This window comes from Roseibium hamelinense, assembly GCF_007830545.1.
Taxonomy (GTDB): Bacteria; Pseudomonadota; Alphaproteobacteria; order Rhizobiales; family Stappiaceae; genus Roseibium; species Roseibium hamelinense.
In genome coordinates, this window is the sequence record NZ_VLLF01000006.1 from 230,686 (window position 1) to 287,622 (window position 56,937).

General features: G+C 55.3%; 57 protein-coding genes (2 of these 57 cut by a window edge). 29 read left to right on the forward strand and 28 right to left on the reverse strand.

What is annotated here, in order from left to right; genetic code table 11:
- On the reverse strand, positions 1–164 hold the 5' portion of the coding sequence (locus JM93_RS13605) for a flagellar biosynthesis protein (protein ID WP_145344285.1). The gene continues 112 nt to the left of window position 1, outside the view; the window shows 164 of its 276 coding nt (coding positions 1–164); its start codon is at positions 162–164; its stop codon lies beyond the left edge, outside the window.
- A 502-nt stretch (positions 165–666) separates the two neighbouring features.
- Between JM93_RS13605 and JM93_RS13610 the strand changes: the two genes are divergently transcribed.
- Complete coding sequence (locus tag JM93_RS13610; protein ID WP_145344287.1) at positions 667–1,290, forward strand: GNAT family N-acetyltransferase; 624 nt, start codon at positions 667–669, stop codon at positions 1,288–1,290.
- Here JM93_RS13610 and mtnA read toward each other — a convergent pair.
- The gene (gene mtnA, locus JM93_RS13615; protein WP_145344289.1) at positions 1,287–2,393 is read right to left on the reverse strand and encodes an S-methyl-5-thioribose-1-phosphate isomerase; all 1,107 of its coding nucleotides are present in this window, start codon (positions 2,391–2,393) and stop codon (positions 1,287–1,289) included. The two genes, JM93_RS13610 and mtnA, sit on opposite strands and share 4 nt — an antisense overlap.
- Before the next feature lie 241 nt (positions 2,394–2,634).
- On the opposite strand from mtnA, the gene JM93_RS13620 reads away from it, so the two are divergent.
- Complete coding sequence (locus JM93_RS13620; RefSeq protein WP_145344291.1) at positions 2,635–3,216, forward strand: hypothetical protein; 582 nt, start codon at positions 2,635–2,637, stop codon at positions 3,214–3,216.
- Positions 3,217–3,253: 37 nt separating this feature from the next.
- On the opposite strand, the gene JM93_RS13625 is transcribed toward JM93_RS13620, so the two are convergent.
- The 3 genes from JM93_RS13625 to JM93_RS13630 form a co-directional block, all read right to left on the reverse strand.
- Positions 3,254–4,180, reverse strand: a complete 927-nt coding sequence (locus tag JM93_RS13625; RefSeq protein ID WP_145344293.1) for a metallophosphoesterase family protein — start codon at positions 4,178–4,180, stop codon at positions 3,254–3,256.
- 92 nt (positions 4,181–4,272) lie between these two features.
- Positions 4,273–4,407 carry a hypothetical protein gene (locus JM93_RS22285; protein WP_280114428.1) on the reverse strand — a complete coding sequence of 45 codons (135 nt, stop codon included), beginning with the start codon at positions 4,405–4,407 and terminating at the stop codon, positions 4,273–4,275.
- Positions 4,408–4,574: 167 nt separating this feature from the next.
- Positions 4,575–5,549, reverse strand: coding sequence for a glutathione S-transferase family protein (locus JM93_RS13630; protein WP_145344295.1), 975 nt, complete (start codon positions 5,547–5,549; stop codon positions 4,575–4,577).
- Between the two features lie 340 nt (positions 5,550–5,889).
- Between JM93_RS13630 and JM93_RS13635 the strand changes: the two genes are divergently transcribed.
- A complete protein-coding gene (locus JM93_RS13635) occupies positions 5,890–6,393 on the forward strand; it encodes a GNAT family N-acetyltransferase (protein ID WP_145344297.1) in 504 nt (167 codons plus the stop codon).
- Between the two features lies 1 nt (position 6,394).
- Here the strand turns inward: JM93_RS13635 and JM93_RS13640 are convergent, their stop codons facing one another.
- Genes JM93_RS13640 through JM93_RS13655 form a run of 4 tightly spaced genes read right to left on the reverse strand, consistent with a single transcriptional unit; the run spans position 6,395 to position 13,268 of the window.
- Entirely contained in the window at positions 6,395–8,470 is a 2,076-nt protein-coding gene (locus tag JM93_RS13640; protein WP_145344299.1) for a hypothetical protein, read from the reverse strand.
- A 13-nt stretch (positions 8,471–8,483) separates the two neighbouring features.
- Entirely contained in the window at positions 8,484–11,300 is a 2,817-nt protein-coding gene (locus JM93_RS13645) for a DUF4159 domain-containing protein (protein WP_145344301.1), read from the reverse strand.
- Positions 11,301–12,221 (reverse strand): DUF58 domain-containing protein, encoded by a 921-nt coding sequence (locus tag JM93_RS13650; RefSeq protein WP_145344474.1) that lies wholly within the window; start codon positions 12,219–12,221, stop codon positions 11,301–11,303.
- A 30-nt stretch (positions 12,222–12,251) separates the two neighbouring features.
- Positions 12,252–13,268, reverse strand: a complete 1,017-nt coding sequence (locus tag JM93_RS13655; protein ID WP_145344303.1) for an AAA family ATPase — start codon at positions 13,266–13,268, stop codon at positions 12,252–12,254.
- A 323-nt stretch (positions 13,269–13,591) separates the two neighbouring features.
- Here JM93_RS13655 and JM93_RS13660 point away from each other — a divergent pair, with 323 nt between their 5' ends.
- From JM93_RS13660 to JM93_RS13680, 5 genes are all read left to right on the forward strand, one after another.
- Complete coding sequence (locus JM93_RS13660) at positions 13,592–14,164, forward strand: DUF1285 domain-containing protein (RefSeq protein ID WP_425280827.1); 573 nt, start codon at positions 13,592–13,594, stop codon at positions 14,162–14,164.
- A gap of 37 nt (positions 14,165–14,201) precedes the next feature.
- Complete coding sequence (locus JM93_RS13665) at positions 14,202–14,867, forward strand: CoA pyrophosphatase (RefSeq protein WP_145344307.1); 666 nt, start codon at positions 14,202–14,204, stop codon at positions 14,865–14,867.
- Complete coding sequence (locus JM93_RS13670) at positions 14,867–15,127, forward strand: DUF6111 family protein (protein WP_145344309.1); 261 nt, start codon at positions 14,867–14,869, stop codon at positions 15,125–15,127. Before JM93_RS13665 ends, JM93_RS13670 begins: the two co-directional genes overlap by 1 nt.
- 3 nt (positions 15,128–15,130) lie before the next feature.
- The gene (locus JM93_RS13675) at positions 15,131–16,354 is read left to right on the forward strand and encodes a CCA tRNA nucleotidyltransferase (protein ID WP_145344311.1); all 1,224 of its coding nucleotides are present in this window, start codon (positions 15,131–15,133) and stop codon (positions 16,352–16,354) included.
- A 116-nt stretch (positions 16,355–16,470) separates the two neighbouring features.
- On the forward strand, positions 16,471–17,592 hold the full coding sequence (locus JM93_RS13680; RefSeq protein ID WP_145344313.1) for an HD-GYP domain-containing protein: 1,122 nt from the start codon (positions 16,471–16,473) through the stop codon (positions 17,590–17,592).
- A gap of 12 nt (positions 17,593–17,604) precedes the next feature.
- On the opposite strand, the gene hemF is transcribed toward JM93_RS13680, so the two are convergent.
- Positions 17,605–18,531, reverse strand: coding sequence for an oxygen-dependent coproporphyrinogen oxidase (hemF, locus tag JM93_RS13685; protein ID WP_145344315.1), 927 nt, complete (start codon positions 18,529–18,531; stop codon positions 17,605–17,607).
- Between the two features lie 85 nt (positions 18,532–18,616).
- Positions 18,617–19,096 (reverse strand): tRNA (cytidine(34)-2'-O)-methyltransferase, encoded by a 480-nt coding sequence (locus JM93_RS13690; protein WP_145344476.1) that lies wholly within the window; start codon positions 19,094–19,096, stop codon positions 18,617–18,619.
- Positions 19,097–19,224: 128 nt separating this feature from the next.
- Between JM93_RS13690 and JM93_RS13695 the strand changes: the two genes are divergently transcribed.
- The 14 genes from JM93_RS13695 (at position 19,225) to JM93_RS13760 (ending at position 34,101) form a co-directional block, all read left to right on the forward strand.
- A complete protein-coding gene (locus JM93_RS13695) occupies positions 19,225–21,087 on the forward strand; it encodes an ABC transporter ATP-binding protein (RefSeq protein WP_425280826.1) in 1,863 nt (620 codons plus the stop codon).
- 93 nt (positions 21,088–21,180) lie between these two features.
- The gene (locus JM93_RS13700; protein ID WP_145344317.1) at positions 21,181–21,585 is read left to right on the forward strand and encodes a DUF2177 family protein; all 405 of its coding nucleotides are present in this window, start codon (positions 21,181–21,183) and stop codon (positions 21,583–21,585) included.
- 149 nt (positions 21,586–21,734) lie between these two features.
- Positions 21,735–23,054, forward strand: coding sequence for a methyl-accepting chemotaxis protein (locus JM93_RS13705; protein ID WP_208995166.1), 1,320 nt, complete (start codon positions 21,735–21,737; stop codon positions 23,052–23,054).
- Between the two features lie 128 nt (positions 23,055–23,182).
- Positions 23,183–25,048 carry a putative bifunctional diguanylate cyclase/phosphodiesterase gene (locus JM93_RS13710; RefSeq protein WP_145344319.1) on the forward strand — a complete coding sequence of 622 codons (1,866 nt, stop codon included), beginning with the start codon at positions 23,183–23,185 and terminating at the stop codon, positions 25,046–25,048.
- Positions 25,049–25,405: 357 nt separating this feature from the next.
- On the forward strand, positions 25,406–25,879 hold the full coding sequence (locus JM93_RS13715; RefSeq protein ID WP_145344321.1) for a hypothetical protein: 474 nt from the start codon (positions 25,406–25,408) through the stop codon (positions 25,877–25,879).
- An 83-nt stretch (positions 25,880–25,962) separates the two neighbouring features.
- A complete protein-coding gene (locus JM93_RS13720; protein WP_145344323.1) occupies positions 25,963–26,403 on the forward strand; it encodes a hypothetical protein in 441 nt (146 codons plus the stop codon).
- On the forward strand, positions 26,396–28,234 hold the full coding sequence (locus tag JM93_RS13725; RefSeq protein ID WP_145344325.1) for an ABC transporter ATP-binding protein: 1,839 nt from the start codon (positions 26,396–26,398) through the stop codon (positions 28,232–28,234). The genes JM93_RS13720 and JM93_RS13725 overlap by 8 nt, the downstream gene beginning before the upstream one ends.
- Positions 28,235–28,545: 311 nt before the next feature.
- Complete coding sequence (gene petA / locus JM93_RS13730) at positions 28,546–29,106, forward strand: ubiquinol-cytochrome c reductase iron-sulfur subunit (protein ID WP_145344327.1); 561 nt, start codon at positions 28,546–28,548, stop codon at positions 29,104–29,106.
- Between the two features lie 24 nt (positions 29,107–29,130).
- Positions 29,131–30,405 (forward strand): cytochrome b, encoded by a 1,275-nt coding sequence (locus JM93_RS13735; protein ID WP_145344329.1) that lies wholly within the window; start codon positions 29,131–29,133, stop codon positions 30,403–30,405.
- A 30-nt stretch (positions 30,406–30,435) separates the two neighbouring features.
- A complete protein-coding gene (locus JM93_RS13740) occupies positions 30,436–31,278 on the forward strand; it encodes a cytochrome c1 (RefSeq protein ID WP_145344331.1) in 843 nt (280 codons plus the stop codon).
- A gap of 142 nt (positions 31,279–31,420) precedes the next feature.
- Positions 31,421–32,299, forward strand: a complete 879-nt coding sequence (locus JM93_RS13745; protein ID WP_155197544.1) for an S-methyl-5'-thioadenosine phosphorylase — start codon at positions 31,421–31,423, stop codon at positions 32,297–32,299.
- Between the two features lie 108 nt (positions 32,300–32,407).
- Positions 32,408–32,956, forward strand: a complete 549-nt coding sequence (locus JM93_RS13750; protein WP_145344333.1) for an adenine phosphoribosyltransferase — start codon at positions 32,408–32,410, stop codon at positions 32,954–32,956.
- A complete protein-coding gene (gene bluB, locus JM93_RS13755) occupies positions 32,934–33,611 on the forward strand; it encodes a 5,6-dimethylbenzimidazole synthase (protein ID WP_244300841.1) in 678 nt (225 codons plus the stop codon). The genes JM93_RS13750 and bluB overlap by 23 nt, the downstream gene beginning before the upstream one ends.
- A 10-nt stretch (positions 33,612–33,621) precedes the next feature.
- Positions 33,622–34,101, forward strand: a complete 480-nt coding sequence (locus JM93_RS13760; RefSeq protein ID WP_145344335.1) for a GNAT family N-acetyltransferase — start codon at positions 33,622–33,624, stop codon at positions 34,099–34,101.
- Positions 34,102–34,115: 14 nt separating this feature from the next.
- On the opposite strand, the gene JM93_RS13765 is transcribed toward JM93_RS13760, so the two are convergent.
- Both JM93_RS13765 and JM93_RS13770 read right to left on the reverse strand, forming a co-directional pair.
- Positions 34,116–34,625, reverse strand: coding sequence for a MaoC family dehydratase (locus JM93_RS13765; RefSeq protein ID WP_145344337.1), 510 nt, complete (start codon positions 34,623–34,625; stop codon positions 34,116–34,118).
- Positions 34,622–35,080, reverse strand: a complete 459-nt coding sequence (locus tag JM93_RS13770; RefSeq protein ID WP_145344339.1) for a MaoC family dehydratase — start codon at positions 35,078–35,080, stop codon at positions 34,622–34,624. The genes JM93_RS13765 and JM93_RS13770 overlap by 4 nt, the downstream gene beginning before the upstream one ends.
- 316 nt (positions 35,081–35,396) lie before the next feature.
- Between JM93_RS13770 and JM93_RS13775 the strand changes: the two genes are divergently transcribed.
- The gene (locus JM93_RS13775; RefSeq protein WP_145344341.1) at positions 35,397–36,416 is read left to right on the forward strand and encodes a methyltransferase; all 1,020 of its coding nucleotides are present in this window, start codon (positions 35,397–35,399) and stop codon (positions 36,414–36,416) included.
- Between the two features lie 73 nt (positions 36,417–36,489).
- On the opposite strand, the gene JM93_RS13780 is transcribed toward JM93_RS13775, so the two are convergent.
- The 3 genes from JM93_RS13780 to JM93_RS13790 all read right to left on the reverse strand — a co-directional run bounded on the left by JM93_RS13780 (position 36,490) and on the right by JM93_RS13790 (position 39,813).
- Positions 36,490–36,852, reverse strand: coding sequence for a hypothetical protein (locus tag JM93_RS13780; RefSeq protein ID WP_145344343.1), 363 nt, complete (start codon positions 36,850–36,852; stop codon positions 36,490–36,492).
- A gap of 116 nt (positions 36,853–36,968) precedes the next feature.
- The gene (gene mbfA / locus JM93_RS13785; RefSeq protein WP_145344345.1) at positions 36,969–37,952 is read right to left on the reverse strand and encodes an iron exporter MbfA; all 984 of its coding nucleotides are present in this window, start codon (positions 37,950–37,952) and stop codon (positions 36,969–36,971) included.
- Between the two features lie 85 nt (positions 37,953–38,037).
- On the reverse strand, positions 38,038–39,813 hold the full coding sequence (locus JM93_RS13790) for an SLC13 family permease (protein WP_145344347.1): 1,776 nt from the start codon (positions 39,811–39,813) through the stop codon (positions 38,038–38,040).
- Between the two features lie 190 nt (positions 39,814–40,003).
- On the opposite strand from JM93_RS13790, the gene JM93_RS21745 reads away from it, so the two are divergent.
- A complete protein-coding gene (locus JM93_RS21745) occupies positions 40,004–40,171 on the forward strand; it encodes a hypothetical protein (protein WP_155197545.1) in 168 nt (55 codons plus the stop codon).
- A 72-nt stretch (positions 40,172–40,243) separates the two neighbouring features.
- On the opposite strand, the gene JM93_RS13795 is transcribed toward JM93_RS21745, so the two are convergent.
- Positions 40,244–41,698 (reverse strand): fasciclin domain-containing protein, encoded by a 1,455-nt coding sequence (locus JM93_RS13795; protein WP_145344349.1) that lies wholly within the window; start codon positions 41,696–41,698, stop codon positions 40,244–40,246.
- Positions 41,699–41,907: 209 nt separating this feature from the next.
- Here JM93_RS13795 and JM93_RS13800 point away from each other — a divergent pair, with 209 nt between their 5' ends.
- Both JM93_RS13800 and JM93_RS13805 read left to right on the forward strand, forming a co-directional pair.
- Complete coding sequence (locus JM93_RS13800; protein ID WP_145344351.1) at positions 41,908–42,810, forward strand: DUF6502 family protein; 903 nt, start codon at positions 41,908–41,910, stop codon at positions 42,808–42,810.
- Positions 42,803–43,822, forward strand: coding sequence for a DUF5666 domain-containing protein (locus JM93_RS13805; protein ID WP_145344353.1), 1,020 nt, complete (start codon positions 42,803–42,805; stop codon positions 43,820–43,822). Before JM93_RS13800 ends, JM93_RS13805 begins: the two co-directional genes overlap by 8 nt.
- Before the next feature lie 68 nt (positions 43,823–43,890).
- Here JM93_RS13805 and JM93_RS13810 read toward each other — a convergent pair whose 3' ends face one another.
- The 5 genes from JM93_RS13810 to JM93_RS13830 all read right to left on the reverse strand — a co-directional run bounded on the left by JM93_RS13810 (position 43,891) and on the right by JM93_RS13830 (position 48,354).
- Positions 43,891–44,577 (reverse strand): fumarylacetoacetate hydrolase family protein, encoded by a 687-nt coding sequence (locus tag JM93_RS13810; RefSeq protein ID WP_145344355.1) that lies wholly within the window; start codon positions 44,575–44,577, stop codon positions 43,891–43,893.
- 16 nt (positions 44,578–44,593) lie between these two features.
- Positions 44,594–45,694 carry a redox-regulated ATPase YchF gene (ychF, locus tag JM93_RS13815; RefSeq protein ID WP_145344357.1) on the reverse strand — a complete coding sequence of 367 codons (1,101 nt, stop codon included), beginning with the start codon at positions 45,692–45,694 and terminating at the stop codon, positions 44,594–44,596.
- 110 nt (positions 45,695–45,804) lie between these two features.
- Complete coding sequence (locus JM93_RS13820) at positions 45,805–46,794, reverse strand: ribonuclease T2 family protein (protein ID WP_170230656.1); 990 nt, start codon at positions 46,792–46,794, stop codon at positions 45,805–45,807.
- A gap of 72 nt (positions 46,795–46,866) precedes the next feature.
- The gene (gene pth, locus JM93_RS13825; RefSeq protein WP_145344361.1) at positions 46,867–47,619 is read right to left on the reverse strand and encodes an aminoacyl-tRNA hydrolase; all 753 of its coding nucleotides are present in this window, start codon (positions 47,617–47,619) and stop codon (positions 46,867–46,869) included.
- 102 nt (positions 47,620–47,721) lie between these two features.
- The gene (locus JM93_RS13830; RefSeq protein WP_145344363.1) at positions 47,722–48,354 is read right to left on the reverse strand and encodes a 50S ribosomal protein L25/general stress protein Ctc; all 633 of its coding nucleotides are present in this window, start codon (positions 48,352–48,354) and stop codon (positions 47,722–47,724) included.
- 362 nt (positions 48,355–48,716) lie between these two features.
- On the opposite strand from JM93_RS13830, the gene JM93_RS13835 reads away from it, so the two are divergent.
- Both JM93_RS13835 and JM93_RS13840 read left to right on the forward strand, forming a co-directional pair.
- Entirely contained in the window at positions 48,717–49,268 is a 552-nt protein-coding gene (locus tag JM93_RS13835; protein ID WP_208995168.1) for a PDC sensor domain-containing protein, read from the forward strand.
- A gap of 75 nt (positions 49,269–49,343) precedes the next feature.
- Positions 49,344–51,470, forward strand: coding sequence for a methyl-accepting chemotaxis protein (locus JM93_RS13840; RefSeq protein WP_170230658.1), 2,127 nt, complete (start codon positions 49,344–49,346; stop codon positions 51,468–51,470).
- A gap of 24 nt (positions 51,471–51,494) precedes the next feature.
- On the opposite strand, the gene JM93_RS13845 is transcribed toward JM93_RS13840, so the two are convergent.
- Together JM93_RS13845 and JM93_RS13850 are read right to left on the reverse strand one after the other, a co-directional pair.
- Positions 51,495–52,196 carry an MOSC domain-containing protein gene (locus tag JM93_RS13845; protein ID WP_145344365.1) on the reverse strand — a complete coding sequence of 234 codons (702 nt, stop codon included), beginning with the start codon at positions 52,194–52,196 and terminating at the stop codon, positions 51,495–51,497.
- On the reverse strand, positions 52,193–52,777 hold the full coding sequence (locus JM93_RS13850; protein ID WP_145344367.1) for a MarR family winged helix-turn-helix transcriptional regulator: 585 nt from the start codon (positions 52,775–52,777) through the stop codon (positions 52,193–52,195). Before JM93_RS13850 ends, JM93_RS13845 begins: the two co-directional genes overlap by 4 nt.
- A 90-nt stretch (positions 52,778–52,867) precedes the next feature.
- On the opposite strand from JM93_RS13850, the gene JM93_RS13855 reads away from it, so the two are divergent.
- A complete protein-coding gene (locus tag JM93_RS13855; protein WP_244300842.1) occupies positions 52,868–53,635 on the forward strand; it encodes a hypothetical protein in 768 nt (255 codons plus the stop codon).
- Positions 53,636–53,691: 56 nt separating this feature from the next.
- On the opposite strand, the gene JM93_RS13860 is transcribed toward JM93_RS13855, so the two are convergent.
- The 4 genes from JM93_RS13860 to pgeF form a co-directional block, all read right to left on the reverse strand.
- Positions 53,692–54,624 carry a ribose-phosphate pyrophosphokinase gene (locus JM93_RS13860; RefSeq protein WP_145344369.1) on the reverse strand — a complete coding sequence of 311 codons (933 nt, stop codon included), beginning with the start codon at positions 54,622–54,624 and terminating at the stop codon, positions 53,692–53,694.
- Between the two features lie 221 nt (positions 54,625–54,845).
- Positions 54,846–55,400: a hypothetical protein gene (locus JM93_RS13865; RefSeq protein WP_208995170.1), complete on the reverse strand. Its 555-nt coding sequence runs from the start codon at positions 55,398–55,400 to the stop codon at positions 54,846–54,848.
- Between the two features lie 47 nt (positions 55,401–55,447).
- Positions 55,448–56,605: a M24 family metallopeptidase gene (locus JM93_RS13870; protein WP_145344371.1), complete on the reverse strand. Its 1,158-nt coding sequence runs from the start codon at positions 56,603–56,605 to the stop codon at positions 55,448–55,450.
- A 2-nt stretch (positions 56,606–56,607) separates the two neighbouring features.
- Positions 56,608–56,937: the 3' portion of a peptidoglycan editing factor PgeF gene (gene pgeF / locus JM93_RS13875; protein WP_145344373.1), read on the reverse strand. The gene runs 441 nt beyond the window's last position; the window shows 330 of its 771 coding nt (coding positions 442–771); the start codon falls outside the window, past its right edge; the stop codon is at positions 56,608–56,610.

Here is a 56,937-nt window from a genome sequence, read left to right on the forward strand (position 1 = left end):
GACATGATGAACGAAAAAGCTGTTGTCCGGAGCTGCTCGCTTTTCTGAGCAGCTTTTGCGCGGCGCTTGTTCCAACTGTCATTGTAGTCGGACCATGTGTTTTTCTTTCGCGATTTGAAAGTGTTGTGATAATCGCGCTGAACGTAGTTCCCGACCTTGGGCATCGTGCATCTCTCCTGGATACACGATGAAGGTCGCAGAACATGGTTAATCGACCGTTAACCCTATTGCCGGGTGCTCTACACCAGGGTGTTTATCCGGTTTCCGATTACCGATGAGTTGTTGTAAGCAGCGTACGGATTTGCCATCCGTGAACGGACGGTGTAGATCGCCTGCAATTCACTGAATTCGATGTTGCTTCGAAGTACCGAATTCACCAGACGGTTTCCGATGCCCTGACTTTTCTTAACCCCTGAGCCCGATGTTGGCTCCAGGCTTTGTTTCTGTCGGCCCAATTAATTTTATTGCGAAATTTGAAACGGTTGCCCGTTCTGAAACTGCTGATCTCAGGCATTTGTGCATCTCACACAGATACGATAAGCGTGTGTACTCCCGGCCGCTTTCAAGCGCCTTTCAATGTTCATTAAAACTTGAACGACCTGCCGATTTTCCGGCGGTTTGCGGGGGAGGAAAAGCGTCTCTTCGAGCGGCTGAAATGGAGACTGGATGCCAAGCTTAGAACTGGATCTCAACGGCTACACGGATATTCCAAACAATAAGATTGCCGTAGTCGTCACGCATCTCGAAATGATCAAAAAGCCAAGTTCACGGCTTGCCGGGGATCGAAATGATGTTGTTTTGAAACGATGGCAACGGCCAGATGCGTCGGCCTACAAGTCGTTGTTCCGGGAGATAGGCGAAGACTGGATCTGGTTTGGCCGCCTCGTTGAGCCGGATGCTGCCTTGGAGGCGCTTCTCTGTGAGCCGACCCGAGAGAACTATCTGCCAATGCGTGGCCAGAAGCCAATCGGTACGCTTGAGCTCAATTTTCAAGATCCGGCCAATGTCGAGCTCTCATATTTTGGGCTTGTTCCAAGCGCTATTGGCGGTGGGGTAGGCCGCTGGTTGATGGCGCAGGCGGTTGAAATTGCCTGGTCCCGGCCAGAAACTAAACGCTTGTGGTTACATACCTGCACCGCCGACAGTCCCCAGGCAATGCGCTTCTACCAGTCCTGTGGATTCAGGCCGTTCAAGCGCTCCATTGAAGTTGCTGATGACCCGAGAACGCTTGGTATATATACCGCCGACACCGCACCGCACGTGCCTTGCCTGGGTTTTGAGCGAGCCTAGGCGCTCATCTTCATCCGCTCCGGGAAGGCTTTGACTATAGCCTTACGGTTCGCTTCCAGGACACCGCGCTCGGTGATCAGTCCGGTAACAAGCCGCGCCGGTGTGACGTCGAAAGCGGGATTCGCAGTATCGGATCCCGGAGCGACGATCTCTACTGTTTCAGTACGCCCGTCTTCGGTCAGTCCAGTGATATGGCTGACTTCAGTGCCTGACCGTTCTTCGATCGGGATCTGGCTCAGGCCATCTGACAAGGAAAAGTCTATGGTCGATGAGGGGAGAGCGACATAGAACGGGACACCGTTGTCGCGGGCAGCCAGTGCCTTGAGGTACGTCCCGATTTTATTGCAAACATCCCCGTCCGCGGTGGTCCTATCGGTTCCCGTTATCACAAGATCGACCTTGCCGTGTTGCATGAGATGTCCGCCCGCATTGTCGACGACAACAGTGTGCGGAACACCGTGGTGGCCCAGTTCCCAAGCCGTCAGGAATGCCCCTTGGTTTCTGGGTCTTGTTTCATCCACCCACACATGTACGGGAATACCGCTGTCATGGGACATGTAAATCGGAGCTGTTGCCGTTCCCCAATCGACTGTGGCAAGCCAGCCCGCATTGCAATGTGTCAGCACATTCACCGGTTCGCCGGGCCGTTTTTTCTTGGCGATCTCAGTGATCAGTTCCATGCCGTGCATGCCAATCGCCATATTGGTCGCGATGTCATCGTCGCAGATCTGTGAAGCAAGCTCGAATGCGGCGTGAGCACGCCTTTCCGGGGCGATCTGGATGAGTCTCTTGCGGGCAATGTCTAAGGCCCATTTGAGGTTGACGGCGGTTGGCCGGGTGGCAAGAAGCGTATCGCAAGCAGCGTGCAGAGATTCATCCGACGGGTCAGCCTTCATACCAAGGGCAACCCCAAAGGCGGCCGTTGCGCCAATCAACGGTGCACCCCGGACCTGCATGACCCGGATTGCATGCGCGGCATCCTCAAGGTCGAGAAGAGAAGTCGTTTCAAATGTGTGCGGAAACTTTGTCTGGTCAATGATCACGACCCCGCTGCCATCTTCAGCAGGCCAGATTGTTCGATACTTTTCTCCGTTGACTTTCATGACAAGGCTCCAGGTTGGCTGACGCGGCACAAAACACTGCATAACGCAGCATCTTTTCTTGCGGAAATGCAACCGCGATCTGAAATGTGTTAATGAAATAGCTTAATGGGCGTTAACCATGTCCTCTGCAAACCCAGTGGATGACTCATTCGGCGGCGCACGCAGAGGTTTTGCGCCGGTAACACTTGATTAAGATTACCGGCACCAACAGCGACCGAATCAGAATGGAGCCGGACAAGCAATGTCTGAAATGCAGGATAACGTGGTGCCACACGCGCGTGTTCGCTCTTTGCGCGATGCCATTCGCAAGGTCCAGCTCGGCGAGGTTGAGCGCTCCGACGTGGTGGTTGAACTTCAGGAGACTGAAAAAGCACGGCTCGAATTGCTCGCCGATGAGATGAAAGACGTTTTCAAGGAGATCCCTGAAGACGACGATCAGTTTTCCTTGCAAATCCTGTCGGGTTCGACACCGCGCCTTTGGATCGATGTAACCAGTCATGTGATGGTCGGCGGTGACCGGAAAACCTACCGCTTTGTGAAAGACACCCGTCTTGGCAGAGTTGTGGTTCTGGAGACGGCCGAGATCGATGACATGGCCGATTGCTTGACGGAATATATAGCCGAGCGCATTCTCGAGCGTGAAAAAGCGCTGGAGGGAGACTGGCTAAACAATCGGTTGCGGAAGGTCGCAATCGAGACCAGCTCGGCTCCGAAAGAGGCGAAGGGAAGTGTTTGGCTTCCGGTGCTCAGCGCGTTTTCTTTCGGTGCCTTGGCCGGAATCGGCGGTCTGATCGCATTTGCGTGGTTCGCAAATCCGCTCTGATAGCGACCCCGCAATCAGGTAAAATTCACACAGTCAATCATGCCGGAATGGAGCGGGGAATCTCAAGCCGTCGTTCGGAAAGTTTGACAACGTTTTCTCCATTTGGCTCAAACCCGTGCTCACTCATCACGCATGAGAAGCTATCACCGTGCTTGGTTAACTCAAAAACATTGTAGCGGGCAGCCGGGTTTTTCCCACCCGGTGCGGACGTTGCGGATGGCACCCCGATTACCGGCACCGGGCCGTCGGGCCCTTCAATTGTCGCACGGCTGTCGATATGAGTGTGTCCATGCAATATCAATTCGGCGCCGGCCCGTTTGACCGCTGCGCGTAAACGCGAGGCGTCGGAAAGCCGCTTGTGCCAGCGCGTGGCCTTTCGAAATGGCGGGTGGTGGATCAAAACAACGCGCAAAAGTCCGCGCTGGCCGAGCTCTTCAAGGGTTGTGGCAAGCCGTCTCGACTGCGCGCTTCCCAACCGCCCGGTAGCAAACCAGGGTGCGGAGGCGCGGGCCGTCGAGACCCCAACTATTGCAACATGTTCCCGGATGCGGACATACGGAAAGGTGGCTTCGTCTGAAGCGCCTTCCGGGCTTTCTTCGTCGCCCCTCATGTAAGGTAGCCAGGAACGGATTGCTTTTTTGATGGCACCTGGGACGTAGGCATCATGGTTTCCAGGCACTACGGAGACGTGCTCCGGGATGCCGACTTCTTCTAGCCACTGACGCGCTCCGGAAATCTCCAGCGGCAGTGCGATGTTCACCAAGTCGCCGGTGATGGCAATATGATCAGGGTTTTGGGATTTGAGATCGGAGACCAGCCGGTCCAGATAACTGCCACTCATGGCTTTGGCGCGGTTTCGTCGCCAGTTCAAATAGCCAATGACCCGCTTTGAAAAAAGCTGAATGAGTTTGGGATCGGGCAGGGGACCAAGGTGGGGGTCGGAAAGATGCGCAAGCTTTAACATTGTGCGGCATCATCTGCGCAAACGGCGCCGCGTCAAGAAAAAACGGGGCGCCGTTTGAGTTGCGCAATCCTGAAGAGCAGGTGCGTCTGAGATCAGTTGCTTGGAAATGTTGTCAGAGCAGCAACGATGCGCGGGTTGCGCATGTCGACCGCAGGCTTCCATGCATAGGCGCGTGTGCGGCGCTTGGAGAAGAATTTCATCATCGGCTTGGCCCCATAACTGAGCATTTTTTGCTCATCATTTAATCGATATGATGACGTTTTACTCTTTTTCGCAGGTGCGAGAAGAGTGTGTTTTCGAGACGCTGCCCTGCATTCCCTGCATAGGTTAACCGTTTGCTACATGGCTCGCGGAATGCAATTTGCGTTACCCCTTTTTAGACAAGGCTTACCGGTTAGGCAGCCGCCTTCAGGCGTGTCCGGTCATGGTGGCGACCGAAATCCAAAGCCGGTCCGACCGGAACAATACGCGTAGGGTTGATGGTTTCGTGAGAACCGTAATAGTGCTGCTTGATAGTGGGCATGTCTACGGTCCGCGATATTCCGGGCATTTGGAACAGCTCTCTCAGATAATTTGAAAGGTTTGGATAGTCTTCAATTCGGCGGATGTTGCATTTGAAGTGGCCAACATACACTGCGTCAAACCGGATCAGCGTTGTAAAGAGGCGCCAGTCGGCGTCGGTGAGCGTATCGCCCACCAGATACCGCTGTGTTGCCAGTCGTTCCTCAATCATATCGAGCGTTTTGAAGACTCCGACAACAGCCTCCTCGTAGGCTTCCTTGGTGGTCGCAAACCCCGACTTGTAAACGCCGTTATTGACCGTGTCGTACACCCGAGCGTTGATCTCGTCGATGTCCTGACGCAGGGCGGCTGGATAAAAGTCGCGCGTGTTCCCTGTTACATCGTTGAATGCCTCATTGAACATACGGATGATCTCAGAAGACTCGTTACTTACGATGGTGTTTTGATGCTTGTCCCACAAGATCGGAACGGTCGCCCTTCCGGAATAAGTCGGGTCGGCTTTCGTGTAGACTTGCCACGCATAATTAGCGCCAGTCAGCGGTTCGATTTGAGCGAAGGTCCAGCCGTTCTCCAGCATGAGCGGTTCGACAGCGGTGACCGGAACAATGTCTGTCAGATCCTTGAGTTCGCGAAATACCAGCGCCCGGTGGGCCCAGGGGCAAGCATATGAGACGAAGAGGTGGTACCGGTCTTTTTCCGCCTTGAATCCGGCATCGCCAGTGGCGCCTGCGCTTCCGTCTGCGGTGATCCAGTTCCGAAAGGCTGCGTCTTTGCGAACGAACCTGCCACCGGTCGACTTCGTATCGTACCACTGATCTTTCCATTCGCCGTTTACAAGCACGCCCATAGCTGCCTCCGATAATGTGTTCAAGCACAACAACTGGTATAGCTGGAGGCACAATCAAGCAATTCGACGCACTGTTTCGCCCCCGTGAACAACCGGCGAAGGTCGTGCTTCGTGTTTCGTGGAAATTTTAATGGACGGTCTTAAGGGGCTGTGCTACGCGAAAAACACAAAAAGCAAATGGGACTGACTGTAAATGGCCGGCGGCTTTGAAATGCGACGACGAACCTTGCGACGAGAAAGCCCTCGTTCGTACCGTTGCGCCTTGCCGGCTGTTTAAGTCTTCATTTGGAAAGTGAATTTCCGGCAGGCCGAAAATACCCTGATGCCGGAAATTCAAATAATGATCCCAACAAAATGGTTCGTTCGCCCTGAAGAGGCGACAGACGCTGCCCAAATCGAAAGCCTTCAGGCGGAGGCATTCGGGCCGGGCCGGTTTGTGCGAACAGCATTCCAAATGCGTGAAGGCGTGCCGCATTGCCCGAAACTGAGCTTTGTAGGCTTGTCTGGGCGAGAGCTGGCGGGCTCGGTTCGCATGACACCGATTTATATCGGGGCGGCTCCTGCCTATTTGCTTGGACCGTTGACGGTGGCGCCGGCTTACAAAAACCAAGGTCTCGGCAGATTGCTGCTGAAGACTGCGGTGGAGGAGGCTGGGAAAGCCAGTGAAACCGCGATCCTGCTGGTTGGAGATGCCGCCTACTATGGGCCTTATGGGTTTCAGCCGGTTTCTTACGGCTCCATCACCATGCCCGGCCCGGTTGATCCTGCCCGGCTTCTGATTGCGTGTTTGAAAGGCGCGAACCAGCCGGCTGGCAAGGCGTTTGCTCGCCGATTTTGGCCATAGCCTAGCGCCCTTCGCGGAACCACATGGCCGAAATTGCGCCGAGGAGAATGGCCAATCCCAGTAGACCGAAGAAAAGCGGATATCGATCAACGCCATTGAGCACGCTTACATCGGTAGATTTCAGTCCGATCCAGCCCGCTCCAGCGTAACTCGCCGCATTTTTCAAGGGTACGATGCGTGGGACGTCTACATCTCCGGCTGCGTCTGTCAGTCGACGAGCGCTGCCGCCGGTGGCGTCGCTGATCGGCCCCAGAACCTGTTCAGTGGATAAAACGTCGGTGTATTCCTTCGGGTTTTGCGGGCCCGCGTGCACAAGGGAGGACCGTTCGCCTTCGGTAACTGTGTATAGGCCCGTTTCGGTGACAGGAGAGGTGCCGCGCCAGAGCCCGGGTTCAGCCTCGGTCATGGCAATTGTTTTGTCGTCGCCCGAGGGGGCCGTTACGGTCACCTCCCCTATGGCATCACCCAGGGTCTGCCGTTCGACAACCAGTTCCGGGCCGCGCATGGAAACGCGCAAGGCCTCTTCTTCAAGGTCGGGCTCCTGCATGAGCCAATGGCCCAAACGCCGGAGCAGCGGAACGTGCGGTCCGCCGCCTTCATATCCGCGTGCCCAGAGCCAGACATGATCGGACAAAAGCATGGCTACACGGCCTTCGCCTTCGCGATTGAGCACAAGCAACGGAACATCGCTCGGGCCACTCATGAGCGTTTGTCCCCCATCCAGCTCTGTTTCTACCGCTCGGAACCATCGGCTCCAGTCCGGCGGATCTTGGGAGGCGCCAGGCAGGCCACGCGTCACGGGGTGCCGTTCGCCAAGACTGGCGACCGTTGCATGAAATGGTTCTTCCAAGATGGCGCCAGTCGGTCGGGCGGGCAGAATTGGGGCCAAAGGTGTCCGGTATAGGCTTCCGGCTTCGGCGTAGTCTGGTCCACCGGCCAGCAGGACTGCGCCTCCATCCTGCACGTACCGTGCAATGTTGTCAAAATAGAGCATCGGCAATACACCGCGCCGAACATACCTGTCGAAAATTATGAGGTCGAACTCATCAATCTTGACCGAAAACAGCTCTCGGGTCGGGAACGCGATCAAGGATAGCTGGTTGATGGGTGTTCCGTCTTGCTTTTCGGGTGGCCGGAGAATCGTGAAGTGAACAAGATCGACAGAAGCGTCTGATTTCAAAAGGTTCCGCCAAGTCCGCTCGCCGGCGTGGGGCGAACCGGACACCAGGAGGACACGCAAGTTTTCCCGGATGCCGTCAATGGTTACCACTGCTTTGTTGTTCAAGGTGGTCAACTCACCGGCAAGCTCTTCAACTTCAAATTCAAATATATTGTCGCCGCCATGTACTATCTCGACGGGAATATCGATGGTCTGTCCGACACTGGCGTTTCGTTCGCTAATAAGCGCGCCATCCCGTTTGACGCTCAGGCGCACACGGCCGGACGGCTCGCCGCCGGTGCCGTTGTCAATCACACGCACCGAGACGACCTGCTCTGACCCCACAAGTCCGAAACGCGGAGCCTTGTGAAGCACAAGTCGGCGGTCTCTTTCTTCCGGGCGACCGGTAATCAAGGCATGGATCGGCGCATTGAAACCGATACCGGTTGCCTCTTCCGGTACATCATGCACCTGCCCGTCGGTCAGCAGGATGGCGCCACCCACTTGGTCTGGAGGAACATCGGACAGACCGTTTGCAAGATCGTTGAAAAGGGTCGTTCCATCACCATTGCCAGCATTTCGAGCTTCCAGAACGCGCATCTCAAAACCGGGAAGCGCCTCAACACGTTCCTGCAAAGACGTCAGCGCCATGTCGGTCATCTGTGTCCGATCAGACAATTTCTGGCTCTGACTGCGATCAACCACCACGGCTACGACGCTGGACAAGGGTTCGCGGTCTTCACGTTCGATTGCCGGGTTTGCGAGCGCAAGCGCAACAAGGCCCATTGCAAGTCCGCGCAAAAGCCAACCACGCAAGCGCAAAAAGCCCGTCAGCGCTACAATCAGCGCTATTGCTGCACCGGCGGCCAGGAGAGCCCAGACCGGAACCAAGGGATCAAATGCGATTGACCAGATCAAAAGTGGTTCTCCCTCATTGTCCCAGTCTTTCAAGCAACGCAGGAATGTGGACCTGGTCGGCTTTGTAATTGCCGGTCAAGCTGTACATTACGATGTTGACGCCGGACCTGAATGCGTAGTCGCGTTGAACCGGATCGTTCGGCACAGTCGGGTACATGAATGCACCGCTCGCATCGATTGCCCATGCGGAGGCAAAATCATTTCCGGTGATCAGGATCGGTGACACCCCATCTCCCGCACGCACTGGCCGGTCAGCAAGTGCGTTGGTTTCCGCGAGACTTTCCACCCACAGCGGACTTGTCGCGTAGCGTCCGGGAAATGTGTCCAGGAGATAAAATGCCTTGGTCAGTACGTGATCGGGCGGAACCGGTTCCAGAGGCGGAATATCAAGATCTGCTAGGATTTCGCGAAGCTTCAGGGTCGCAGGCGTTGACGAGAACCCGGTTGAAGAAGCGGACAGATGGTCCCGGGTATCGAAAAGGATAGTGCCGCCGTTGCGCATGAATGTATCGATACGCGCCATGCTTTTTTCGGTTGGTTTGTCAGCGTTCGGATCGATCGGCCAATAGAGCAACGAGTAAAAGGCGAGCTCATCCGTTGCGATGGAGACACCCATCGGTGCACCCGGTTCCAGAGCTGTACGTTCGCTCAAATACTGGCTCAGACCCTGTAACCCTGCCGCGCTTGCGTCATCAATCTCGGGCACGCCGGTCAGCACATAGGCGAGCCTGGTTTCAAGGCTTGCCTCCAGGTCGCGAAGTTCTTCGGAGCTGGACTGTGCTACCGCATTCGATGCAGGTGAAAGACTTGCAAAGGCAAAAGCTGTTGCTGCCAGAAAAATAGAAACAGCGCCTGCGCGGCGCAGACCAAGCCGCGACAGGCCACCAGCCAAAAGAATCACGGCAATCGCATCGGCGAGAAGCAGGATGAATGCAAGGCTGAACAACAACGCCCTAAGGTCGACCGGTGCACTTGCCGGGTACCCCCGCTCGGTCACATTTGCAGACCATCCTGAGCCGTTCAAAGGCTGTAACGTATTTTCCGGTGTTAGCAGGTTCAAGGCGCGAAATCCGTCTTCTGTGCCGTAAAGCCCGGGTGGTGTCCGCCTTGAGGCCGATGCATTTTGAAATGCGGAGGTCGAAACCGGTGTGACATTCGATGGCGGTACGTCGAACCGGCCATACCCATCAAGAAGGCGCAATGGTGGAAGCTGGCCCTGTTCCCCTGTCTCCGCGTCGGTTGCTGCTGTCGCATTGGAGCCAGACAGAACACGCCGCAGCATTTCCAGGAAACTGCCGGAAAGGGGGAGATTCGACCAAGAGGTATCCGCTGTGACATGGAACAAGATGATTTTGCCCCTGCCCAGATCAGATGCGGTGACAAGCGGCGTTCCATCTTCGAGAGTTGCCCAGGTCCTGTCGGGCAGATCTGCTGTGGGTTCCGCAAGCACCTGGCGGTTTACGGTCACTTCGGGAGGGACGGCGAGACCGGTAAACGGTGAGTCGGCCGTGAAATCCGCCATGTGCTGAGGCTGTTTCCAGGACAGGCTTCCTCCCATAGAGCGCCCCCCTGCGCGAAGATCCACAGGGATTAGTGTGTCCGTGCCGCCAGCAGTGCGTGGTCCAGCAAAGCGCAAGAGTGTCCCGCCATCGCTGACCCAGTCTTCCAGTTCAACAACCGCTGAATCGGGAAGCCGTCCAACATCTGCCAGCACCAGAATGGAAATCCGTTGATCCAACAGGTCCGATACGGCTTCGGCAAGATCTGCGGACTTTGGAATGCGCAAATCAGAAAATGGGGTGAGAGCGCGCTCAAGGTAATATAGAGGCGACAAAAGCGGCTGATCCAGATCAGATCCCTGGCCGGAAATCAGCCCGACCGTTCTGCGCCGCCAGCTGTCGTCAAGAAGCTGAGCTGCACCGGCTGCATTTTCGCCCGTGATTTCAACCCGCGCAATATCGTTGCGAAGCTCGCTTGGGAGTTCAAAGCGGGCCTCGGTTTCCAAGGCGCCTTGATCGAAAACGGCTTGGCTCTCGCCAAGCGGCAGACCTTTCAGATCGAGAACCCGGACACTCGCCGTCGTCAGCCTGTCTTGCGGATGGCGCACGACAGTGACGGTCAAGGCTTCGGAATCGTTTTGGAGACGTTTGAGACCTTTGGGAACATCGAGCCCAGTTAAAAGGGTTATCTCAGCGTCGCCGACGATGCGCTCCAGGTCGCTTTTAAACGCGTCTGTCGCGTCTCCATTATGTGTCGAGTCAGACAGCCACACAACGCTATCCGGTGCAACTTGGGCCGCACTTTCTTGAAGTTTGACAACGAGTTCGCGCCGGTTCGCAACATAGGGCTTGGGTTCGATGGCGCGCAGGCGCTCCAATGTGGTTGATGCCGCCTGAGGGGTTAGCGGCTGAGACGCGCCATCGGCGGTCGCCGCCAGAACGACTGGTCGACCGTCACTCTCTGCCAGTGACAAGATGCGTTCGGCAGCGCTGATTTGATCGTTCCACGATTTAGCCGAGGTCCAACCGTTGTCGATCAGTATCCACGTCAGACCATCGCCGACCGCAATGTCCTCCGCCGGGCGCCAGATCGGTCCTGCAAGGGCAATGATCAGAACTGCTGCCAAAAGAAGCCGCAACAGGGTCAACCACCAGGGGCTGCGCTGCGGCGTTTCCTCGTGCTCGTCAATATCCATCAGAAGACGGGTTGGCGGAAACGACACTTCCCGAGGCTTCGGTGGTGTTAACCGCAGCAGATACCAAATCGCCGGAAGCAGCGCGAGGCCAAGCAAGACCCAAGGAGCAGCAAAAGCCAATGGGAGGCCAAACATTTAAAGCCCCCCGTTTTGAAACGTGGTGCCGCCGCCAGACAGTGCGGAGTGCAAGACCAACAAGGGTTCGGAAGCCGCTCTGTCGGTGTGATGCACGACAAATGTCCATCCGGCCCGCCGGGCCAGTTGCTGGAGTTCTTCACAGTGTGCGGTCAATTTTTGCTGATAGGCTTCCCGCCATTTCTCCGCGCGTCCAGCGGTCAACCGCATTCCGTGTTCGGGGTCCAGAAATTCGACCCGGCCATCGAACGGAAACGTTTCTTCTATCGGGTCGAGCACTTGGACTAAATGTCCGCGCGCACCCGTACTGGCGACGCGCGAGATCCATTGTGATATTTCCGGAAGCGGATCTAACAGATCGGCAATCAAAACAACATCCGAAAAGCGTTGAATTCCAGAAGGGTCTGGCAAGGATTTCGGTGCACCAAGATGAGTGATTGCATCCGCCAGACGCTCAGCCGCTTTCCGGTCCGAAAACGGCCGTGTAACACCGGGCAGTCCAATGCGTTCGCCGGTATGGGCGAGCATGTCGGCGAGCGCAAGCATAAGCACGAGGCTCCTGTCCCTTTTGGAGACTGGAGACAGTTTTGATTGAAACACCATCGATTTTGACAGGTCTGCCCAAAGCCAAACGGTATGGGCTGCCTCCCATTCGCGTTCGCGGACGTAAAGATGATCGTCTCGCGCGGACCGGCGCCAATCAATTCGTTTTGCCGGCTCGCCCATATGAAAAGGGCGAAATTGCCAAAAACTCTCCCCAGGTCCCGCGCGCCGGCGGCCATGCCACCCTGCAATCATCGAGTTGGCGACGTGACTGGCTTCGACGAGCAAGTCGGGCAGTGCATCCGCGACTGTCCGCGCATCGCCGATCACATTTGGCCATGTTTTTTCGTCGACGGCTGAAGCTTCGTCCCGTGCCATGTTTGCCATGCTCGCTTTCCGCCCCGATCGTTAGGTTATGCTCTCTTTGACGCGCGAAATAACATCTTGAACGGAATAGCCATCGGCACGTGCGGCAAAGGTCAAAGCCATGCGATGCTGGAGGATCGGTTCAGCAAGCGCCAGAACGTCTTCAATTGAGGGGGCAAGCCGGCCATCGACAAGTGCCCGTGCCCGCACCGTCAGCATGAGTGCCTGGCTGGCTCGAGGTCCGGGACCCCAGGCAATCATCTTGGTTACGTCGCCAGCTCCATTGTCATCGATCGGCCGTGCGGCGCGTACCAGTTTCAGAATTGCATCGACGACGGATTCGCCCACCGGCATGAGCCGGACAAGCTGCTGTATCGCGGCAAGTTTGGCGGCATCAAGCGCTGCTGCCGCATCAGCCTGTTCCGCACCTGTTGTTTCAAGGATAATGCGGCGCTCTGCCTCCATATCCGGATAGTGCACATCAATTTGCATCAAGAACCGGTCGAGTTGCGCCTCAGGAAGCGGATAGGTTCCTTCCTGTTCCAACGGGTTTTGCGTTGCGAGCACATGGAATGGGCGCGGCAGATCGTGTGGTTGCCCAGCCACCGTCACGTGATATTCCTGCATTGCCTGAAGGAGCGCAGATTGTGTTCTGGGGCTGGCACGGTTGATTTCGTCGGCCATAAGCAACTGAGAGAACACCGGCCCTGGAATGAACCTGAAGGCGCGGCTTCCGTCGGCCGCCTGTTCCATGACTTCAGCGCCCAAAATATCAGAGGGCATGAGATCAGGGGTGAATTGGATCCGTCTTGCGTTTAGGCCGAGCACGGTTCCGAGTGTTTCAACCAGCTTTGTCTTTGCAAGTCCGGGCACGCCGACCAACAACCCGTGCCCACCTGAAAGAATGGTGATCAGACTGTGCTCAACGACCGCTTCCTGACCATAAATGATCCTTGCGATTTCCGAACGGGCAGCCTGGATGCTCTCAATGGCTGCCTCTGCGCGTTGCGCGATATCGTTGGCTTCTGTTCCGGGAGGGGGAGGGGCCATAACGCTCATTGAGAACCTCTATTTTGAGTTTCGTACACGATACCTGCCGGTGTGGCGTTTGTTGGACATGCCGACTGCGGGACCTATGTTTTTAAAAGCCTGGCGATGAACTGGTACTCTTGCATCTTAATCGTGGCTACATAAGTCGGAAAATTTTGCGAGACAGAGGCGGAGCGGTAATTTGTGTTCGTAAATAGCTCGTTCTCTCCGGCTTTTTGTGGGCCTGCGGTGCTTTTAAAGTTTGAATTTATGAGGTGAAATTGACCAACAATCACAAGCCTGCAAATCGAGAAAACAATCCGACTGACAGCGGTGCTGAAACTCTTGAGCAGTTGAAGGGGCTGCCATCCGGGTTGACCGCATTGATCGAGCGGGCAGGCAGTAACCCGCGCGCCGCGCCACCTGTCGAGCTCTGGAATCCGCCTTTTTGCGGTGATCTGGATATCCGGATCGCTTCCGACGGAACCTGGTCTTATTTGGGGAGTGCGATACAAAGGGACGCTCTGGTGCGGCTATTCGCGTCCGTCTTGCGCAAAGATGAAGACGGCAAAACCTACCTTGTGACCCCTGTCGAAAAGATAGGCATTACCGTTGAGGACGCGCCTTTCCTAGGCGTCGAAATGCACAAGGACGGTGGCGGCGCCAACCAGATGCTAGTCTTGCGAACAAATGTCGGTGATGTTGTGGAAATTGGCGGCGATCATCCGCTCCGATTCGTCGAAGACCCAAAAAACGGCGGCTTGAAGCCATACGTCCTTGTCCGGGGGCGCTTGGAGGCGTTGCTCTCAAGACCGCTGCTTTACGAGTTGGCCGAGCTTTTTGAGACTGCGGACGTTGGCGGCACGGACAAAACCGGGGTTTGGAGCGGTGGTGAGTTTTTCGCGGCTCCCGGAACGCCTGAATAAGCACCGTTTTCCGGTAAAAACAGGATACGGTCAGTCAATGGCTGAAATATTGAAACCCGAAGACACTTCCCACAGACACCGAGGCAACAGAGACATTCTGGAGCAAATTCGATCGACTTTTTCTGGTGGCGTATCGCCCGACTTGACCCGCGATACGGGTGATCACGTTCTCAATCCGGACCTCCCACCCTATGCGAGGTGGAGTGGCCCACCTCGCGACGCCGCTGTGTTGATCCCGATTGTGGCGCGCGCAAAGGAGCCCACGGTCATACTGACACTCCGTACAGGGCACTTGTCTTCACATGCCGGCCAAATTGCTTTTCCTGGCGGGAAAGTTGACGAAGCCGACGAAAGCGCTGTCGCTGCAGCGCTGCGTGAAGCCGAAGAAGAAATCAGTTTGCCGCCATCTGCCGTGTGTCCACTCGGGAGAATGCCGCCGTATCTGACCGGTTCCGGCTACAAGGTCGTCCCGGTCGTTGCCGAGGTCGCACCGGATCAACCGGTACGGCCGAATCCAGATGAAGTTTCAGAGGTTTTCGAAGTCCCCCTGAGTTTTCTGATGGATCCCATGCAACATCAAAAACAAAGCCTCGTATCGGACGGAAAGTGCCGATACTTTTATGCTATGCCGTTTGGAGACCGGTACATCTGGGGCGTGACCGCAGGCATAATTCGTTCCCTTTATGAAACGGTGTACCCTTAATGATCCGAGTTGTCCTATCGCATCTGGTTTTATTCCTGCTTCCATTTATCGGGTATGCGGTTTACCTGTTTTTGAAGAAAAAAGCGCAAACCAAAGAAAATTGGCAGGCAGGCCCCATGCCGTGGCTAGCCCTCACCGGGCTTGTGCTGGTGCTTGGAGGTCTAGTATTTTTCGCAAGTTTCAAGCAAATGCCAGAAGGCACAGAATACCGACCTTCTCAAATGCGCGACGGAGTGTTTGTCCCCGGCGGATACGAGTGATTTATGAACCGTCTGCAAGATGCGCCGTGGTTGTTTGCCCCGGGCATACAAAGAGTGTTTGAAGCCGTTGAACAAGATGGTGACCGGGCACGGGCCGTCGGTGGTGCAGTGCGCAACGCGATCTTGGGGCAACCTGTCAGCGATATCGACATTGCAACGACGGCAGTGCCCAAAGCGGTTGTGGACCGCGTACAGGCTGCAGGTTTAAAGGCGGTTGCAACCGGGATTGACCATGGAACCGTTACAGTGATCAGTGAGGGCGTTCCCTATGAGCTCACGACACTTCGCCAGGATATCGAAACATTTGGGCGCCAGGCGCGCGTTCATTTCGGCACTGATTGGCGGCTGGACGCCCAAAGGCGGGATTTCACGCTCAACGCGCTTTACGCAGACAGGAATGGTAGGCTGTTCGATCCCCTCGGTGGGCTTGCAGACTGCAGGGCCGGTATCGTCCGCTTCATTGGCGATCCAGACCAGCGCATTCGCGAGGATTATCTTCGTATTCTAAGGTTTTTTAGGATGCACGCGGCTTATGGTACCGGGCCTTTAGACCCTGAGGGCCTTGATGCGTGTGCCCGCCAGCGTGATGGGCTTCGCCATTTGTCTGCAGAACGCATTGGCGCAGAAATGAAAAAGCTCGTGAGTGCACGGGAGGCTCCGTACTGTATTCAGGAAATGGAGGACCGGGGTCTTCTGGAAATAACCACGGGGGGCATATCGCGGACCGCGGACTTCGCAGCCTTGCGGAGCCTCGACGAATATGCGGAAGAAGCCAGCCACCCCCCACTTTGTTTCACTGTTCTCGCAGGTTTCGTTTCGGAAGACCTTCATCGTGTTGCAGACCGATTCCGGCTTTCAAACCTTGACCGAAAGCGCGTGGCTTCTGCGTTGAAAGCGACATCGTTCTTGGAGCCGTCGCTTCAGCCCCGTCACTTGCGTGAGGCATTGGTGGATGTCGGCCGGCAGGCAGCAATTGATGGCCTCTTGATGATCTGGGCGCGTACTCGGGCCAATGCCGGCGCAAAGTTCGACGAGCATAGTTTCGCAGCAGCGCTCGATTCGCTCCGCAGCCTGGATGTTCCGGTCTTTCCGGTCGCCGGAAATGATCTGCTTGGGGCCGGTTTGACACCCGGACCTGATCTCGGTCGAACGCTAGAGCACTTGCGCAGCCGGTGGCGTGCTTCCGACTTCAGGCTTTCGAAAACAGAGCTTTTGGAATTACTTTAGTGACGCGTTCTGCGCAGCGGCCGCGGCGGTGTCGCTCAAACGTCTGCTATATCAATTATTCTTTAGGCTGTTTGGGCTAAGTTTTCTCCACTAGCGTGCAGAAAACAGGTCCTTGAATGGAAATCGTCCTGATCGCCGACGGCAAACTAACCGAAACTTCGCTCCTGAGAAAACTGCCATTGTTTTTTCAGGCGCGGCTCGCGGATATGTCCGGCGTGAGTGAACGCGCAATCGGCGACGCATCGCTTGTTGTTATCGACATGTGCCGGGCTACCCCTGACGGCATCAAAAACCTCAAGCGAGCGGCGAAATCATTTGCGCAATTGCCTGTTATCGCAATCGTCGATACCGCCGACCGACGTGAAGTGGTGCAAGCTGCGTCCATCTGCACAGTCGACCTTTTTGACCGGGCGAGCGACGTAGACCAACTGATACGTAAGATCCGCGAAAAACTGGGCGATCAAAGCCATGTGGAGTATCCAGATGACTTGCCGGGCGCGGTACGGGAGGCTTTCCAACAAGTTACACGCACAATGGATGAAATTTTTCTGTCCACTGTTTCTTCGTCAAACATGCCCGTACGCATGTTGGTGCAATCTGCGAAAAGTATCGGAGAGCTCGTTTCGCGGGAGGGCGTTGGCAATTGGTTGCGGGCGGTTCAGCTTCATCACAGCCATACATGCCGTCACTCAATGATGGTTGCAGGTTTCGCAAGTGCTCTTGCCCAGGCCATGGATCTATCCGCAGCCGACCAGGAAACGGTTGTGGCGGGCGGTCTGCTGCATGACATTGGAAAAATGAAGATCCCGATAAGCATCCTGGAAAAGCCAGGGGATCTAACCGACAGTGAGCGGGCATTGATCAAAAAGCATCCCGAATTCGGGCGTGAAATCCTCAAGACCCGCCTGGAGGTTCCGCGCGAGCTGAAGAAAATTGCCGTTCAACATCATGAATATCTGGATGGAACAGGATATCCAAATGGCCTGAAGGCCAAGGACATAGACCAATATGTGCGTATTGTGACGATTTGCGATATCTTTTGTGCACTGATCGAGGCGCGCTCCTACAAGGACAGCCTGCCGCCACGTGCCGCTGTAGCCGCAATGAAATCACTTGGCTCCAAACTTGACCAGCAATTGCTCGCCAAGTTTGTTCCGCTTGTTGTAACAACAGAATTTGCCGGTGTTCAGCGCATCCCCGAAGATGCTGCCTCTGAAAGTCTCAGCAGGAGCGCATGATGACCCGCGTTTCTAGGGCCATTTCACAACCGGCGGCATTGACGACAGAATTGAGGAAACGTTGCCCCCGGTTTTGAGGCCGAAAATGGTCCCGCGGTCGTATAGCAGATTGTACTCAACGTAGCGTCCGCGGCGAACAAGTTGCTCCTCGCGTTGGCCCTCAGTCCAAGTTTTTTCGAAATTTGCCCGCACCAGCTTTGGATATATGTCCAAGAAGTGCTCGCCAACGTCCTTTGTGAAGTCAAAGTCGGACTGCCAATCACCGCTATTTAGATAGTCATAAAAAATGCCGCCAATTCCACGCGGCTCATCACGGTGTTTTAAATAAAAATATTCATCGCACCATTTTTTATAGCCGGGATAATCCGCGACCTCATGTGCGTCACAGGCGGCCTGCATGGCCGCATGAAACGCGATCGTGTCAGGGTCGGTCTGTGTGCGCCTTGCATCAAGCACGGGCGTCAGGTCAGCTCCACCGCCAAACCACTGCCTGGTTGTCACGACCATCCGGGTGTTCATGTGGACGGCCGGAACATTGGGATTGTGCGGGTGCGCGATTAGGCTGATGCCCGATGCCCAAAATCGCGGATCTTCCAAAGCACCGGGGATCTGACCGCGAAACTCGGGCGAAAACTCTCCGAAAACGGTTGAAGTATGGACGCCTGCCTTTTCGAACACCCGGCCATGAAGCATCGACATAACACCGCCGCCGCCCTTTCCGCCGGTTGTGTCTGTCCTGTCCCAAGGTGTTCTGACGAATGTCCCGGCTTCCATGTCCGAATAGGGGCCGCCCAGATCACCTATCTCCGTTTCTAGGCTTTCGAAGGCTTGACAGATCTTGTCACGAAGGCTCTGAAACCAGCTTTCCGCGGTGTTTTTCTTGTCTGCTATTGCGGCAGGTACAGGGCCGCCACGGACTTCGAATGCTGGTGCAGTCATCTATCACTTCTTTCGTTTCGAACGCAGGTTGTAGATTCTTAAAATCTACCAATCGGTTTGGCCAGTGCTTCTTGACGCAAGGGTCTCAACAGGCCTCCCCGGCCATGGGCGGAAATAGGTTTGTCTGCCGCAGCGCTTCCCCTAAAATCATTGCGGCCGATACAGCAACGTTTAACGATCGCATGCCTGGCGTCATGGGGATTTTCACCCGCTTATCCGCATCCTCCTGAACGGTGTCAGGCACTCCGACGGACTCGCGTCCAAACAGTAATATGTCGTCTGCCTCGAATTGAAAGCCGTTATAGCTGACCGAGCCCTTGGTGGTCATCAAGACAAGCCGACGCCCGCTTTCGCGGCACCAATCTTGAAAGTTGTCATAAGAAACATGACGGATCATGGCCGCCCGCTCGAGATAGTCCATGCCAGCACGCTTCAGGGCGTGATCTGATAGTGGGAAACCTGCTGGCTCAATAACGCGCACTGTCACCCCCATACAGGCGGCCATGCGCAGGATTGTCCCGGTGTTTTGGGGAATATCAGGCTGGTAAAGTGCGATATCCGGCATATGTTCCATGGTGATTTGAAGTTGAGCTTTTACACGGCCTTTAGCACCGGCTGCGGGCCTTGTCATTTCTTGCCCGCAACCAGCAGTCGGGGCCTGAATTTGATTGACGCTGTGATCAGGAGATCTGTTTGAGATCGCTATTTTCACTTTTCGAGGGTTGGATCGAGCCATTTCAGGACCGCCCAGAACCGATGCCGCGGGACGGCGTTCTGCGTTTTTTGCTTTATTTCGTTCGCCAGGTGCGGTGGCCGTTCGTGCTCATGCTGGTGCTAGGAGCCCTCACAGCGATCATTGAGGCATCGCTCTATACGTTCATCGGCGATATTGTCGACATGCTCAATGAAGGGGCGAAACCCGACTTTTTTGCACAAAACGGTCCGACTTTGCTGGCTATGGCGTTTGTCGTTCTGGTTGTCCGAGCACTCGTGACATTGTTTACCGCGCTGGTCGAAGAACAGACCGTCGTCCCGTCGTTTTTCAATTTGGTTCGCTGGCAGTCTCATCAGGCGGTCATGGATCAGAGCCTGTCGTTTTTTAACGAAGACTTTGCAGGCAGGATTTCGCAAAAAGTCTGGCAGGCTGGCCAGTCTGCCGGCGATTTCATGATCACGCTGCTTCAGACCGCATGGTATATCTTCGTCTATGCTATCGCGGCACTCATTCTTGTTTCTGAGTTGGACTGGCGTCTTGGAGCGGTCATTGCCCTGTGGCTGGCCGCTTTTGGCATCATCGCGCGTTTTTTTATTCCGCGGATCCGGTCAAAGGCAAAAACCGTCGCCAATGCCAATTCCGGCGTGACCGGTCGCATCGTTGATACTTACACAAACATCCAGACTGTTAAGCTTTTTGGTTCGCGCCGTGAGGAAAACCAAGGGGTTTTGGCTGCCTATCGAAAATTTCTCTCGACCTTGAAAGACTTCACACGGACCCTGACTGCCGTCCGGGCCACCATGTCTTTTGTCAGCGGGTCGATGATCGTGCTGATCTCTGGACTTGCCTTAATGCTTTGGCAGCAGGGCCAAATCAGCGTTGGACATGTTGCCTTTGCGCTTGGCTTGGTTCTCAGGCTCAATCTTTTGCTAAACCGAATGCTGGGCCAGCTCAATGCCCTGTTCCGAAACCTTGGAACGCTGCAGGACAGCATGGAACTGATCGTCAAACCCGTCCAGGTCGTTGATGCTAAAGGGGCAGGCAATCTCACCGTTTCCGGTGGTGCGATCGAATTCGATAAAATCCGGTTTCACTACGGAAAAGAAGGTGGTTTGATCGACAGCCTGTCCTTGTCGATCGAAAGCGGAGAGCGGGTTGGAATTGTTGGCCCTTCCGGCGCAGGCAAAACGACACTGGTGAGCCTTCTGCTGCGCTTCTACGATCTGGAGAGCGGGCGCATCTTGATCGACGGCACGGATATCTCAACAGTCAGTCAGCAGTCGTTACGCCATGCTGTTGGACTGGTGACGCAGGATACCTCGCTTCTACACCGCTCAATCCGGGAAAATCTGCTCTACGGCAAGCCCGATGCGAGCGAAGCAAAGATGCGTGAGGCTGCGTTCCGTGCCCATGCCCTCGAATTCATCGAAGATCTGTTCGACCAAAGGGGCCGCCGTGGTTTTGATGCTCATGTCGGTGAGCGCGGTGTCAAGTTGTCTGGCGGGCAGCGCCAGCGCATATCAATCGCCCGGGTGCTTTTAAAGGACGCACCGATCCTGGTTCTTGATGAAGCGACCTCCGCTCTCGATTCCGAGATCGAGAATGCCATCCAGGAAAATCTTCAAGCGATGATGCATGGGAAGACTGTCATCGCTATTGCACATCGTCTGTCGACGATTGCAGAGATGGACCGGCTGATCGTCATTGATGACGGGGTCATAGTTCAGCAGGGCACGCACGCGGACCTGTTGTTGGAAACAGACGGCCTCTACCATCAGCTTTGGCAGCGTCAGTCCGGCGGATTCCTTCCGGAACACAAGAGCCCTTCCGTGGTTCAATAATGATACCGGTCACTGAGCCCACATGGTGTTCGGGCAAATGATCTAGGCGATCGGAGGGCGCGTAAGTCAATACAGTTCCGCCCAGGAGTTTCCATGATCCAATATGTTATCGCCTATATTGCAACCGCCATTGTGTTTCTTGCAATTGACTATGTTTGGCTGACACAGGTCGCGACCCGATTTTATTTTGACAGAATTGGGCATTTGTTAATGGATAAGCCGAATTTAGCGGCAGCCGGCGCGTTTTACATTATTTATGTCGTCGGGATAGTCATCTTCGCAGTGTCTCCGGCGCTGAAAAGTGAATCGATTGTTTCTGCTGTTTTGCTCGGTGCACTGTTCGGCTTCTTTACCTACGCCACATACGACGTGACAAACTACGCAACTCTCAAAGGCTGGCCCGTGATCGTTGTATTTGTTGACGTTCTGTGGGGCACTTTCCTCGGCGCGGTGTCAGCATGTGCTGGCTTTCTGATCACCCGCGCGATCACAAGCTGACGCGTCAAGAGACTTGCAAGGTGTAGATTTTCAATTTTTGATACGCAATTTTGCTGAGGGTTGCGGTTACTATATTTTTACGCGCTGCAGGTGATGATGGCCAGGTGAGCGTTGTTGCGCTTCAATCTTTGTCAGCCTGGGTCAGTTTAGTGACACTTTCAATTCAAGGCCGTTTTGTCATTATGGTTGTCACCGCATTGGTCATTATGATGGGTGGGACCGGTTTTGCCTTTTATTCGTTCCGTCAGGCGCTTATCGAACGTCTCGGTTCAACCGAGATGGCACAAAGCTTTGTGGCGTCCAATCCTGTCGGAAAAGTCGATGACCTTATCCTTGATCAGATCGTGACCATCGCACTTGCCTGTACACCTGCAGGCATTGCGTTTTTGGCGTTGGCAGTATTCTTGGCTGTTGGTCTCGCACGTCCTTTGGACCGGCTGCAGAAGGGACTGCAAAAGCTCTCTGATGGTGATCTGGACATTCAAATTGCCGGAACTGCACGCGGCGATGAAATTGGCGCGATTGCACGTTGCGTAACCGAATTCCGCACCAAACTTGCCGCGCGCGCGAAAGAAGAGGCCGAACAGCAGGTTGAGCAGCAAAAACAGGCAGAGCACGAGCGCGGAGAATTGATGCGCGCGATTGCGGATGACTTTGAAAGATCCGTGTTTGGTGTGGCGCGCAAACTTTCGCAGGCCGCGGGGTCTGTCGGATCAAACTCCGACAACCTCGGCAGGGTCGTTGAAACCTCCATGGGATCTGTTGAGGCTGTAGAGGAAGCGTCCTCAGCAGCAAACCAGTCGGTCGCTTCGGTGTCGACGGCCGCGGAGACCCTTGCCCGGTCGATCGGCCAAATCAGTTCGGATGTCGATCAGGCCGCCGATGTTGCTGCTAAAGCGGTTCAAGAAGCGCGCAAAACCGACGAAATTGTTAGCCGGTTGTCTGAGACCGGGCGTGCGATTGGCGAAATTGTTGAGCTGATCAGCCAAATCGCCAGCCAAACCAATCTCCTCGCGCTAAACGCGACAATTGAGGCTGCTCGGGCCGGGGAGGCTGGGAAGGGGTTTGCCGTGGTGGCGAGCGAGGTCAAGGCTCTGGCTGAACAAACCACCAAAGCCACTGAAGATATCTCAGCCCAGGTTGCGTCTGTGCAGGAAGTGTCTGTCCAGTCCGAAGAGGCAATGAAGTCGATTGCGGAAACAATTGACCGGATCAGCGAAATTTCCGATGCAATACGAAATGCTGTTGAAGCTCAGTCCGTAGCGACAAATGAGATCGGTACGAGCGCTGCGCAGGCAAACACCAGTTCTGAAGAGGTTATCGATAACGTATCGTCGCTGTCCGATGCGATGAATGTCAGCCGTGCGGCAACTTCTGAAATGCACAATGCTGCGACCGATCTGACTGATTTGTCGAAGTCGCTTGAGAAACAGGTTGGCGAGTTTCTTCAAAGCATCCGTGCGGCCTGACCGACCCTTCGCGGCATCCCGCAAAAATCCTACTATTGAGGATTTTTCTGCTCAAATGTGACGAAGCGTTAAGGTGTTTCTGCCAGCTTCGCTTGGTGTTTTGCGGGGTGTAAAGGTTTCGGCAGACATTGGGTGAAACTCTTGTATCAGTCTTGCTTCCGGTGCTTGGTGGAGTGTGCCTCTTCGCCTCCGTATTGCTTTGGATCCGGGCAAAGCGCGTCATCCGTGCATACCTAACTGCCGGCACGGACTATGACCCTGCCGTTCTCCAGATGGTTGTCGAGAATGTGCATGAGGGTCTGATTATCCAAGACGTTTATGGCAGGATTGAATGGTGCAACCCGGCGTACAGCCGCATTAGCGGGTATACTGCAGAGGAGATTAAGGGGCGCCGGCCGCAAGAATTTATTCTTGCACCTGATGGTCAACTCGACCCGCTGGAAATCTCACAGTTCCGCTACGACCTAAAAACCTTGAAAACAGGTAGCGACGAACTTGTGCTTAACAGACGCAAGGATGGAACTCTGTTCTGGAACCAACTTACTTTCGCCATTGTTCCAGGTGCCCGTGAGGACGACAGCAAGATCATTGTCATTGCCCGCGATGTGACCGAACAGGTTGAGCGGGAAAATGCTCTTCTAGAGGCGCGTCACCATCTTAAACGTCAGGCCGAAGAAGACGCTCTAACCGGTGCCGCAAACCGGAGTGGATTAACTGCCTACCTCGATGAGCAACTTAAAGGCGCTGTGGGGGACTGCGGTTTCCTAGGTGTGATCCATGCCGACCTGGATCACTTCAAGTCGATCAACGACAGCTTGGGCCATGACGCCGGAGATGCGGTCCTTGTTCATGTCGCAAAGACGATCAGCAATATCATTCGGCCCAAGGGGTTGGTTGCCCGAATCGGTGGAGATGAATTTGTTGTGGTGCTTCCGGCTTTGGAAAGCGAAGATGCACTCGTGGAAGCTGCAAAACGCATTCTCGTCGGTCTGAACGAGGCGATCGACTGGAAAGGGCGTCCGCTTCAGGCGCCGGCAAGTATAGGGCTGGCTGTTGGCCGGCGCGGAGATGCCACGGCTCAAGATCTGATCCGCCGTGCGGACGTAGCGCTTTATCAGGCGAAACGTAACGGCCGGAACCGGTTGTGCCTTTATACAGACGCCATGGGGCAGGCACACGATTCCTGGCAGGAAACGCGCCGGGATTTGGGTCTGGCCTTCGAACGCGACGAGTTGTTTGTAGTTCTGCAGCCTCAATTCTCACTCAGACACAATGCGATCTCCGGCTTTGAGGCCCTAATCCGCTGGCAGCATCCAGAACGGGGTGTACTGGGGCCAGGACATTTTCTTTCTGTCGCGGAGGAAACCGGGCAGATGCTGGGCATTGACAGGGTCGCGATGGAAAAGGGATTGGAGGCACTTAAGCTGCTGAGAAACCAGTCGAACGTTCCAATCAAGATGTCGATAAATGTGTCAGAGGCGAGTTTGCGAGACCCGGCATTTCCGCTCGATCTATTGGACAACGTTCTTCAAAGGGAGCTGAAACCGGAATGGGTGGTGCTGGAACTTCTGGAAAATACGCTTTTGAAGCCTGATGACGTCACGGTGCCGGAAGCATTAAATGAGCTTTCAAAAACCGGCTTCCAAATTGCCATGGATGATTTTGGAACCGGGTATGCGGGCCTTTATCACCTTTCTCGTCTGACCGTGGACATCGTGAAAATCGACCGGTCCATGATTAGTGAAATCGACAAGAGTTCTACTGATCAGCGCATTGTCAAATCCATGATTGATCTTGCCCACAATCTCGGCCTTCAAACCGTTGCAGAAGGTGTCGAAACCGAGACCCAGATCGACCTTTTAAAAGAGATGGGATGCCCAGTTATTCAGGGCTATGCCTATGGTGTACCCATGCCACTGCACGAGGCCGCAAAGCTCGTGCAGAACGGCCATGGTGAGGAGACAAAAGCCGGGCAGAAAAAACTGGCATCGTAGGGCGTGCAGGCTGTTGCGTTGTGGCAACAGTGTGCTTTTTCAGACTGAGTTGCTGTTTTTAGGGGTTTTCTTTTCGCGCTTTAAGGGGCACACATGACCTCGCAGGTTGCAACGTGCAATCTTTTATCATCTCGCCAACACGTTATCAGGGAGGGTGCATATGAATTTTCCGACGTTTCTAGCTTCGCATAGCGCCCTTGTGTCCGGTTCAGCGCAGTCCTAGCGCCAACGCCTTTCACTCTAAAATTGCCCTGACGTTCGGCCCAAGCCAACCGACTTTGTCACCATGTGAGCTGCACATCACTCTTCGATGTGTCCTGCCGGCGTCGTCTCGAAAAATCTTTTCGGAGAGATCCGATGTCTGCTCGTTATCCCTTGGACCCGTTCGCATTGCCGAACGTGCCTTTCCGTGGACTGCAAAGCGGTCTTTACCTGTGCAGTGTTGCTGGGTGTTTGAAATGCGCTTTGGCAACAATCGCTATTTTCCTGGCTGCTGTGCTCTGTTTGGCGGTTGTGTTCTTCATTCCCGTCTTCATTCAGGTGCTCGCGCGTTTGAATGCCGTTGTGGTCGATGACGTCGCCATGGTCCCTGCACAGTTCGCAGGGCATCTTGGTGAACTGTTCTTTGGCACGGCGATTGTCGCCTTTGCGATCGTGAGTTTCATTGCCAGTGCCATCGTCGCATCGCGGGACATGGACCGCTATGAAGCCCCTCAAACACGGGCGCAATACGGTGCACATGATAGAGCTCGGTTCAAACAATCGGCAAAACCGTCACCGCAACCGGAGCCGGTTCGCCTCACTCTAGATTACCCCGACGGGCGACCGTAAGCAGCGCTTCTTTACAGCGCGCTGCACGCCATGAGGCGTGTTCAGGTCCCGTCGATCATGAAACACTATTTCGGAGACACCAGATGTCTGCTCGATTTCCTATGGACCCGTTTTCCGATGAGAACGGCTCCGATGTTCAGCTTCCCATTCGGCCGGAGCCGGTGGGTGCGCGCTTTTTCGCAAGGCGTTTGGCGCTTGTGGCAGCACGATTTCTGTTCGCGCTGGTCATCGTCACAGCCCTTTTTTATGTCCCAATGCTCATTCATGAGCTTGGTCAAATTGAAACTGTCATCACGAAAGGAAGCGCAATGCGCTCCGCTGGCTTCACAGCCCATATCATTGACCTGCTGATCGGTACAGCGGTCTTCTCTTTTGCTCTGCTCAGCGCGCTTGTAGCTGCGCTTCTGGTCTCAAAACCGGTATATGTGTGGCGAGTGCCAAAAACCGAGCCCCAGGGCGAAGATGAAACCATCCTGGAAGCATCCGCGACGCTTGTCCGGATGGGAAAGGTTCGCAATGTATAAGCAATTCGAAAATCTGATCGATCCATTTGAGGATAAGGAACTTGACGTTCCGCCCAAGAGTTTTTGGGGCTTCTGCTGGTATTATACAAAGCCCGTTTGGCCAATTCTCGCTTGCGTTTCGCTGACAAGCGCGGTTGTTGCCGTTCTCGAGGTCATGGTCTTCACATTTCTTGGGGATCTGGTGAACTGGCTGGGCGATCAAAACCCGGAAACGTTCTTTGCCGACAACGGCTGGCGCTTGCTTTGGATGGGAATTGTCATTCTCATTTTATTGCCGGTCGCCAGTGCCTTTTTTGAGATCATTTTCCATCAGGGCTTGATGGGGACTTATCCAATGTCGGTGCGTTGGCGGGTGCATCGTTATTTGCTTCGCCAAAGCGTGTCTTTTTACCAGAATGACTTTGCTGGGCGGATTGCAAACAAACTGATGCAGACGGCCCTCGCAGTCCGAGAGGTAGTCACTCGGATTGCGGACATCCTTGTTTATGTCGGAGTGTATTTCACGGCTGGTCTGTTTGTGGTTGCAGAGGCGAGCTGGGTGTTTGTGATCCCTTTCATGACCTGGCTGATCTGCTATCTGGCTGTGATCCGGTTCTTCGTGCCCCGCCTCAAAGATGTCTCGAAGGATCAGGCAGATGCTCGGTCTGTGATGACCGGACACGTGGTGGACGCTTACACGAACATCTCGACAGTCAAGCTGTTCTCACACGCGGCCCGCGAAGAGGAGTATGCCAAGCGGTCCATGATGGACTTCCTGAAAACCGTGTTCTCCCAGATGCGGCTCGTAACGGGCATGAACATCACGTTGACCACCATCAACATGCTGCTTTTGTTCGCAACCGGGCTTCTGTCCATCCTGCTTTGGCAGCGCGGGCAGGTGACAACGGGTGAAATCGCGGTCGCCGTTGCATTGGTCTTGCGATTCCAGGGCATGTCGCAGTGGATCCTTTGGGAAGTGTCCGGTCTTTTCGAGAACGTTGGGACAGTTCAGGACGGCATCAACACCATCTCGCGCGAGCGGGACGTGGTCGATTTACCGGACGCGAAGCCGCTTGTTGTGGAGCAGGGCGCCGTTCAGTTCGAACGAATCCGGTTTCACTACGGCAAGGACGCGGGAGTGATTGAGGAGCTAAGCCTCTCAATCCGGCCTGGTGAGAAGATCGGTTTGATCGGCCGCTCTGGCGCGGGGAAATCGACCTTGGTCAACCTGTTGCTGCGTTTCTATGACCTCGAAGGCGGCCGTGTGCTGGTCGACGGTCAGGATATAAAGCATGTCCGACAGGACGATTTGAGGGCCAATATCGGTGTAGTGACACAGGATACTTCGTTGCTGCATCGGTCAATTTTCGAAAACGTGGCCTATGGACGTCCAGATGTTGATGAGGAAATGGTACGCGAAGCGCTGCGCAAGTCGCATGCACTCGAATTTGTTGAAGGTCTGTCAGATCCGGCCGGCCGCACAGGGCTGGAGGCGCATGTCGGTGAGCGCGGCGTAAAGCTGTCCGGAGGTCAGCGTCAACGGATCGCGATTGCAAGAGTTCTTTTGAAAAATGCGCCGATCTTGGTGTTGGATGAAGCAACCTCGGCGCTTGATTCCGAAGTGGAGATCGCGATCCAGGAAAGCCTCTTCGACCTGATGGAGGGCAAGACGGTCATCGCAATTGCCCACCGGCTGTCAACAATTGCTGCCATGGACCGGCTGATCGTAATGGATGCGGGCCGGATAATCGAGGAAGGGACACATCAGGACTTGCTCGACAAGAACGGCTTGTATGCTCAGCTATGGTCCCACCAGTCGGGCGGGTTTCTCGATCCGGTTAAGGCCGCCTGAATTACATCGCACACGCTTTGATTAAAGGGCGCAGCGGAAAAGATGCTGTGCCCTTTTTGACGATTTGGGCAAAAAAATGAATTACCCCCGCATTTGCCTGCGACATATGCGGTTTGAAACCATGGTTGATCTGGACAAGGCGTTTGAAGGGTGCAAAAAGACACCGGCTTGAACACGGTGCGAGCACTTGCCGCACTGCGTTCCCGTTGAGCCCGGCCTTGAACCGCCTATCCTTTTGGACATTCCGGAAGGACTGCGGTTGCAGCGCGGGCTTTCGGCACAGGTTGAACAGGTTTCGAGAGGACGCGACCTTGGCAAATTCGGATACGGCGGAACCTACCCGCCGCGATTTCCTCTATATCGCAACTGGCGCCATGGGCGTCATTGGCGCTGGCGCAGTCGTGTGGCCGTTCATCGATCAGATGAACCCAGACGCTGCCGCACTCGCACTGGCTTCTATCGAAGTAGACGTTTCTTCGGTCCAAGAAGGTCAGTCGATCACAGTTCAATGGCGCGGTAAGCCGGTTTTCATCCGCTACCGCACCGCATCTGAAATCGAGCAGGCAAAAGAAGTCGAGGTCAGCAGTCTTCCAGACCCTCTGGCCCGGAACGCAAATTTGCCGGCCGACGCGCCTGCCACGGACGAAAACCGTGGCGCAGAAGGCCAAGAGCCGTGGCTTATTCAGGTTGGCATCTGTACACACCTTGGATGTGTGCCGATCGGCGACGCTGGCGAGTTCGGCGGCTGGTTCTGCCCGTGTCACGGGTCCCACTACGACACCGCTGGACGTATTCGCAAAGGTCCGGCTCCGGAGAATTTGCTCATTCCGCCTTACGAGTTTGTGTCCGACGGCACGATCCGGGTCGGATAACAGCTAGGATTCGAGGAGAAAGCCATGGCTGGACATTCCAATTACGTACCGCAGAGCGCGGGAGCAAAGTGGCTTGAAAGCCGTTTGCCCGTCATATCGCTCATTCGCGGTTCATTCGTCGACTTTCCGACGCCGAAGAACCTGAACTATTTCTGGACCTTTGGCGGTATTCTGGCGGTCATTCTGGTTTCCCAGATCTTGACCGGTATCGTGTTGGCAATGCACTACATCGGCAGCACGGCTCAAGCCTTTGACAGCGTTGAGCGCATCATGCGAGACGTTAACTTTGGCTGGTTGATCCGCTACCTGCACTCAAACGGTGCGTCGATGTTCTTTATCGCCGTCTACATCCATATTTTCCGTGGCTTGTATTACGGTTCATACAAGGCGCCGCGCGAAATTTCCTGGATCCTGGGCGTAATCATCTTCCTATTGATGATGGCAACGGCGTTCATGGGCTACGTTCTGCCTTGGGGGCAAATGTCCTTCTGGGGCGCTACGGTTATCACCAATCTTTTCTCGGCCCTGCCGCTGGTTGGTGAGAGCATCGTGACGTGGTTGTGGGGCGGCTTTGCGGTCGACAACCCGACCTTGACCCGCTTCTTCTCTCTTCACTATTTGCTGCCATTCATGATCTTCGGCGTTGTGATTCTGCACGTTTGGGCGTTCCACACGACTGGTAACAACAATCCGACGGGTGTGCAGCCAAAGTCGAAGCAAGACACGGTACCCTTCCATCCGTACTACACAATCAAGGATGCGTTTGCGATCGTTGTGTTCTTTGTGTTCTTTGCATGGTTCGTGTTTTACAGCCCGAACTACATGGGGCATCCAGACAACTACATCGAAGCTAATCCGCTTGTAACCCCTGCACACATTGTTCCCGAATGGTACTTCCTGCCATTCTACGCAATTTTGCGTGCAGTTCCGGACAAGCTTGGCGGTGTTGTACTGATGTTCGGTGCGATTGCGATCCTGTTCGTCCTGCCATGGCTCGACACGTCGAAGGTCCGGTCTGGTGCCTATCGGCCGTTGTTCAAGCAGTTCTTCTGGATCTTCGCTCTGAACGCGGTTGCACTCGGCTACCTCGGAGCGATGCCGGCGGAAGGGATCTATGTGATCCTGTCACAGATCTGCACGACCTACTATTTCGCGCATTTCTTGATCATCCTGCCACTGCTCGGCTTCCTCGAGAAACCGTTGCCGCTCCCGGCATCGATCTCAGAAGCCGTGTTGAAGGAAAATGGCGGTGGCGCTGGGATGCCGGCAGGTGCAGCTGCTGCGCCGGAAACGAAATAACGACGGACCGATCAGGAGTTTTATAAGAAAATGAGCACCATGATCAAAATGGTTCGTGCATTTACGGCCGCCGCAGCGCTTGCGGTGGCCGCGCCTGCCCTTGCTGCAGGTGACCACAAGCCGCACGTAGACCGGTACCAATGGTCCTTCTCTGGGCCTTTCGGAACCTTCGACCGCGCGCAGCTTCAACGTGGCTTTAAAGTCTACCGGGAAAACTGTTCAGCGTGTCATGGTCTGCGCCTGGTTGCCTTCCGCAACCTTGCGGAGAACGGTGGTCCTAGCTTTTCCGAGGATGAAGCGAAGCAAATCGCCTCGGAATACACCGTCGTAGATGGTCCGGACGATTTCGGCGACATGTTCGACCGCCCTGCGATCCTTGCTGACCGGTTCCCGTCTCCGTTCCCGAACGAGCAGGCCGCCCGGGCAGCGAATAATGGGGCTTATCCGCCGGACTTCTCGCTTCTCGCCAAGGCCCGCGCAGCACATCGCGGTTTTCCGTGGTTCGTATTCGATGCCTTCACGCAATATGCAGAACAGGGCCCCGACTACATCACCTCGCTGCTAACCGGGTACGTAGAGCCGCCAGAGGGTATGGAAGTGCCCGTTGGCCAGTATTACAACGACGCGTTCTTGGCCGGCCAGTTTATCTCCATGGCCCCGCCGCTTTATCCGGATTCGATCGAATACACCGATGGAACCCCGATGACGGTGGAACAATACTCTAAGGATGTGGCGGCATTCATGATGTGGGCTGCGGAACCGCATCTGGAAGACCGGAAAAAGATGGGCTTCCGTGTCATGATCTTTTTGATTGTGTTCGCTGGAATGCTTTATTTCACGATGAAGAGCCTCTGGCGCAACGTGAAGCACTAAACGCTTTTGTTTTCACCGAGTTGCTTTCTAAGGGCCGCTGGTTGTTTCCAGCGGCCCTTCTTGTTTTGACCGGTCTCGAAAGTTGCAGCTTGCTGAGCCGCATGTTAGCGGATTTCTTTGTCAAAAAAATTCGGGGTCGGGCATGGTGAAGTCAGTGTTGGGTGTGGTTGGGGGGTCGGGGGTTTACGACTTGCCTGGCCTTGAAAATGCGGAGTGGGTTTGGGTCGAAAGCCCCTGGGGTGATGCTTCAGACAGCGTTCGTATCGGCTACATCGATGGATTGAAAACAGTCTTTCTTCCGCGTCATGGCCGAGGCCATGTTCACTCACCTTCGACGATCAATTACCGCGCCAATATTGACGTCTTGAAACGCTGCGGGGTAACCGACCTGGTGTCTGTGTCTGCGTGTGGTTCACTGCGTGAAGATTTGGCGCCGGGCATGTTCGTTTTGGTTGATCAGTTTATTGACCGTACCTTTTCCCGTGAGAAGAGCTTCTTCGGATCGGGATTTGTTGCGCACGTGTCGGTCGCTGCACCGATTAGTCCCAATCTTGCCGACTCTATTGAAAAAGCTGCAAAGGCGGAAGGCCTGTCCTATCACCGGGGAGGGACATATCTGGTCATGGAGGGTCCGCAGTTTTCGTCTCTAGCTGAAAGTGAACTCTATCGCAGCTGGGGCTGTGATGTGATTGGGATGACGAATATGCCGGAGGCTAAACTCGCCCGCGAGGCCGAAATTTGTTATGCGAGCATCGCGATGATTACAGACTACGACAGTTGGCATCCGGACCACGGGTCCGTCGACATCAAGGCGATCGTGAAGGTACTGCACGAGAATGCCAGCAATGCGCAGCGTCTTGTAAGCCGTTTGGCAAAAGACTTTCCAAAAGAGCGCCCTGCGTGCCCTGTCGGGTCGGACACCGCTCTCGATCACGCCGTGCTCACCGCTCCGGACGCGCGTGATCCGGAGCTCGTTTCCAAACTTGACGCCGTTGCCCGCCGGATACTGGTCCAGGCCTGAGGGCTTTGTAAAAGGCTATGGGTTTCAGCCGTCGCTTGCTATAAGCGGCGGCTGTGTGCCTCAACACGGCCGCTGGCAAATCCCGATTCTTACAAGGAGACATGAGGGATGAACGAGAAGTCCGTTCAACAGGAACTGATTGACGCGATCAGGACCATCCCGGATTACCCCAAAGAAGGGATTATCTTCCGGGATATCACCACTCTGCTTGGTGATGCGCGGGCATTCAGGCGCGCGGTCGACGCCCTTGTGCAGCCGTGGGCCGGCTCAAAAGTGGATCAAATTGCCGGTATCGAAGCGCGCGGGTTCATTTTGGGCGGCGCCGTCGCCCATCAGCTTTCTGCTGGGTTCGTGCCGATTCGCAAAAAAGGCAAGCTGCCGCACGACACCGTCCGTATCGCCTATTCGCTTGAATATGGCCTTGATGAAATGGAGATGCATAAGGATGCGATCAAGCCGGGCGACAAGGTCATCGTCGTTGATGATCTAATTGCAACGGGCGGCACGGCGGAAGCTGCCTGCAAGCTCTTGCAGTCTATTGGAGCGGACATTGTGGCTGCCTGTTTTATCGTCGATCTTCCGGAGCTTGGCGGGCGGTCGAAACTTGAGGCTCTCGACGTTCCGGTGCGAACCCTTGTCGAATTCCCAGGGCACTAACAATAGGACGCTGCAGGAGTCGGCGCCGGTCTTTACCGACGACTTCGCACGGGTGTTCAAGACACTCTTGACATGGCGCCGGGATGTGCGGCGTTTCAAGACCGATCCAATCGCACACGGCGAACTTCTGAACATTCTTGAGCAGGCCGATCTGGCCCCGTCCGTCGGCAACAGCCAACCCTGGCGCATCGTACGTGTGCGCGGTTCTGACGCTCGCAGGACTGTTGCAGAGACGTTTGAAAACGAAAATGCCAAGGCCGCGAGTGCCTATGGTGAAAAACGCGCCTCCTTGTATTATACGCTCAAACTCGCCGGGCTGAGAGAAGCTCCGGAGCATCTTGCCGTGTTTTGTGACCCTAATACGCATCAGGGCGATGGACTTGGGCGGCAAACCATGCCGGAGACCATGGCCTACTCTGTCGTTGGTATGGTGCAGACCCTCTGGCTAGCAGCACGCATCAAGGGTATCGGTGTTGGTTGGGTTTCGATACTTGACCCCGCCGCTATTCATAAGGCACTAAACATTCCAGATACTTGGCAGTTTATCGGGTATCTTTGCCTCGGATATCCCGAGGAAGAGCATATTGAGCCGGAGCTTCAGCGCGCCGGATGGCAGGGGCGGACGCCAATGTCGGACCGTCTGTTTGAGCGATAGGGATCTAGTCATGAGCGTCACCATCCGGCCCCTCGAAGACGACGACCATGAAGCCGTGCGCCAGCTATTGACTGCCCGCTGGGCCGGGCCGGAGATTTTGCTGGATGGCGAAATGGTAGATGCGTCCCGGCTTCCCGGTTTTGCGGCTATTGCCGATCAGGGGCTGGTAGGGCTCGTAACCTTGATCAAGCGCCAGAGCGAATGGGAAATCCTGACGCTCGACTCGCTTTATCGTTGGGGCGGAACAGGAACGCTGCTTCTCGATGCGGTCGTTGACGATGCCCGCGCGTCGGGCATCAAGCGGCTAACGGTTCGCACGTCCAACGACAATCTTGATGCTTTCCGGTTTTATCAGCGACGTGGTTTCCGGTTTGAACGCGTTGCGCAAGGCGTTATAGACAAAGAACGCGAGCAAAAGCCTGAAATTCCGCTGCGCGGCGACTATGGCATCGAAATCCGCGACGAAATCCTGTTTGCCCGATCGCTTTAACGGCGTGGCGCCATTTATCCGCCTAAGTGGCCGGTCGTGGCTTCGGATCTGTTTGCCCGCTCGACAAACACTGTGCTCTTGAAAAAAAAGACCGCTTCGCCTTTTTGATTTTGACCATGATTCTCGGCGTGGATTAGCCCCCAGCGTGGACGGCTGCGGCTCTCAGTCTTGCCTGTGACTATTCGTTTGTAAGTAATGGTGTCGCCCGCATAAACCGGCTTGAGCCATTTCAGACCATCAAAGCCCGGTGAGGGCCCAAATTCGGCAACCGGCTCTCCTGATGCCCTGCGTTCCTCAATGAGTTGCTGGTTCTTCGACACGAGCAGTTTCATGTAGATCGCAGCTGTATGCCATCCCGAAGCGCAGAGCCTTTTGAAATGGGTTTTGGCCGCTTCTGCCTCGCTCAAATGGAATGGCTGCGGATCGTACTGTGTTGCGAACTGGATGATTTCTTCGGTGCTGAACGTAAATGAGCCCAGCACCAGCTCATCACCGATTTCGACATCATCAAAAAACAAACTCATGCTCTGGAGGCCCTGCGCAAAAAGAGGATTGGATTTTCCTGTGTCATTACGAGTTCTTCGCGCTGGTTCAGAACGGTCATTTTAAAATAGACGAGTCCGAGGGATGGGCGCGTTGCAAGCGGCCTTTTTGAAACTACAGCCGTCTCCACTTGAACCACGTCCCCAGCCAATACGGGCTTGAGCCATCTCAATTTATCGACACCAGGCGCGCCTTGGCTGGCGCTGCGGTTAAGTAACCCGTCAGCGAGAAGGCGCATGGCGATCGCGGCGGTATGCCACCCGGAGACGGCTAGGCCGCCCAATATGGAATGACGTGCCGCTTCTTCGTCAAGATGGAAGGGTTGCGGATCATAATCTCTTGCAAAGCACGTCAGTTCAGCCCGGGTGACCGATTTCTCTCCGAGTTGAAAAATCTGACCCTCGATAAAATCCTCAAAATGCAGGCGCTCATCCATGCGCGGAACCTAGTTCAACACCCGCCGGCCAGCGAGTGCTTTTTGATCGGTTGACTGCGTAATTAACAAGCAATTTCAACACTTCAGGCTACATGAACGGAGGGAATTGTTCGGCGGGCGAGCAAATGGCGCTCGAACTGAAAAATGTATTCGGATTTGATGCAAATGAGGAAAATGTATTCGATTGTCTGCCTATTATGGTAGATTTGCTAATTCCTGTTGTGGTCGTATAATGACGAGCCGTAGCCAAATATTTTCAAGCCACCAGGGATTATATTCTTTGGCGGCGAAATTTTATACTATTGAAGGGACTTTTATGGCGAAGCAACCATTGGAGACAGCAGAGCAAATTTCTGAAATTGCTTTTGGTTTTATGGGGTCGAAAGCCCTCTTTGCCGCTCTCCATGTCGATTTGTTTTCGGCACTGTCGGACAAAGAGCTGGCTGCAGACGAAGTGGCGGCGGAAACCGGATTGGATTCCGATCGGGCGACAACACTTTTAACGGCGTTGAACACACTTGGTCTTGTCGAAGCCGATGACGGCCGTTTCAAAAATGCGCCGGCTGCAGATGCCTTTCTAGTCACAGGCCGAAAATATGCCTTTGGCGATTATTTGCGGTTTCAGATCGATCGGCAAATGTACCCATTCCTGACGCAGCTCAATGACGCACTGACGGACAACTTGGCACCGGATCAGGTATCTTCCTATGCGCAATGGTTCAGCGATGCCGACGAGGCGCGGCTGTACTCCCAGTCTCAGCATGCCGGTTCTCTAGGGCCGGGGCGAACGCTGGCAAAGCTCGTTGATTTGTCGCAGACGCGGTCTCTGCTGGATGTAGGTGGCGGGACAGGTGCGTTTTCGATTTCATTGTGCGAAGCGTATCCCGAGCTGAAGTCCACTATTTTAGATTTCCCAAATGTGGCGAAGGTCGGTGAAGAGTTCATCAAGAAGGCAGGGCTGTCCGATCGGGTTTGGTATCAGCCCGGCAATGCCCTCGACGATGTCTGGCCGGCAGAGGCGGACGCGGTTTTGATGTCCTACCTGTTTTCAGGCGTGCCGGGAAAGGCGATCCCGGGTCTCGTCAAAAACGCCATGGTCACCCTGCCGCCTGGCGGGCACTTCATGGTGCATGATTTCATGGTAAGCGGTGAGCGCACGGGGCCGAAGCTTGCAGCCTTGTGGCAGTTGCAGCACACCGCTTTCAACCCGCATGCCAAATCGATCACCAGCGACTATGTCTCAGATCTTATGGAGGCGGCAGGCTTCGAGGATGTGAACACCCGCGAAATGATCCCGGGCATGACCACTTTGGTGTGGGCCCGGAAACCGCAGTGATCGCAAGGGATGGCCTTACGTGTAGCAGATTCCAGAAAAAGCGGCCTGGGCCAAGGAGACCCGGGCTGTATCGTCAGTCGTAGTAAATCTCGTTGTCGTCGAGATACACGTTGCTCGCAGCGCAAATGTCGATGGAGATCGGCTCATCCATGACTTCGCTGCCATCCTCGCCCAACCAGCCAACCTGAAACACCTGATCGCAATTGCCGGTGTCTGCTGTAAATTCAGCGGCTCCATTTTCGCCCGGAGCGAGTTCAGCCTCCAGCCAATTGTCACTCCAGCCGTTGCCATCGTTTGTGTAAAAGCCAATCGCAACGTTGCCACCGGTGTTGTTGTAGATCTGGAAATAGCCTTCAGACCCGGTGCCTTGAGCAAGCACTAGCCCTGCTGTCATAGAAAAGGCTCCCGCTGTCAAAAGCGTTTTGAATACTTTCATCTCTGCTCCCCCAAAGCGGCTTGCTATAATGGTGCGCGCTTACCGCCGAAGTGAAGCTAACTCAGCGTCAATTGGTTTGGAAGCACTAAAGACGCACTGTGTAAAGAGCGGTGATGTCAGGCATTTCCAATCAATATGCCCGCCGCAAACACCAATGCTCCGCCAAGAACCACCTGAAACGTTGCTCTTAGGAACGGAGTGTCCATGAACTTGTTCTGGATCCAGGCAATGGCCCAGAGCTCGATGAAGACAACCGCCGCTGCGATGCTGGTTGCGAGCCAAAAGTCCGGGATGAGATAGGGCAGGGCGTGCCCCAATCCGCCGATGGCGGTCATGATACCGGAGGCGAGGCCTCGGATAAGCGGAGAACCACGGCCCGACAATACGCCGTCATCATGGGCGGCTTCTGTGAAGCCCATGGAGATACCGGCACCAACAGAGGCAGACAGCCCGACCAGAAAGGTCTGCCAGGTGTCGCCTGTGGCAAAAGCGGCCGCAAATATCGGCGCAAGGGTGGAAACCGAACCGTCCATTAAGCCGGCAAGGCCGGGCTGAACAACGGTGAGGATGAATTGACGCCGCTCTTGGGCCTCTTCTTCTTCCTGCACATCGGCGGGGGCATGTTTCTCACTCAGTTTGCGGGCAAGATTTTCATGGCCTTTTTCAGCATTCGCTAGATCGCCCAGTAATTTGCGCATCGAGGCGGTCTTGGTTCGTTTTGCAGCCTCGATGTAGAACCGGTAGGCTTGGTCCTCCATGCCTTCTGCCATCGCACGGACTCTTTCCAGCTTGAGCGGCCGGACCAGCCAGTATGGCTTGCGTTGATAAAAGCCACGGACGTGTTCGCGCCTGATCAGTGGTATTTCATCACCGAATTGCGCGGTGAACTGATCGATCAGTCTTCGTCGGTGCTGGTTTTCTTCCCGGGCCATGCCCTCAAATACAGCGGCCGACCCAGGGTATTGTTCTTTCAAGCCTTCAGCGAACGCGCTGTAGATGCGGGCGTCATCTTCTTCTGAAGATATGGCAAGCGCCAGCACCTCCTTCTCGCTGAGGCTTTCGAATGAACGCCGCCCGGAATTCAAGAATCTGCTGAGCATGATCAGCCCCCGCGCCACAGACCAAAAGAGTGCCTTTTCGGGCAAGCATGCCCCGTTCTTACACTGGCCGCAATTTAGAAGCTTGCTAGAGCGGCCAGAAATACAGGATTGCCGGTATCGAGACAGATAGAACCAGCAGCTCCAACGGAAGTCCCATCCGCCAATAGTCTCCAAAGTGATAGCGCCCGGGACCCATGATGATCGTGTTGTTCTTATGGCCGATCGGCGTCAGGAAAGCACAGGAGGCCGAGACTGCAACTCCCATCAAAAACGCATCTGGATTGACGTCTAGGGTCTGAGCGATCTGTAGCCCGATGGGGGCGGCGATCAGGCAGGTCGCTACATTGTTGAGGAAGTCTGACAGCGTCATTGTGACAACCATCAAGACAACCAGTGCAATCCAGATCGGGAAACCATCCGTCAGCGAGATGATACTGGAGGCAATCAACTGCGCGCTGCCGGATGTCTCAAACGCCTGGCCAAGTGGAATTAGTGAACCCAAAAGCACAATGACTTTCCACTCGATAGCCTCATAAACCTCGGTGCCGCCGACCAGACCTGCGCCGATGTAAAAAACAGCGCAAGCTGCCAGTGCGACCGGCAAATACACAAGGCCGGCAACAGCCGCCAGGATGGCACAGGCAAACGCGGCGATTGCAAGCCATGCCTTGTTGCGTTGGACAAGGCTTGTAGTTTTGCCTTCAAGCGGAAACACACCCAGCCAATTGACCGCGGCTTCAAGGCGGTCATCCCGCCCAAGAAGAAGCAGAACGTCACCGGGCCGGATGGCTTGATGTCTAACCCGGGAATGAACCGTTTTGCCCTGACGGGATATTCCGAGCAGCGTCACTCCATGGCCATAGAGAAGCCGGAGGCTGAAAGCGGTGCGTCCGGCAATCCGCGCGCCGTCGGGCACAATGGCCTCGCGCAGGGACAGGCTTGATCCTTTTAGTCCGCCCTTGTGGCGTTCTGAACCTGCGAAGTCGAGGTTCGCCGCACCCATGAAGTTTTCGATGGCTTTGGGCTCGCCCTCAACAATCAGATAATCGCCTTGCTTGACCGGTTCTGCACTCGCAAAGCCCTTCAAACGCCGGCCTGACCGGACCAGGCCGATAATATTGACGTCCTTTTCGTCGGCAACCGGGTAGAGGTGACCAACGGTTATGTCATCGTCTCCGGTGTTTTCACCCACTTTCAGTTCCGCGACGTACAGGTTTTCATCGATGTTCAAGTCTTCGCCCTGCTCGCGAAGGCGTTTTGGCAACAAGCGCCATCCGACAAAAGTGACGAAGGCAACGCCAATGACAGACACGACAAGCCCGACCGGCGCAAATGCAAACATGGTGAAAGGCTCTCCAAGCGCATCCTGCCGGTATTGAGCAACGACAATATTCGGCGGCGTCCCGATCAGCGTTATCATTCCGCCTAGGATAGTCGCAAACGACAGCGGCATGAGCGACAGGCCCACGGAACGGCCCGCTTTCTTCGCGGCCTCCATATCCAGCGGCATAAGCAAGGCGAGGGCAGCTACATTGTTGATAATGGCGGAGAGGCCTGCCCCCACGACAGACAAAAGACCCAGATGCGCGGGTAATGTTCTGTCCGACGACAAAAGCCTGCTCGCCACGAGCTCGACCGCGCCCGAGTTCATCAGCCCCCGGGAGACCACCAAAACCAGCGCAATGATAATAACGGCCGCGTTGCCAAACCCTGAAAACACCGCATCCGCGGGCACCAATCCAAGAATCGAGGCGGAAATAAGCGCGCAAAACGCCACGAGATCATAGCGAATCCGACCCCAGATCAGCAGCGCGAAAAGCACGCCAAAAAGGCTAAAAAGCAATGCTTGATCAGTGGTCAAAACTGTGTTGCTCCAAAAAAAGACGTAGCGTTGCAGACAGTTGGGCGTTCTGTGCGAAGGTCAGTTTGGCCGGGCTAAACCAGAGTTTGGTATTTGTGTCCAAACCTTAATGAACCGAACAGGTTCTGGCCATGTCTCATCCTCATATTGGCTTCAGCAAATGACGCCAATTCGGATAGGAGATCAGCCAATGCAAATTCCGAAGTACTATTTCGATGTTCCCGATACAACCATGCAAGCACGCGCCATTGCACGTCGGTACTGGGGGAAAAGAATTAAATCGTGGGCCGGTTCGTTCTCCGGTGGGCCGGACAAACAACCCAATCCGCTCACCATGCAAGGTCTGGACCGCAGCTAAGAAAAACCCGGTTGAACTCCAACCGGGTTTTTTGCTTTTAAAAGTGCGTTCGTGAAACAAGCCGTCTAGGGATTATGTGAACAGCGCCACCAAATCAGTGGTCAAAGCTTGGTTCTCCGGACTTTCTGCAAAGCCGATCAGGACTTCAGCACGGTCCCATGCACCACTGTCAAGGCGATCATCCCACTCCAACAGTCCGCCTGTGTCTGCATCGCGTGCGAGAACGTTGTTGTACAAGGCATTAATGTACTCCTCATCGGATGTGTTTGCGCCAAAGCGCTGCTCAAACTCCGTACTTTGAACAAAGGCGCTTGCCATCTGCTTCAAAGTCATATCGCCGCTCAACAATATCTGATTATGATCGAAGCCCTCCTGGTCCGGCGCACGTCCGAGGGCTGCTTGGTATAGGCGCACGAGTTGGGCGCCATTTCCGTCAAAGTCAAAAGTCACATCCGGCACCGGGATTGCCTCGTTGACATTCAACGGAAGCAGTACGCCATCAATTGGCTGAACGAAGCCGTTTTGCGTCTCCAGGTTTGCCAAATCTGAGATGTAGGACGGGTTGTCGACCTGTGGATCTTTGTCGACGATATGGTTTGGCCGAACAACCAGTGTTTCACCAGACAGTGTTGATACTTCGGTGAGACCAAGGAGCTCGGCCTGGGTCTTGCCGCCAGAGGACACATGATATGTCAGGATGGTGGTGAGAAGCGGAATGGGGTCCCCATTTGGGTCTAGAGCCGTTAAAGTGTCTACAATTGCCGAAAAAGCGCCGGCTTCATCACCATTTTGCACGTTTGCTCCCAGTGTTTGCGCAAGTGAGATAAAGGCATCGTCCGTTGGGGCGAATACTGTGAAGTCAGCGGTCTTGTCGGTAAACGTGTCTGTCAGGTTAGCGGTGTTGAGAGCGGTCAAAAGGATATCGAAGTCGCCGCCATTGCTATCGAATTGGCCCCCGGACGAGGCGACTACGTCGGCAATCGTCAGATCTGCAACGGCTTGCGGAACATCAATGGGCAGGAGAACCCGGTCGATCACATGCACGGTGCCGTTTGTCGCGGCGATATCAGTCGCCCCGGAGACGAATGATGGGTCTTTGAGGTCTGTATCAATATCCACAAGCGAATTTCCAGCCGGTGTCAGCGTCGCAGCCTGTGTCGTTGCGATCGACGATGAGTTGGTGATCTCAGTTAGTGATTTCGCGGTTGGCGAGACGTGATAAAGCAAAATGTCGGTCAAAAGCGGAATTGGGTCGTTTGTCCCCGAAAGCTCAGTGAGTGTCGACACAATTGCGTTGAAAGCACCTTCTTCGTCTGTGTCTGAAACGTTCGCCCCAAGGCTGTTTGCTAATGCGATAAATGCCGCATCGGTCGGAGCAAACACCGTCAAATCAGCGGATGGGCTGTCAAGTGTTGCTGTTAGCCCGGCGGCCTCCAGTGCAGCACGTAGAATGTTGAAATCGCTGGTATTCGCGTCAAATCCACTGCCGGATGCAGCAACGATTTCCGCAATTGTCATGCTTGCCATCACAGTTTCCCTTTCTCTTCGGTTCAAACCACTTTTGCACTTCGCTTTGCCTGCACGCCGGTAGTCCTCGTCCTGGCTATCGCGCCACGGCGGTTCAGCGAGATCGTATATTGTGGGAAAATTTCCCACGACAAGAGGTCGCAGGTAAAAATTGTGTTTTTGTTGACAGCGTTGGCCTATATCTGAGCGGAAGGAGATCGCACTCGGGAATGCCGGAACAGACGCCAAAAACGCCACAGCAAATGTCGAGCAAGTCGCTATTCGAGAAAGCCTTGCGCACCGTTTTGCGTCCCATCGCAAAGGCCATGATTGCGCATGGCGTTCCGCTTTCGACCGGACTTTCAATTCTTAAGGAAGTGCTTGTCGATGTTGCCTCTCAGGACACGGCAGACGGCAAACCGCCTTCTGATAGCCGCATCACTGCGATCACCGGTGTTCATCGGAAGGACGTAAAGGCAATCCGGGAGCGGGATGAGCAAACACCGCCGGAAGCCAAACCCAGTGTGATTGGAAATGTGGTCGGCCGGTGGTTGGGAAGCAGTCAGTACCAGACGCCAGATGGCCTGCCCGCGCCGCTGCCGAGGACCCGGCAGCCGGACGGCGCGCCGAGTTTTGCCGACATCGTGCGGGAGGTCAGCACAGATATTCGCCCTGCCTCTGTTTTGGAGGCTATGTCCGCTCAACGCTTGATAGAGATACGGGAGGCATCTGATGAGGTGGTCCTTCGAACCCAAGCCTATATTCCAACAGGTGACCGGTCCGACCTGTATGATTTTTGGGGCAAGAACCTTCGCGATCACGTGTTGGCGGCAACGCACAATGTGACCGCTGAAGGCGGTGCGCCCGTTTTTTTTGAACGCGCGGTCTTTTATCATCAGTTGACGGACAAGTCTGTCGCGCAGTTGGATGCCGATGCACGCGCGGCGGGAATGGCAGTGCTCCAAAATTTGAACAAATCTGCAAGTACTCTTCAAGAGCACGACAGGTCGGCTGCAGATGCAAAGCACAGGTTCCGGTTCGGTATGTTTTTCTACACAGAGCCGGAAACGGATGTATCCAAATCAGAGGACGAAAATGATACCGCCAAAGACAGGGCGTCAGGAAATGACTGATTTCGTTTCCCGTATGCGCATCAGTGTTCAAGCCTTTAAACGTGGCAAACTGCTCCAGTTCGTGGCTTTTCTTTTGATGATCATTGGTCTGGCTTTGGCTGTGCCTCCGTCAGACTCCCTTGCGCAACAGGCCCACAACCGGGACGGCGGCATCGGAGGAACAGGTATTGTTTTCGGTCCGGTTGACCGTCTTGGGAGCATTGTTGTCAACGGGATGCGGATCGAGACGGCAAATGCGCGCCTGTCGAGTTTTCCGAACCGGCTTGGCGGTGGCGCCGTCGAAACAGGAGATACGGTATTCGCCTCTATCCGTTCTTCGGCCAGCGGTCCTTCTGCCAACCGGGTTGTGCGCTTTTACCCGATCTCTGGTCCTGTGACCTCGGCCGGCCGGGGGGCGATAGAAGTCATGGGAACACGGGTGGACATACCCGCTGGAACACCGGTTGTCGATTTCACCGGTTCGGCAGTGCGATTGCGGGCAGGCGACACGGTTCGCGTCAGCGGTCTTTGGCGCGGCCAACGCATCGTGGCCAGCCGTGTTGTGAAAGCTCCCAATGTGCCTGTCACTTTAAGTGGTCAGTTTCGCCCGGTCGGTACCGGGAACGGTGTCGGCTCAACACGGGTAGAGATGAGACAGGATTTTGCTCTCGGTGCATTTGTGACTATTCGCGGCCGTTTTGACGGGAGCACTTTGGCAGCGGAGCGGGTCAGTCAGACCCTGCCCCTACGTCTTGATCGTCAAACGGGATTGTTGTCGGCTCAGGGCTTCCTGGCGAGAGACTTTGCCGGATCAGGTTACCATCTGTCAGGTTTTGGCCTGCCCATGAACCAAGCGTCTCCGGTCGGGCGGCAAACCGGCATCCGGTCGGTGTTTTTTGGCGTTGTTTCGGGTGGCTATTTGATCGAAGACCGGGTCAGTCTTCCTGACAGTGCGGCTGCTCGGCGTCAGGAGTTGGACAGTCTCAGGCCAACGGAAGTGCCGGGCAACTGGCGGGCCTTCTACCAGCGCTAGACGGCCATGCCGTTTCTTTGAAAAGGAAAACCCGGCTTGCGGCCGGGTTTTTTCTTTTTCCTGCTAGTCTAAATGACGGTCACACTGAGATCCGGCAGACCATCGATATGGCCGTCCAGTTTGTCGCCCTTTTGAACGGGGCCAACCCCAGAGGGAGTGCCGGTCAGAATCACGTCGCCAGCAGCCAAGGAAAAGTAGCGGGACAGATAGGAGATCATGTCGGGCACTTTCCAAATCATTTGATTGAGATCACCTTCCTGGCGCAGCTCTCCGTTGACCGACAGGGAAATGCGCCCGTTTTGCAAGTGACCAATCTCCGAAATCGGCAGGATTTCGCTGATCGGCGCAGAATGTTCAAATGCCTTCGCGACTTCCCAGGGACGGCCTGATTTTTTTGCTTCGGCCTGAAGATCGCGCCGGGTCATATCAAGCGCAACCGCATAGCCGAACACATGCTCAAGCGCATCCCGCTCCGAAATGTCGGAGCCGCCGGATTTCAGGAGAACCGCCAACTCGATCTCGTGATGCACGTCTGCGCTCATGGCCGGGTAGGGGAAGGTTTGCCCGCAATAGACATTGTCCGGATTTTTTTGAAAGAAAAACGGTGGCTCGCGGTCAGGATCGTGGCCCATTTCAACAGCATGAGCGGCATAGTTCCTGCCGATACAGTAAACCCGGTTGACCGGAAAAGAGGCTTCGCTGCGGAAGACCGGCAGGGTCACCGGCTCCGGAGCGTCAATAGCAAGCGGACTCATGACGAAGTCTCCAAGATCACGTGTTGAACTTGAAGAGCAAAACATCGCCGTCCTTGACGATGTACTCTTTGCCTTCGTCACGGGATTTGCCGGCTTCCTTGGCAGCTGTCTCGCCTCCCAATGACACGTAGTCGTTATAGGCGATTGTCTGGGCACGAATGAACCCGCGCTCAAAATCCGTGTGAATGACACCTGCTGCACCGGGTGCCTTGGTGCCCTGTGTAATTGTCCATGCCCGGGTTTCCTTTGGCCCGGCCGTGAAATAAGTGATCAAGCCGAGAAGATCGTATCCGGCCCGGATCAATCGGTCGAGGCCGGGTTCTTCAAGGCCAATTGTTTCAAGAAATTCTGCTTGTTCTTCTTTATCGAGCTGCGAAACTTCAGCTTCGATGGCCGCGGAAATAACCACTGCTCCCGCGCCCTCCGCCTGGGCCTTTTGAACAACTTTCTCAGACAGCGCATTGCCGGTTGCTGCTGCGGCTTCATCAACATTGCACACATAAAGAACGGGCTTTGACGTCAGCAGGTTCAATCCGTCCAGGATCTTTTTTTCCTCCGGATCAGTGAGACCTAGCGTGCGTGCCGGTTTGCCGTCCTGAAGCAGTGCCAGGGCCGCTTCCATGACAGGGATGACCGCTTTCGCTTCCTTGTCTCCGCTTGTCGCCTTTTTCTTCAAGGGTGCGATCCGGCGTTCGAGGCTTTCCATGTCCGCGACCATGAGCTCGGTCTCGACCGTGTCAGCATCCTCGATCGGATCAACTTTGCCTTCCACATGCGTTATATCGCCGTCTTCAAAGCAACGAAGAACATGAACGATCGCATCGACTTCACGGATATTCGCCAGAAACTGGTTGCCAAGGCCTTCGCCCTTAGAGGCTCCGCGCACGAGGCCCGCAATATCGACAAAGGTGATGCGGGTCGGAATGACTTCCTTTGATCCGGCAATGCCGCGAATGGCATCCAGACGGGGATCGGGTACGGCCACTTCGCCGGTGTTCGGCTCGATCGTACAAAAAGGGTAGTTTGCCGCCTGAGCGGCGGCTGTTTTCGTGAGCGCGTTAAAGAGCGTGGACTTGCCGACATTCGGCAGCCCGACAATGCCGCACTGAAATCCCATGTGAGGTCGCTTTCGGTTGGGAAGCTGAAAAAAGGTTGTCGGCTATTTGCCGGAAGCTCCGGCTGAGGTCAAGGCTCCCCACGGGCGAAGGGCGGAAAGACGGGGCTGCACTATTGTAAACCGGCCCCGTCAATGATGCCACCTCGGCAGCCGGGTGCGACGGGGCTTGCTGCCTTTAACAGTTCGGAGATGGGGGTTTGCGGTGAAATCTGCCCCTTCAAATTGACACGGATTTCAAGTGCAAGGTTTCGAGTGCCATCTTCAGTGCAAACCAAAGAGACGCGTTCGCCGGTGCCGTCGCCAAAAGACCGGTTAAATGCATCCCGGATTCTGCGGATCGATATATATTGTCCGATCCCGTTTGGCAGAAAGTCGCCCAACTCGCTTTGATTGATGGCGTCAGTCAGAAGAAGCGTGTCGTCAAAGTACTCGTCGGCGCCGCCCAGCCCCCGGTAGCACGTACCGTGTTTAATCCATTCATGCCGCTCCAGACCGCTGGCAATGCCAGGCATGGCATCGGTAAGATTTCTTCGTGTCTCCCGGTCGACATCCGGTTCAGGCAAGCGGTCCCAGTTCCCGCTTTCATCAAGGCGAACCAATGCCGGGTCAACTCCGCAATAGACGTTGTCCCGTGGTTGGGGCCACAGGCCGTGGATGGAGAGCTGGGCCACAGCTCTGGGCAAGCGCCCGGAGTTAAGGGCCTTGCATTCCGGCAGGTGCGAACGAGTCTCGCAAATGGCCGGTTGCCAGTTCAGCGCGAGCACGTTGTCGGTGCTTTCCCCCTGCCTTTCTGCGATACTAGCAGGGGTCAACTGGCCACACGTGGTTTCCACCCAACGCTGCGTGGTGACCGGCGCATCAGGTATCTCGACTAGCACATAATCGCCGCCGGTTTTGTTCAGGCCCTGCACAGTGTAGGACGTGCCTGGCCGTGTGGTGACGTCTCCCGGATTGGTCGTGTTGCGGATTGACTGAAAGGCCGGGCAGGCGGCATCTGCGTCGAATTGGCCAGCCAACGGCTCAAAGGCGCCAGCAGGTGGAGTTGAAAGGACAGTTAAACCGAAGCAGGCTACTAGCGCGAAGAACGGATAAGATGTCATAGGGGTGGCTCTTGTGACGGTGTCGTTTCCAGTAGACATACGGAGCAACGCCGGCATGACAAGGTGCGGCCGTCAGGTGGCGTCTTTGTTGCCCAGAAGCTTTTTGAGCATCTCCGCCATTGGCCCCTTTTTCGGCAGTTCGGCCGTTTTTGTTTGCCGGGCCTGCCGGATATGGCTTTGGCCTTTGGGACCCGGCTTTCCCGATGGTGCTGACTTTGTCTCGGTGCTTGTTCTAGCCGGGCGCTTCGCTTTTTCAGGGTCCAGCGCCAGGGTCAGTTTGTTGGAGAACTGGCTATCTTTGCCGGCAGCGAGCAAATCCGCATGACGTGCAATTTCATCCAGCAGCGGCTCCAGCCACTCCCTATCGGCTTTCGCGAAGTCGCCGAGCACGTAATTGGAAACAAGGCGTTTTTCGCCCGGATGCCCGATTCCCAGCCGCAGGCGGCGGTAGTTTTCGCCGATGTGGGCCGTGATTGAGCGCAAACCGTTGTGGCCGCCATGTCCGCCGCCTTTTTTCATGCGGAATTTTGCAGGTGGCAGGTCCAATTCATCATAAATGACCACCACATCGTCCGGCTGCAGTTTGTAAAAGCGGATCGCTTCGCCGACCGCCCGCCCGGATTCATTCATAAAAGTGGACGGCTTCAGTAGCAGCACTTTTTCAGAGCCAAGCAGACCTTCTGACACCTGGCCTTGAAACCGAGCCCTCCATGGCGCGAAAGACGATGATTGGCGATGGATCTCGTCTACCGCGAGAAACCCGATATTGTGACGATTGCGCTCATACTTAGCGCCAGGATTTCCCAAACCGACAATCAAACGCATGAAGCAATCGCCTTTAAGTTTCAGATTTGACGCGCCGCTTATACAAAAAGAAGAGGGACGGTAAAACCGTCCCCCTCAAAAGCTTGCGATTGCCGGAAGAGCTTATGCGTCTTCTCCGCCTTCGCCTTCGCCTTCATCACCGCCCTCAGCGTCATCTTCCGATTTCATGCCGGCCGGAGCCGCGATCGTTGCGATGGTGAAATCGCGATCTGTAATCGTCGGATGTACATTTTCCGGCAGGTTGACGTCGGAGATGTTCAACGTGTCGCCCGGTTGAGCCTTGGACAAGTCGATTTCGAACGCTTCCGGGATTTCGTCCGCAGGAACCGTGACTTCGACTGCGTGACGGACGATGTTCAGAACTGCGCCCTTTTTGATACCTGGGCACTTGTCTTCATTCAGGAAGTGCACCGGGATTTCCACGGTCAACGTCGTGTCCTTGCCAACGCGCAGAAAATCAACATGCATGACATCGTCACGCACCGGATGCAGCTGATAGTCCTTGGCAATGACCTGGTGCTTCTTGCCATCGACAGTGATCGTGCCGATATGCGTCATGAAGCCACCCTTGTGCAGAGTGAGGGTGGTTTCCTTGATCGGCACCGCGATCGAGAGGGGTGGTTTTTTGTCGCCGTAGATCACGGCAGGAAGAAGACCTTCGCGACGCAATGCACGAGCGGACCCCTTTCCCACCCGTTCACGTGCCGACGCCTTCAGCTCATAGCTGGTAGCCATGGCAAACTCCTATGGGTATAAAATCGGACCGGCGGATTTCTGCGCCGTGCGTGACTTCAGTTGTCCGGGATCGGTCCACAAGCGCCTCCTCCAGGGGGGTAAACGCGGGCGCGGGTATACCCGACCTTTTCCAAAAGCGCAAGTTTGTTGCCGCTCACTGGAAACTGACTTTTTCACCAAGGGTAAGTTTGCGGCAGGCTGAAACGTCTGCAAGTAATTTTCTGGGACACCATCCTGGATAGATAAAAATACGCTTAGGTTGTATTTTATAATATATTCTACTTTTATTCATTCGTATATATACTTACTCTTAATCTCTGGGGGGAACAATTAGCTTCGCTTTCGCCGAATAGGAGGTTCGCATGCGAGGTCTATTCCTATCCACAGCAGCATTGCTTTGCTCTATCCAGCTAGCAGGCGCCAATGAATTCCAGTCAGAGCTCGAGACGCTTGCCAATGCTCAGATTGCAGAAATCGCAGCTGCGTCAGAGGTAACGGCCGCAGTCAAGGCTCAAAACACCGAAACGTCCGGATACGATCAGACGAAAATCGATGAGCTGGATACCACATGGAGGTCTGAGGCCGACTCCATCGATCAGCCGATGATCCACGCTATCTTGGACAATGATTTGTCGGGTTACCTGGCCGATATCCAAGACAGCAGCGATGGTCTGTTTACAGAGATTTTCGTGATGGATGCCAAGGGGCTGAACGTCGGGCAGAGCGACGTCACCTCAGATTATTGGCAGGGTGATGAAGCCAAGTGGCAGGACACCTTCGGCAAGGGCCCCGGATCGGTTCACATCAGCGACTTGGAACAAGACGAAAGCACCCAGCTGCTGCAAAGCCAGGTGAGCGTGCCAGTCGTTGATCCGGACAGCGGCGATGTCATCGGTGCCGTACGTTCGGCGTGAATGTCGAGAAACTCTAACAATCAAAAGTTTGGCGGTGCGCTCAGGCGAACCGCCTTTTTCAATGGGGAGGCTGTTGTGCAGGTATCCAGGAAGCTGCCGATCATCATGGTCGGAATTGCATTGCTTTGCTCGGCAAGTGTGGGTGCCGCCAGCTATTTTTCAGGTGCTCACAGCATCCTTGAAATGTCGCGCGAAAAACTCAGCAGCCTTGCAGAAAGCCGGAAGGATGCTCTGCTCGACTATCTCACCGGACAACAACAAGCCGTCGCGTCCCATGTCTCCGGCAAGACGTTAAGGGCCGCTTATTCGGATTTTGATGCCAATTGGACCAAGTATGGCGACCGGGCACAGGAGTTGCTGACGACAATATATGTGACTGACAACCCTCATCCCGAAGACGAGCGCGCAGAACTGGTTAAAGCCGGACGCAAACCTTACGACCGGGCTCATGCCAAACACCATCAGGTGATGCGCGACTACGCGGATTTGAACGGTTATCCGGACCTTATGTTTGTGAATACGGCTGGAGATGTAATTTACACTGTGAACAAACGTGCCGATTTCGCGCGTAACTTGAATGAGGGCGAATGGCAGGACACCGTCGCAGCCCGTGTTTTCAATAAGGCGCTCAACGGCCCCTCAGATGCCGTTCACAAGGCTGATGCCGCGCGATATCCGACAGCCGCTGATGAGCCGACCGGTTTTCTGGCCTCTCCGATTTCGGTAGGGTCAAAAACAATCGGAATCGCGCTGTACCAGACGCCTGTGATCAAGATCAGCAGCCTGCTCGGGAAGTATTCCGGTCTTGGAGAAACCGGAAACGTGTTTTTCGTCAACGCGGACGCAATTGCCCAAAATGACAGCATGCGAACCCCGGACGTTTCAGAGGTCGGAGCGCAATTGTTCGAAAGCCAGGATGTGCTTTCGAATCTGACCGGTGATGCGGTGTTCATGGAGATTCCTGACTTCACCGGCAGCAGAGTATACGCGGCGGTGGTCCCTTTCACATTTCTGGGCAATTCCTACGCACTTGTTGTTGTTCAAAACGTTGCGGAGGTTTTGGCGCCACTATCCAACTTGCGCAACTGGATCGTCGCGATCACGCTGCTCAGCGCTGTTGTTGCCGGAATTTTCGGGTTCCTCGTATCGGCAAAACTCTCCGGGCGTATTCAGAGCCTGGCAACTGCGATGGCGGATCTTGCCGACGGGAACACCAATATTGAAGTCCCCGGACAGGTCGGCAGCGATGAAATCGCTGACATGGCGCGGACGGTCGAGGTGTTCCGAGAAAATGCTTTGGAGCGCGACCAGCTGCAAGCCCAGCAGTCTCAGTCCCAACAGGCGGAAGCGGCGAAAGCCAACGCTGTTGGTGCGCTGATTGCGCAGTTTCGAGAGGATGTTGCGCAGATGCTGGATATGGTCTCAGCAAACAGCGACCAGATGAAAACGGCTGCCGAGGGGCTGAACGGGATTGCAGACGAAACCGCCTCTGAATCCACCAGTGCATCGGCTGCCTCTGAACAGGCGTCGGCAAATGTTCAATCTGTTGCTTCTGCTGCTGAAGAGCTTTCTGTTTCCATTCAGGAAATCCACCGGCAGGTCGGCAATACGACGCAGATCGTCCGCGAAGCCGTGACTTCGGCTTTGGAGACGAATGAGAAGATTGGTGGTCTTGAAAAACTCGCTCAAAACATTGGTGACGTTGTGAAGCTGATCTCCGATATCGCCGAGCAAACCAATCTTCTGGCTTTGAATGCAACCATCGAAGCTGCGCGTGCGGGCGAGGCCGGCCGCGGATTTGCGGTGGTTGCCTCGGAGGTGAAAGAACTGGCCACCCAAACGGCGAAGGCAACAGAAGAGATTACGGCGCAGGTTGAAGAGGTTCAAACTGCAACGAATGAGGCTGCGACTGCCATCGCCGGGATCACTGAAACGATGGACAAAGTGGATCGGTATACTGGAAATATGGCAACCTCGATTGATGAACAGGGTGCTGCGACCAGCGAGATTTCGGCGAGTGTTCAAGAGGCTGCGCAAGGCACGCGGTCGGTGGCCGGTTCTATGGTGCGGATCTCCGACAAGTCGCAACTCACGAGCAGGTCCGCCAGCGACGTCTTGAGCGCCTCAACCGATGTTCAAAACAAGACGATGCACCTGCGCCAAACGGTAGACCGTTTTCTCGCGGCTGTCGAAGCGGCCTGATCAAGATCCGAGCCAGACTGGCCCCTAAGGCCGGTTTGGAAGCCCTTCAAGACGCCGGCTGATATCCTCCCGGAAATCCGGGTCGCATTTTTTCGAAAATGCATCGCGCCAGTTTTGTGCCAGAACTTGCATGTCAGCGAGTTCGGCCGCCACCTCTGGTTCGAGCCGCGGATTGAACCGCGCAGCAAGGGCTCTGGCTACTGTCCAGTTTTCATGCTGCCTTTCAACGAGCTCGATAGGCGTTTCCAGCTCCAGGTTGCCTTCCTCCAGCACCCGAAAATACCAGCCGGTCTTGCAGCTGCGCTGAAATCGGGCGGCGAGGCTGTCGATGCCCGTATGCCGATTGAGTTTCCAACAAGGTTGCCGTCCCTGTGAGATCTGAACGAGCACGCTTCCAGCCCGGAAAATATCCCCGATACAACAGGTCTCTTCGGTCAAACCAATAGATGCGATGTTTTCACCGAATCCTCCGGGCTGTAGCCGGCTTTCGTGTTCAGGGAATTCCTGTCTCCAGCTTTCGTAGTGTTCAGCCGGGTAAATATGGATGGCCTTGTCCGGGCCGCCATGAACAGTGAGGTCTGCTTGCTGATCGCCCGAAAGCCCCGTCTTGCCAACGAAAACGGGTCCGCTCACTGCGGTTTTGCCGATGGCGGATGCGGGCTTGTCCTCCCAATATTGCTGCGGGGTGCCAGTGTAGAGGCCAATGATCGACGAAAGAGTGGTCATGAGTTGTGCCTGACTTCAGCTGGCGGTTTGTGTTCATGGCATATCCGGTCGGGGTCGCCGGCCGAAAGGGGCAGCCCAAGCAGCCGGCAATATCCATGCTGACTTGCAATGGCACTTCCAGTGTCGTGATAAACGCAGGTCTTGCATATCCCAAACGTTTTGCCGCCCCGCTGGCGCAACATGTCACCAATCAAAAACCGAAGTCCTGCCTCAAGTCCTTCGCGCTGGGCGCAGTCCATCGCGTCCAGCGCATGATCAAGCGGCGCGTGTTGATGGAGAAGCGCCAAACCTTCCGAAGACACATCGTAGCGAATTCTGCGCTTGTCTTCTGAAGACCGTTCCTCCGTGATGAGGTCCTTGCGTGCGAGAGCCTTTAGTGTTTGCGAAGCGGTACCGCGCGTTGTCGCCAAATAGTCGGCCACATGGGACGGCGCACGCGAAAAACGGTTCGCCCGCGAAAGAAAGGATAGAGCCGCAAATTGGGAAGGGTTGAGAGGGCCATTCCAATCCTCTGCCGCGCTGAGGCGCGATAGGCGATCAATCAAATCTCTAAGCGATTGCGAGGAGGGGGTGTCCGTCATTTTATAAATATAGCGACTCGAAATTAAACTTGCAATAGTATCGAGTCGCTACAAAAAAAGTGGAGTTCCTCACACCCAAGGAGAATTTCCATGCCGATAACATCCCGACTTTTTTCTGCAGCCTTGATGCTGCCGGCCGTTCTGTGCGCCCAAGCCGCGTTTGCCGATGCAAACTATGCTGTTAATCAGAACGGAGCTGTGCTTTCCGGGAAAAATGCCGAAATCGACCGGAACTACGACATTCTCGCCGCGCATGTTCACGCGGCGGGTAACATCGTCACTTTTCACATGACGACGAACGGTGCCGCAGGCGAGTCCATACCCGATGCTGTTGGGACGTTGGGGGGCGCCGAAGTCCAGTCATATGTCTGGCCCACATCACTCGATCCGGAAGGCATTGGGTTCGAGGGGGGCAAAGGGGTTTTGGCATTGGTCGCGACCAGCCATCCTGATTTCGATGATACGCCTCTGTTCGATGAGGATGGCGATGGCGATCTGACCAATGACGGCGCGAAGTGGCATTCGCACTGGATTGTTCTTGCGCCAAATGACGCCTGCGGTGACGGCGCGCTGGCCGTGCAGGACATTCCGAAGGGCGCGGAGCCAAACATGCCAGCAACGTGGCCTGGGCTTCCCATCTACATTGATAGCCCGGGCTATTCACCGGTGTTCGATGGGCCGGAAATCACAATCAAGGTTCCGTTTTCGGGGCAACTGACGGCTGCGGCACTGAACTATGATGGGGGCACCGCTGCGCTCAGAGTGAATCAAAATGTTCACGCACCGCTTCTCTGCGTTTTTGATGTCTTTGACATCGCATCCGGCGATTTGAGCTTGCCGGGTCAGTTGAAGCGGTGACGGACAAAAAATGGCGCCTTGCGGCGCCATTTTCATCTTCCGATATCGGTTTTTTATCAAATGAACAGGCTGGACACTGACTTTTCCAGCGCCGTCCGGTTGATAGCCTCGCCGAGAAGGGGGGCGATCGAGACTGCCCGGATGTTCGAGGCAGCGGTAATCGCCGCCGTCGGTTCGATTGAATTGGTGATCACCAATTCCTTTAATTTGGAAGACGTCACACGCGCAACGGCGCCTCCGGACAGAACACCATGCGTAATGTAGGCCGTGACGGATTTCGCTCCTTTGGACAGCAGCGCCTCTGCTGCATTGCAAAGTGTGCCGCCGCTGTCGACAATATCGTCGACTAGAATGCAGTCATATCCGTTCACTTCCCCGATGATGTTCATCACCTCGGATTCTCCAGGTTTGTCGCGCCGTTTATCGACAATGGACAGGGGAGCATCGATACGTTTTGCCAAGGCCCGGGCGCGAACCACACCGCCGACATCCGGCGACACGACCATGACATTTTCCGTCGCGTAGCGTTCCTTGATGTCGCGGGTCATGACCGGCGCGGCGAACAGGTTGTCAGTCGGGATATCGAAAAAACCCTGGATCTGTCCGGCATGGAGATCCAGGGTCAAGACGCGGTCTGCACCTGCTTCGGTAATCAGGTTCGCGACAAGTTTGGCCGAAATAGGAGTTCGGCCCGAAGCACGGCGGTCCTGACGGGCATAGCCGAAGTAAGGAATGACGGCGGTGATGCGGCGCGCGGACGAACGGCGCAGAGCATCGATGATGATAAGCAGTTCCATCAAGTGGTCGTTGGCCGGATAACTGGTCGGCTGAACGACAAAAACGTCCTCACCGCGGACGTTTTCCTGAATTTCAACGAAGATTTCCTGATCGGCAAAGCGCCGAACCTGGCATTTTGCTAGGGGAACATCGAGATAGTTGGATATTTCTTCAGCAAGGGCTCGGTTTGAGTTGCCCGCCACGATCTTCATGAGCCGCAAGTCCTTTTGGTGCGACGCCGAGGAGGTCCCGCTTCATTAACGCGGATTGGCCCCGATCAGGTCCCTGACAGTATTTCAATGCGGAGAAGTCTTCTCCGGTCGGCGGCGGCGTTTTAGCAACAGCTTACCGATCCGACAACAGCGTGATTGGGCGGATTATCACCTTTTTACGAAAAAGGTGACCAGCGCCAAAAATTTCGCCAGCTAAATCATTAGCGGCTATTCAGCCAGGCCTCCAATTCTACGACGGACCGGTTTGCGATCCGGTCTAGCGTTCGTCCATCAACGGCCTGCCATGGGTCACCGGCGGTGCCGGACGTGCGTTCTGTCCCCGAGATGCGCTTGAGACGCCGCCCAGAACTGTCGACCACGTCGAAAACGTAAAACACGGTCGCTGACGACGGCTCGCCGGCGGCCGAAAGATACCCGTTCACACGGTATGTCGCCTGGGCACCGACCCGCCGTACAAGCGTAAGCCCCTGACGGCGGGCTTGCTCACCGATACTTTCCGACAACTCGTCCGCAATATTGCCTGGTGCCCCGGTAAACGGTTCAAATGCGAAGGTTGCATCCTCGGCCCGTACAGTAGCGGGCGGGGCAACCGTCGGAACAGGCCCTCCCGGTCCGACACTGGACGGGGGCTGCGGAGACGATTGGCAGGCCGCAAGACCCGTGAGAAGGGCTACAACAAATATTTGAGCGGAGTATCGGGAAAAAGCGGTCACAACGGGCATCAAGGTCGCCTGGGTCAGCGGTCTGTGTGTCATGGCGCCAGTCAATGCAGCAACCTGGCCATGTGTGGTCAAGCGATTGTTTAGCCTGACTTGACAGCAAGGTCGAGAGGCAGCCGTGAAAGACATTCCGGCCGGGCAGAGGTTGTGAGATAGGTCTGCCCGAGTGTCATTGCTGTCTCGGTGACCGAGTCCATCAAGATCATATGGACGAACAAGGTCATGTCAGGCTGGATTCCGGCTTTGTTACCCTTGTAGGCCATTGGCGTGTCCATCCAGCTCGGGGCAAACCGCGCTCCCAGCGAATACCCGCAGGTATTGAGCCGGTGGGGCATCATGTCATGAGCATCCAGAGCTCCAGCATGTGCATCAAAGACGTCGCCAAAGGTTCGGCCCGGCATCAAAACCGCTTCGACAGCCGAAAGAGCCTCGCGAGCGGCATTGTACATTTCCATATGACGGTCCGTTGGACGCCCAATAATGACAGTGCGCATCAAAGCGGCGTGATAATGCCGGAAGACACCGGCCCATTCCAGAGTGACCTGATCATTGTCCTGGAGCTGGCGCCGTCCTGATTTGTAGCGGCACAACAGTGCATCCCGTCCGGACCCGATCACGAAGTCATTGGCCGGGTAATCCCCGTCGCCCTGGAGAACAACACCTTGCATGGCCGCAAGGATGCCCGCTTCGTCGGCGCCGGGTTTGATTTCGGCCAGGCCGGCTTCATAAGCAGCGTCAGCCAGCGTCGCTGCCTTGCGGATATAGCCGATTTCGGCGGGGCTCTTGAGGGCCCGCAAGGCCGGGATCAAGGGGGATTCATCGCAAATATCGGCGAAACTTGCGAGCTCCTCCTGGATCTCGATGCCGATTTTGCCCGTCATTCCGTGGGTGTCGAACTCCAACCCGATGCGGGCACCCAACAGGTCCATGTCGAAAAGCATGTCTTTCAGCTGTCCGACCGGGCTGGCTTCGCCGCGGTCGATCCAGATGCGGATGTCTTTGATGTTTGATGTCTGCTTGGCCTGTCTTTGATCAGCCGAGCGTGTCAAAAGCACGGTGCGGTCGTCGGACGTGACAATAAGGCACTGAAAGAAACAAAAGCCGAACGTGTCGTAGCCTGTGAGCCAGTACATGCTCTCTTGCGCGAACAGAACCATGGCATCGAGTTTGCGCTTAGCCATTTCGGCCATAAGCCGGTTGCGTCTTTGGTCGAATTCTTCCGGTTCGAAATGCAGCGCCATGGTCATGTCTCCTGCGTCAGAACGATCGCCGAGATCAGGCGGCCGTAGTCGGGCTCCTTGCGATGGGTGGTCCTGCGGTAGGAGAAAAAGCGCTCCTCGTCGGCATAGGTGCAAAGGGCCAAATCTTCCACATGCCCGCATCCGGCGGCTTTCAGGCGGGATACCACATAACCTGGCAGATCAAACATGAGATGGCCCGGCCGGTTCGACGGTCCAAAGAAGGTGTTATTAAACTCATCTTCAGCAGTAAAATGCCCGTGAAATTCTGGGCCGACTTCATAGCATGATTGCGAGATCGTTGGTCCGAGTGTTGCGGTAATCCGGGCCCTGTC

Coding starts and splice junctions, on each gene's coding strand:
- JM93_RS13690 (WP_145344476.1), bottom strand. CDS start 19,096: ATGCCGGATATCGCACTTTACCAGCCTGATATTCCCCAAAACACCGGG.
- mbfA (WP_145344345.1), bottom strand. CDS start 37,952: ATGCTCAGCAGATTCTTGAATTCCGGGCGGCGTTCATTCGAAAGCCTC.
- JM93_RS13810 (WP_145344355.1), bottom strand. CDS start 44,577: ATGAGTCCGCTTGCTATTGACGCTCCGGAGCCGGTGACCCTGCCGGTC.
- JM93_RS13680 (WP_145344313.1), top strand. CDS start 16,471: ATGGAAATCGTCCTGATCGCCGACGGCAAACTAACCGAAACTTCGCTC.
- JM93_RS13770 (WP_145344339.1), bottom strand. CDS start 35,080: ATGGATGAGCGCCTGCATTTTGAGGATTTTATCGAGGGTCAGATTTTT.
- JM93_RS13635 (WP_145344297.1), top strand. CDS start 5,890: ATGATCCCAACAAAATGGTTCGTTCGCCCTGAAGAGGCGACAGACGCT.
- JM93_RS13855 (WP_244300842.1), top strand. CDS start 52,868: ATGCCGATAACATCCCGACTTTTTTCTGCAGCCTTGATGCTGCCGGCC.
- JM93_RS13625 (WP_145344293.1), bottom strand. CDS start 4,180: ATGTTAAAGCTTGCGCATCTTTCCGACCCCCACCTTGGTCCCCTGCCC.
- JM93_RS13665 (WP_145344307.1), top strand. CDS start 14,202: ATGGCTGAAATATTGAAACCCGAAGACACTTCCCACAGACACCGAGGC.
- JM93_RS13740 (WP_145344331.1), top strand. CDS start 30,436: ATGAGCACCATGATCAAAATGGTTCGTGCATTTACGGCCGCCGCAGCG.
- JM93_RS13850 (WP_145344367.1), bottom strand. CDS start 52,777: ATGACGGACACCCCCTCCTCGCAATCGCTTAGAGATTTGATTGATCGC.
- JM93_RS13845 (WP_145344365.1), bottom strand. CDS start 52,196: ATGACCACTCTTTCGTCGATCATTGGCCTCTACACTGGCACCCCGCAG.
- JM93_RS13780 (WP_145344343.1), bottom strand. CDS start 36,852: ATGAAAGTATTCAAAACGCTTTTGACAGCGGGAGCCTTTTCTATGACA.
- JM93_RS13700 (WP_145344317.1), top strand. CDS start 21,181: ATGATCCAATATGTTATCGCCTATATTGCAACCGCCATTGTGTTTCTT.
- JM93_RS13800 (WP_145344351.1), top strand. CDS start 41,908: ATGCCGGAACAGACGCCAAAAACGCCACAGCAAATGTCGAGCAAGTCG.
- JM93_RS13860 (WP_145344369.1), bottom strand. CDS start 54,624: ATGAAGATCGTGGCGGGCAACTCAAACCGAGCCCTTGCTGAAGAAATA.
- ychF (WP_145344357.1), bottom strand. CDS start 45,694: ATGGGATTTCAGTGCGGCATTGTCGGGCTGCCGAATGTCGGCAAGTCC.
- hemF (WP_145344315.1), bottom strand. CDS start 18,531: ATGACTGCACCAGCATTCGAAGTCCGTGGCGGCCCTGTACCTGCCGCA.
- JM93_RS13745 (WP_155197544.1), top strand. CDS start 31,421: ATGGTGAAGTCAGTGTTGGGTGTGGTTGGGGGGTCGGGGGTTTACGAC.
- mtnA (WP_145344289.1), bottom strand. CDS start 2,393: ATGAAAGTCAACGGAGAAAAGTATCGAACAATCTGGCCTGCTGAAGAT.
- JM93_RS13675 (WP_145344311.1), top strand. CDS start 15,131: ATGAACCGTCTGCAAGATGCGCCGTGGTTGTTTGCCCCGGGCATACAA.
- JM93_RS13610 (WP_145344287.1), top strand. CDS start 667: ATGCCAAGCTTAGAACTGGATCTCAACGGCTACACGGATATTCCAAAC.
- JM93_RS13820 (WP_170230656.1), bottom strand. CDS start 46,794: ATGACATCTTATCCGTTCTTCGCGCTAGTAGCCTGCTTCGGTTTAACT.
- JM93_RS13805 (WP_145344353.1), top strand. CDS start 42,803: ATGACTGATTTCGTTTCCCGTATGCGCATCAGTGTTCAAGCCTTTAAA.
- JM93_RS13870 (WP_145344371.1), bottom strand. CDS start 56,605: ATGGCGCTGCATTTCGAACCGGAAGAATTCGACCAAAGACGCAACCGG.
- JM93_RS13765 (WP_145344337.1), bottom strand. CDS start 34,625: ATGAGTTTGTTTTTTGATGATGTCGAAATCGGTGATGAGCTGGTGCTG.
- JM93_RS13830 (WP_145344363.1), bottom strand. CDS start 48,354: ATGGCTACCAGCTATGAGCTGAAGGCGTCGGCACGTGAACGGGTGGGA.
- JM93_RS13655 (WP_145344303.1), bottom strand. CDS start 13,268: ATGAGCGTTATGGCCCCTCCCCCTCCCGGAACAGAAGCCAACGATATC.
- JM93_RS13760 (WP_145344335.1), top strand. CDS start 33,622: ATGAGCGTCACCATCCGGCCCCTCGAAGACGACGACCATGAAGCCGTG.
- JM93_RS13775 (WP_145344341.1), top strand. CDS start 35,397: ATGGCGAAGCAACCATTGGAGACAGCAGAGCAAATTTCTGAAATTGCT.
- JM93_RS13630 (WP_145344295.1), bottom strand. CDS start 5,549: ATGGGCGTGCTTGTAAACGGCGAATGGAAAGATCAGTGGTACGATACG.
- JM93_RS13735 (WP_145344329.1), top strand. CDS start 29,131: ATGGCTGGACATTCCAATTACGTACCGCAGAGCGCGGGAGCAAAGTGG.
- JM93_RS13835 (WP_208995168.1), top strand. CDS start 48,717: ATGCGAGGTCTATTCCTATCCACAGCAGCATTGCTTTGCTCTATCCAG.
- JM93_RS13720 (WP_145344323.1), top strand. CDS start 25,963: ATGTCTGCTCGATTTCCTATGGACCCGTTTTCCGATGAGAACGGCTCC.
- JM93_RS13795 (WP_145344349.1), bottom strand. CDS start 41,698: ATGGCAAGCATGACAATTGCGGAAATCGTTGCTGCATCCGGCAGTGGA.
- JM93_RS13715 (WP_145344321.1), top strand. CDS start 25,406: ATGTCTGCTCGTTATCCCTTGGACCCGTTCGCATTGCCGAACGTGCCT.
- JM93_RS13865 (WP_208995170.1), bottom strand. CDS start 55,400: ATGACACACAGACCGCTGACCCAGGCGACCTTGATGCCCGTTGTGACC.
- JM93_RS21745 (WP_155197545.1), top strand. CDS start 40,004: ATGCAAATTCCGAAGTACTATTTCGATGTTCCCGATACAACCATGCAA.
- JM93_RS13725 (WP_145344325.1), top strand. CDS start 26,396: ATGTATAAGCAATTCGAAAATCTGATCGATCCATTTGAGGATAAGGAA.
- JM93_RS13750 (WP_145344333.1), top strand. CDS start 32,408: ATGAACGAGAAGTCCGTTCAACAGGAACTGATTGACGCGATCAGGACC.
- JM93_RS13620 (WP_145344291.1), top strand. CDS start 2,635: ATGTCTGAAATGCAGGATAACGTGGTGCCACACGCGCGTGTTCGCTCT.
- JM93_RS22285 (WP_280114428.1), bottom strand. CDS start 4,407: ATGCTCAGTTATGGGGCCAAGCCGATGATGAAATTCTTCTCCAAGCGC.
- JM93_RS13670 (WP_145344309.1), top strand. CDS start 14,867: ATGATCCGAGTTGTCCTATCGCATCTGGTTTTATTCCTGCTTCCATTT.
- JM93_RS13650 (WP_145344474.1), bottom strand. CDS start 12,221: ATGGCACGGGACGAAGCTTCAGCCGTCGACGAAAAAACATGGCCAAAT.
- JM93_RS13645 (WP_145344301.1), bottom strand. CDS start 11,300: ATGTTTGGCCTCCCATTGGCTTTTGCTGCTCCTTGGGTCTTGCTTGGC.
- pth (WP_145344361.1), bottom strand. CDS start 47,619: ATGCGTTTGATTGTCGGTTTGGGAAATCCTGGCGCTAAGTATGAGCGC.